The organism is Kribbella hippodromi (assembly GCF_039531045.1).
Taxonomy (GTDB): Bacteria; Actinomycetota; Actinomycetes; order Propionibacteriales; family Kribbellaceae; genus Kribbella; species Kribbella hippodromi.
In genome coordinates this window covers 57,672-115,342 of the sequence record NZ_BAAAPH010000025.1, presented here as the reverse complement: position 1 = coordinate 115,342, position 57,671 = coordinate 57,672, and the positions used below count along the sequence as shown (strand labels likewise).

Sequence of the window (57,671 nt, the reverse complement as noted above, 5' to 3'; positions counted from 1 at the left end):
CCGGCCGCCGGGCACGTGCCAGTCGCCGAGCTTGACCACGCCCGGGTCGAGCAGCTCGAACCCGCTGAACAGCGACGTGATCTCCGCGACCGAGCGGAACGCCAGATTCGGGAAGGCGTGCCGGACCTTCTCGATCAGCTCGGTGACCAGCGCGTCCACGTCGCCGCCGTCGCCCGGGTTGCAGGCGTGTGTGATCGCCAGGAACGACCCCGGTGGCAGCGCGTCGGCGTACGTCTGCGCGATCGCCCGGGTCTCCTCGTAGTCGGAGATGTGGTGCAGCATCAGCGCCATCACCAGCGCGACCGGTTCACCTGGCGCGAGCAGTCCCGCGATCGCCGGGTCCGCCAGCACTTCCTCCGGCTTGGTCAGGTCGGCGGCGGTGAACTGCGTACGCTCGTTGTCCAAGAGCAAGGCCCGGCCGTGCGCCACCACGGACGGGTCGTTGTCGACGTACACGACCGAGGCGTCCGCGTTCACCCGCTGGGCGATCTGGTGGGTGTTGTCGGCGGTCGGCAGCCCCGACCCCGCGTCGATGAACCGCCGGACGCCGGCCTCTTCGGTCAGCCAGGTCACCACCTGGCTCAACCAGCGCCGGTTCGCCCGCGCCCAGATCGGCGTCTCCGGCGCGACCTTGAGGATCTGCCGGTACAGCTCGCGATCGGACTCGTAGTTGTCCTTGCCGCCGAGCGCGTAGTCGTACACCCGGGCGACGCTCGGGCGCGTGGTGTCGATCCCATGCGCGATCAGCCCACCGTCGTTCATCGGCTGATCGGTCACATCGTCTCCTTGCCGTCCCGGCCCTGCGTCCGGTACGAGCGTAACGCACACAGAGTCAGCCTTTCACCACGGCGAGTTCAGCCTTTGTAAAACCTCTACTTTTCAGCAGGCGCAGGGGATTCCGTGTGGGGCGGTGAGTGGGTCGGAGGGGCGGCGGTCGATGCCGGTGGCGGTTTCGATCGGGCCGCCTTCGCGGACCCAGTACTCGAAGCCGCCGATCATTTCCTTGACCGGATAGCCGAGGCGCGCGAACGCGAGCGCCGCCTGGGTCGCGGCGTTGCAGCCCGGGCCCCAGCAGTACGTCACGACCGTCACCCCGTCCGGTACGACGCTCGCCGCCCGGTCCGCGATCTCACGATGCGGCAGATGGATCGCACCTGGTACGTGGCCCTGATCCCAGCTTTCCTGGCTGCGGCTGTCGACCAGTACCCAGCCGGTCACGCCCGCGCCGATATCGGCGGCGACATCGGCCGCATCCACCTCGTACGTGAGCCGCGCGGCGAAATGCGCGACGGCAGCGTCCTGCGCGGCGGCCGGGGTACGCAGGACAGCGGAGGTTTGTCCGGTCATGGATGGCTCCTTCAAGCTCGGGAGTCACCAGCGTCGATCACCCGATTGCCGCTCACCAGTGGCAGAAATGACCTAGTTCAACAAGATTCAGCCATTGCCGATCTTCGCCCGCGCGCGAGCGACTTTGATCGCCGCCTTCAGCGTGTCCACGTCGTACGCGCCGTAATGCCGCTGACCGTTCACGAAGAACGTCGGCGTACCGGAAACGCCACTGGTGTCCGCCGACTCCACGTCCTGTGCCACCCGGGCCGCGGCGACATGCCGCTTCACCTCGTCGTGCAGCCGGTTCGCGTCCAAGCCGAGTCGCTCGGCGTACCCGACCAGGTCCTTCGGCTGCAGGTTCTCCTGGTTCGCGAGCAGCAGGTCGTGCATCTCCCAGAACGCGCCCTGCGCGGCCGCCGCCTCCGCCACCTCGGCGGCGATCTGCGCGCGCGGATGGACGTCCGACAGCGGGAGGTGGCGCCAGACGTACCGCAGGTCGTCGTCCTGGAGCAGGTCGCGAACGATCGGTTCGGCCATTCCGCAGTACGGGCACTCGAAGTCGCCGTACTCCACGAGTGTCACCGAGGCATCCGCCGGGCCGCGGATGTGGTCCCGCTCGGGGTCGACCGGATCGGTCAGGTCGACCAGCTGCTCCGCGTTCCCGAGCAGGGCGAGCGCCTTCTTCGGCGGCGACAGCAGCTTGGCCGCGCGGAACACCGCCCAGGTCAGGGCCGACGCGACAATCACCGCGGACAGCAGACCGACCTTCGCCTCGGCGAGCTGATCACCGCTGAACGCGATCGTTGCTATCAGCAAGGAGACGGTGAACCCGATGCCGGCGATCGTGCCGCTGCCCGCCACCGCCGCCCAGCCGACGCCCGGGCGGATGCGCCCGCCAGTGGCTCGCTCGACCAGCCAGGACACCGAGGTGACGGCGAGTGGTTTGCCGACCACGTACCCGACGATGATGCCGAGTGTGATCGGTGAAGTGCACGCTCGGCCGAGGAAGGCAGCGTCGATCGTGACGCCGGCGTTCGCCAGACCGAACAGCGGGACGATGAGGTAGCTGGTCCAGGGGTGGTAGAGGTACTGCAGGCGTTCGTTCGGGGAGATCGTCGTGGTCAGGCCGACGGTCGCGGAGCGGGCCAGCTCGGGTGTCGGTTGCTCGCGGAACAGGCGGAACAGTCCGGTCGCCTGCTCCAGTTCTTCACGTCCTGGGGAGTACGCCGGGGCGGTGAGTCCGATCGCGAGTCCGGCGACTACTGGGTCGACGCCGCTTTTCAGGAGGGCGGCCCACATGAGTACGCCGAGGATCACGTACGCCCAGGCTGCTCTGACTCGGAAGATGGCGAGGGTCAGGACGAGGGCGAAGGCGGCGATCGCCAGTACGAGTGGGATTGGTTTGATGTCGGCGCTGTAGACGACCGCGATGACTACGAGGGCGAGGAGGTCGTCGACCACGAAGACGGTCAGGAGGAAGACGCGGACGCGATCAGGTACGCCCCGGCCGACCAGCGCGAGCAGACCGAGCGCCAGTGCGGTGTCGGTCGACATCGCGACGCCCCAGCCGTGCGCGCCTGGTCCACCTGCGTTGAACGCGAGGTAGATCAGCACTGGCAGGCCCATCCCCGCGATGCCCGCCAGCATCGGCAGCACGAAGCGGGTGCGTTCGCGCAGGTCCCCCAGGTCGAACTCCCGGCGCGCCTCCAACCCCACCACCAGGAAGAACAGCGTCATCAGCCCGGAGTTGATCCACTCCCGCAAGTCCAGGCTGATTTCCTGGTGCCCCAACCCGATGGACAGGTCGGTCGCCCACACACCGTCGTACGCGTGTGGTGCGACGTTCGCCCACAGGAGCGCAACCACAATCGCCCCCGCGAGCACCCCCGAACTCCCCGCCTCAGTCCGCAAGAACGCCCGCAACGGCGCCGCAAACCCCCGCCGCCAATCCGTCCGCCCACTCAACAGACCGGCCAACTCCGCCATACCAACACTCTAAGCACGCGGCAGGTACCTAAGGACAGGTAGTACACCGGTGGGACGGTGTACGCACGGCATGCGTCGCGCTCAGGTGTACTAAGTGAACGGGACCACTACCTGTTCTTACGTACCGGACTGGGTAGTGCATGATGTGCGTGCCCGTTTGGTTCGTTGTGTTCTGGAGCTTGCAGTGACTGAGTCTGATCTTGCTGCTTCGGCGGACACGTTCGCGCGGTTGGCGATCGAGCTGCATGATGCGCCTGGCGTGGTCGAGACCGTGGATGCCGTGGTGCAGTTCGCGTTGCAGGCGTTGAACTGCACGTATGCGGGCGTCGCCCTGTACGCCCGCGGCTCGCAGGCGGAGATCGCGGCGGTCACGGACGAGATGGTCGCGGAAGTGTACGAACTGCAGATCGCGACCGAGCGTGGTCCGTTGATCACCGCCTTGCGGGACCGTACCTCAGTACTGATCCGCGACACCGGCACCGACGAACGCTGGCCGGAGTGGGCCGAGAAGGTGGCGGCGCTCGGCGTACGCAGCGTGCTCGACGTACCGCTGGTCACCGGTGACGCACCGCAACGAACCGTTGGCGTACTCGGGTTGTACAGCCCGGAGCCGGATGCGTTCAACGAGGACGAGGAAGGGATCGCGCACATCCTCGCGCAGCACGCCTCGGTCGCGGTGGCGTCCGCGCGGCAAGAGGAGACGATGGCGCAGGCGGTCGACGCGCGGAAGCTGGTCGGGCAGGCGATGGGGATCCTGATGGAACGGTTCGACGTGGACGGGGACCGGGCGTTCGCGATCCTCAAGCGGTACTCGCAGGACACCAACACCAAACTCCGCGACGTCGCCCAGCACCTGATCGACACCCGCAAGCTCCCGCACTGAACCTGACACCGTTGTCCAGGTCCCGGGCCGGTGAAACCGTTGCATACTGCAAGGACAGGCCAGACGCCGGGACCTGTGCGGCCAGTACGGCGGACCGGGTCAGGCCCCGGCGTTTCACCGCCCTCCGCGACCCCAGCACCTGAAGCCCTAAGCTGACCGAATGGGTGAGTGGCGGCCGTTGGCGGGTCCGTCGCGGCAGGTGGCGCTGGAGATCCTGCTGGACGGGCCACTGTCGCGTGCCGAGCTTTCCCGGCGCGTCGGCCTGTCCCCCGGCAGTCTGACCCGCCTCACCAAGCCGATGGTCGAGTCCGGCCTGCTGGTCGAAGTCGAAGGCGGCCCCACCGACGCCCGCGTCGGCCGCCCGTCCCAACCGCTCGACCTGGACGCCCACGCCCACCATTTCGTCGGCATCAAACTCACCGGCGACTCCGCGATCGGCGTACTCACCACGCTCCGGGCCGAGGTGATTGCCAGCGCCGAACGCCCGATCACCGACCCGACCCCGTCCGTGGTCGCCGACCTCGTCCTCGAACTCACCGACGACCTGGCCCTGCAGGTCCCGGCCGGCACACCGATCACCGGCCTCGGCATCTCGCTCGGCGGCCGGATCGGGGCCGGCTCCGAAGTGCGCTGGGGCCCGTACCTGAACTGGGTGGATGTCCCGTTCGGCGACATCCTGGCCGCGCACACCGACGTACCGATCGTCCTCGCCAACGACCTGACGTCGCTGACCGAGGCCACGCACTGGTTCGGCGCCGGGCGGAACGCGGACCGGTTCGTGCTGCTGACGATCGGCGCCGGCGTCGGGTACGGGCTGGTGGTGCACAACCGGATCGTCGAGAGCCCGGACGTCACGCTCGGTTTGATCGGTCACTACCCGCTACTTCCGGACGGACCGCGCTGCGACCGCGGGCACCGCGGCTGCGCGCTCAGCCTGCTCACGGTCGGCGCGATCACCGAGCAGCTGGGAGCGGCGCTCGGCCGCCCGGTCGAGTACGACGAAGCGCTGGATCTCGCCGCGAAGGACGACCCGGCCGCCCGCGAGGTGATCGGCCGGGCCGGGCGCGCGCTCGGGAAGCTGATCGCCGCGGCCGCGAACTTCACCATGCCGGAGCTGGTCGTGCTCGGCGGCGAGGGCGTACGCCTGGCGGAGGTCGCGCACCACGAACTGCTCACCGCCCTGCACGCCGACCGCCACCCGTCGGCGGCCGAGCTGCCGATGGTGCTGCAGCCCGCGGACTTCGGCGAATGGGCCCGCGGCGCCGCCGTGGTCGCGATCCAAACCTTCGTCCTCGGCACCGAGTAACTGACTAATCAGAAATAAACAGTTACACTCAACGCCATGGACCTGATGCGGCGATGGTTGGCGGGCTGGCGGTTGTGCCGTGGGCTGCCGCCGGTGATCGAGTCCGACGACGCGTACTCCGCGCTGCTCGCCCTCCCCGGACGCGAACGCGAACTGTTCGCACGCAGCGATGATCCGGCCGTCGTCGATCGACTGGCCAAGCACCTACCGCCGGACCACTGGCTGACCATCACCACCGATCACGGCGACGAGATCGCGACCCAGCTGGCGGCGGCAGGCGTACGCCCGTTCGACGAGCACAAGACCCTGATGTCCATCGATCTGACCGCTCACCCACAGAACCTGGCCGCGTACGAGAGCAACGGCCCGCTGGAGTACGTACGCGTCCAAGTCGACGGGATCATCGCCGCGCACGGGATGATGGCGATCGTCGGTACGGACGCGATCATGCACGACATCCAGACCGATCCGGCGTACCGGCGGCGCGGGCTGGGCAGTGTGGTGATGGGCGCGCTGGCGGCCCGGGCGCTCGCCCGCGGGGCGCGGACCGGGATCTTGATGGCGACCACCGACGGCTTCCACCTGTACCGCAAACTCGGCTGGCAGGCGGAGGCCACGATGATCACCGCGTCAGGCTGTCCGCGCCCGGTGAGCGGCGACCTTGGTCCGGTTCTGACAGGCCGTTGAGCAGAACCGCTGCGTCCGGTTCCGGGTCGAGTCGAGGAACAGGTCGTCGCAGCGCGCGGCCTCACACTGCCTGAGCCGTTCCTTGTCCTCACTGCCCAGCAGCATCGCGGCCGCGGTCGCGAACTCGGCCAGCCAGCCCCGCGCCTCGTCCGGGCTGCCGAAGTGCAGATGCCACGGCGTGCCCTCCCAGCGCGTCAACCGCGGCGCGGCCTGGGTGTCCGTCAGCAATTGGTTCACCAGATCGACCGCCCGATCGACGTCGGGCAAGCTGCTGAACGCGTCGTACAACATCCGGCCACCCGCCGCGTAGTCGTCGACGATCACCTCGGGCAACCGGTTGGTGGTCAGCCGGAGCACCTCGCGAATCGCCTCGACTGTTGGCGCGTTCGCCGCCCGGCCCTGCCGCATTCCGGCCCCGAACACATTGCCCAGCCCGACCGCTGCCGTCAGCGACGCCTTCAGGTGATCGGTTGCTTCCACCGGTCAAGTATCGCCCGGGCGATTTCATTCAACCGGATGAGGCCCGTCATACCACGGTCGTACGGGACCCGCGCGGACATCCGTCCGCACTCCGATGATCGGGATCGTTGCCGGAAACAACAATGACTGGCATGTACCTGGTTCAGTCCCGCCCCCGCCCGGCGACAGACGGGATCACCGGTTTGGCGGAGGCGGTCGTCGACCTGTCCGCCATCCGCGACAACGTCCGCACGTTCCGCCACCGCGTACCGCAAGAGGTCCTGGCCGTTGTCAAGGCCGACGGATTCGGGCACGGCGCCGTACCGGTCGCGCGCGCCGCCGTCGAAGCGGGCGCGACCTGGCTGGGCGTCGCGCATGCCAGCGAAGCCTTCGAACTACGCGCGGCCGGGCTGACCGTACCGATCCTGACCTGGCTGTACGACGCCGCGGAACTGATGCTGCTCAGCGACGCCGGCGTGGATGTCAGCGTCTCGACCGTTGCCGAACTCCAGCAAGTCGTCTCAGTTGTGCCCTACGTACAGCTGAAGCTGGACACCGGCCTGCACCGATCCGGCAGCGCGCCGGATCACTGGATCGAGCTCACCCGAACGGCGGCGCACTACGAGGCGCTCGGCGCCGTCACGGTCCGCGGGATCTGGTCGCATCTCTCGCACGGCGACTCCGCCGATGCCGTGCAGAGCGAACGACAGCTCCAGCTCCTGCGGACCGGGGTGAGTCTCGCCCGCCGCGCCGGTCTGCGGCCGAGCGTCGTCCACCTGGCGAATTCGGCCGGCGCGATCACGCTCGACGCACCGGACACCGACCTGGTCCGGATCGGCGCCGGCCTGTACGGGATCGACGATCTCGGGATCGGATTGCGTCCGGCGATGCGGTTGGTCAGCAAGCTGGCGCAAGTACGCCGGATCCGCGCGGGCGAAGGCGTTTCGTACGGGCATGACTTCGTCGCCGATCGCGATACCACGATCGCGCTCGTGCCGATCGGGTACGCCGACGGAATCCCCCGCGCCGCGGCCGGCCGGGCCAGCGTGCTGTGCCGGGGCGTACGGATGCCCGTGATCGGCCGGATCGCGATGGATCAGTTCGTCGTCGACGCCGGCGATCTTGGCGTCGAACCTGGTGAGCCGGTGACGATTTTCGGCGACGGTACGAGCGGCGAACCGACCGCCCGTGACTGGGCGGACTGGTCCGGCACGATCTCCCACGAGCTCTACTGCGGCCTCGGCAAGCGGGTTCCGCGACGGTACGAGGAGGGTACGCGATGAAGGTCGCGGTGGTGATGGGCGGCGCGAGCCCGGAGCGTACGGTATCACTTGCCAGTGGCAACGGAATCATCCGGGCGGTCGAACTGCTCGGTCACACGGCGATCCCGCTGGTGATCGATGCTGATGGCAACTGGGTCGACGGTCAGCACGAGGCGATCGAGATCTTGCAGGCCTGCGAGGTGACGATCCCGGCGCTGCACGGCGAAGGCGGTGAGGACGGCCGGCTGCAGGGCTTCCTCGAGCAGCTCAAGGTTCCGTACGTAGGCAGTGGGATCGCGGCCAGTGCGATCGGACTGGACAAGCATCTGACCAAGGCGCTGCTGTCCGCGCACGGCATCCCGGTGACGCCGGGCATCACGCTGCGCGGCGCGGACCTGACCGATACCGAGTCGGTGCTGCAGCAGCTCAAGGCGGCCGGACTGGAGTTTCCACTGTTCGTGAAGCCCGGGAACGGCGGCTCCAGCTTCGGGGTCACCCGGGCGATCGATCCGATGTCCTTGGAGGCCGCGATCGCAGATGCGGCGATCATCGACCGGCATGTACTGATCGAGCGGGAGATGGCCGGCCGCGAGATCGACCTCGCGGTACTGGAGTTTCCGGACGGACGAGTCGAAACCGCACCCGCGTTGGAGATTCATGCCGATCCGCGGCAGCCGTTCTTCAATGCGACCGCGAAGTACGAGAGCAGCCGGACGCGCTTCGTCGTACCCGCCTTCCTGGACGAGGATCTGGCCGAGCAATTGCGGCGTACGGCTCTCGATGCGTTCGATGTCCTTGGCTGTGCCGGACTCGCGCGGGTCGACTTCTTCGTACCGGCCGATGGCGAACCGGTGGTGAACGAGATCAACACGTTCCCCGGGTTCACGCCCGCCTCGCAGTTTCCACGGATGTTCGCGGCGGCCGGCATGTCGTACGCCGAGGTTGTCGACACCTTGATCCGGACGGCGGTGGCGCGCGGATGACCGTCTTGCTGAGCGACGAGCGGATCACCCGCATCCCGGCGATCGAGAGCGACGAACCGCTGGTCGACCTGTTCACTCGCGGCATCGCGACCACCGGGCGGCAGTTCGCGCGGGAGGGCGTGGCGGATCGGCTCGCGCTGGCGGATGCCTTCTTGCCCGCGGGCCTCCGGTTGCACGTACGCGAAGGATTGCGGCCGATCGAGAGTCAGCAGGAGATCTACGACGGGTACCGCGCCGAGCTGGAGCGGCTGCATCCGGGGATCTCCGACCGGGACGTGCACGTGCTCGCCAGCCGGTTTGTGTCACCGGTCGAGGTCGCGCCGCATGTGGCCGGTGCGGCGGTCGATCTGACGCTGGTCGGAGCCGGTGGCGAGCTGGATCTTGGTACGCCGATCGATGCGACGCCTGAGCAGAGCGACGGCGCGTGCTTCTTCGCGGCCGTCAACATCAGCCGCGAGGCGCGGACGAACCGCTCATTGCTGGCCGATGTACTAACAGCCGCCGGGCTGGTGAACTACCCGACCGAGTGGTGGCATTGGTCGTACGGCGACCGCTACTGGGCCTACCTGGAGGACCGCCCGGCCGCGATCTACGGTCCCGCACCAAGCCTGTTGGGCCTTTCGACCTGAATTGCAAGCGTTGCCGGGCCGTGGGCGGGCTGCTGTCATGCCGTCATGCCGCCCAATTCACAAAAGCACACACCTAAACTGTCCCGCCGCCTCCTACTGTCCGTTCCAGTCGCCGCAGTCGCGGTCGGCGCGACCATCCCGCTTCCGGCGCAGGCGCTGAAGAAGAAGCCTGAATGCGTCGCCGACCTGATCAGGCCGACCTGATGGCGGTCATCCCCTGGCTCGCCGACGTACTGCGGTCGGCCGGCGTCCAGGTCGTCGAGGAAGGCAACTGGCAGGGCCGCGGGGTGTCCGGGTCGTTCAATCCGTTCGGCGTGCTCTGGCACCACACGGCCGCCCGATCGAGCCCGAGCAACCCGGCACCGGCCCTGAACATCGTCATCAACGGACGCTCCGACCTGCAAGGCCCGTTGGCGCACGCGCTGGTCGACTACAACGGTGTCTTCCACATCGTCTCCGCGAACCGCTGCAATCACGCCGGCGCGGCGCGGGCGAGCGGGCCGATCCCCGCGGGCGATGGCAACACGATGATGATCGGCTGGGAGATCGACTACGACGGCGTCAATCAACAGATGACTCCGGCGCAGTACGACGCATCGTTGCGCGCTACTGCCGCCGTACTGACGCAGCTCGGGCGCGACTCCAGTTATGCGCGCGGGCATCGGGAGACCAGTACGACGGGGAAGATCGACCCGTCGTTCATCGACCTGGACGTGATGCGGTCCGATGTGGCTGCGTTGATGGCGAACGGTGGCGGGGTCGCGGGGCAGGCGTACCGGTATCTCGATCAGCAGCACGTCGCCGCGGTCGGCGCGACCGGGACGCTGACCAATCTGATGTGGTCGCCGGCCACGGACAAGGTGATTCAGGATTGGGGTAGTTCGAAGCTCGTCGGACGGCCGATCGGGTACCCGCACAACGGTCAGCAGCACGTGTTCGCGCGGAGCAGTGAGAACACGATCAGCCATTGGTGGCAGGCCGGCAGTGGCGCGCCCGTACTCGATCATTGGGGCACCGAAGGGCGGGTGCTGTCGAATCCGTCCGGGTTCTCGTACCCGCATCAGCAGCATCTGTTCTACCGGAACCCAGACGGCAATCTGGAACACAAGTTCTGGGATCAGGGCACGGATCAGATCAGTACGGGCGTGTGGGCGGGCGGGCCCTTTGTGGGGAGTCCGCATGCTTTCGTTCACCGGAATCAGCAACACATCTTCGGGCGCGGGCCGAACGGTGAATTGAAGCATTGGTACTGGATTCCAGGGCAGAACCCGGCGAACGACAACTGGGGAATCACCTCCGGGGTGGCGTCGGACCCGACCGGATTCAGTACTGGTTCGCAGCATCATGTGTTCTTCCGGAACACCGAAGGGCAGTTGCAGCACCACTTCTTCGACGACGGGTCGGGGCAGTTGCTGGGCGATGTTTGGGCGGGCGGGCCGTTCGTGGGCAATCCGCATGCGTTTACCCACAAGGGTCAGCAGCATGTGTTTGCCCGTAAGGAGAACGGCGATCTGCTGCACTACTACTGGTCGCCGACGATCGATCCGCCCGCGAATGACAACTGGGGCGCGGTCGGTGTGGTGGTGGGCGATCCTGTCGGGCTGTCCACGCCTGATGCTCATCACGTCTTCTACCGCATCGCCGACGGCTCGCTGGAGCACCGCTTCTTCATCGACACCGAGGGAAGACTCGCAACCGACAACTGGGGCGGCGCGATCGCTGTCTAACGTCAAGCGCCGGAAATCCACGCCATAAACCGCCTCGATCACGGCGCGAGCCGGGCGCCTCCCCAAACCGGTTTGGGGAGGCGCGTGACCGCCATCGGGGAGTGCTACTGCCCGATCCGGGCGGGCGATCCTCCCCGAACCGGTTTGGGGCGGATCGCCCGGCGGAGGTTCGGCGAGGCGGAACGACGGGGTTGCGGGGACAAGTGCATCCGGAACGATGCTCTGGATTGGTCAACCTCCGAGCCAGAGCAATCGGCTGGTGATAGGCAGTGTCTATCGCTTGATAGCGAGCATTGCTTTGACCGGGGCGGGGTTGGCGACGGAATGTTGTATGCATGACGAGTGAGGTCGTGGCCGCCGCCCCCGACCCGGTCCCCGGGCGCGCCCAGCGAGTGCGCGAGATCGCCCTCGCCCGGCGAGAGCTGCGCGGACCACTGATCCCGATCCTGCATGCGGTGCAGGAGGAGCTCGGGTACGTAGCGCCGGCCGATGTCGCGGTCCTCGCCGAGGTACTGAACCTTTCGGTCGCCGAGGTACATGGCGTGGTCACGTTCTACAAGGACTTCCGGCGTACGCCGGCCGGTCGTACCACCGTCACCATCTGCCAGGCCGAAGCATGCCGTTCCGTCGGCGCGGCCGCCCTCGCCGCACATGCCCAGGCCGCCACCGGCTGCACCTTCGGCGAAACCACCGCCGACAACCGCCTGACCCTCGAACAGACGTACTGCTTCGGCAACTGCGCCCTCGGCCCCGCCGTCCAAGTAGGCAACAAGCTCCACGGCCGAGTAACCCCCACCCGCCTCGACGCCCTCCTAGGAGAAGCCCGATGAGCGCCGCCGGGTCGGGGTCGGCGCACGACGACGACCGAGCAGGCCCCGCGCGGGACGACCGCCCGTCGCACCGCGAGCCGAGCACCCGCATCCCCACCACCTCACCTGAAGTCGACCCAGCCACCTCTGCGCCGGACACTCGCCTGCCTGCTCATCCGGTGACCCGGGTGTTTGTCTCCGCTGATTCGGCGGCGCGGTCAGTAGGAGCGGATGAGGTTGCCGAGCGGATCGCGGCGCAGGCGGGTGACGTGGAGGTCGTCCGCACCGGGTCGCGGGGGATGTTGTGGCTGGAGCCGTTGGTGGAGGTGGAGACACCTGAGGGACGAGTCGGTTATGGACCAGTTGCACCCGAGGACGTCGACGGCCTGATCGCCGCCGGCATGCTCACTGGCTCACCATCTATTGCAGGGTTTCTTGGGCTTGTGGATGAGTTGCCGTGGATGGCCAAGCAGCAGCGGGTGACGTTTGTGCGGGTGGGGGTGGTGGATCCGCGGTCGGCCGCCGACTATCAGGCGCACGGTGGGATGAGAGGGCTTCGGGCCGCGCTGGAAATGACACCGGCGGAAGTGGTTGAAGCAGTGGTGGAGTCCGGTCTGCGCGGACGCGGCGGCGCCGGCTTCCCCACCGGGATCAAATGGCGTACCGTCCTCGCCGCCGAAGCGGACCTGAAGTTCGTCTGCTGTAACGCCGACGAGGGCGACTCCGGCACCTTCGCCGACCGGATGCTGATCGAAGGCGACCCGTTCACCCTGATCGAAGGCATGACGATCGCCGCGTACGCCGTCGGTGCCGCCGAAGGCTACGTCTACCTCCGCTCCGAATACCCCGACGCGGTAACAACCCTGACAGCGGCAATCGACCAAGCCCGCGCGCAAGGCTGGCTGGGACCGGACATCCTCGGCTCGGGTTTCAGCTTCGACCTGCAAGTACGCGTCGGCGCCGGCGCGTACATCTGCGGCGAGGAAACCTCCATGCTCGAAAGCCTCGAAGGCAAACGCGGCATGGTTCGTTCCAAGCCTCCGATCCCAGCCCTGCAAGGACTTTTCGGCCGACCGACCGTGGTCAACAACGTGTTGTCCTTGGCAACGGTCCCGGCAATCATCGCGGACGGTCCGGCGCAGTACGCCGCGTACGGAACCGGCCGTTCCCTAGGTACCAGCGTCTTCCAGCTCGGCGGGAACATCGCCCGCGGCGGCATCGTCGAAACGGCGTTCGGCATCACCCTCGGCGAGCTCGTCAACGACTTCGGCGGCGGTACCGCGTCCGGCCGGCCGGTGCGCGCGGTCCAGGTCGGCGGCCCGCTCGGCGCGTACCTCCCGGTCGATCAGTTCGACCTCCCGATGGACTACGAGGCGTTCTCGGCGGCCGGCGCGATGGTCGGGCACGGCGGGATCGTGGTGTTCGACGACACCGTGGACATGGCCGCGATGGCCCGGTTCGCGTTCGAGTTCTGCGCGGCCGAGTCGTGCGGCAAGTGCACGCCGTGCCGCGTCGGCGCGGTCCGCGGCGCGGAGACGATCGACCGCATCCTGACCGACACCGCCGGCAGCGACCGGGCGCGGAACCTGGGCCTGCTCGAGGACCTGTGCGAACTGATGACCGACGGCTCGCTCTGCGCGATGGGCGGCCTGACCCCGATGCCGGTACGCAGTGCCGTCCGCCACTTCGGAGAGGACTTCCACGCATGACGCTGCTCAAAGAACCCGATTTCGGTACGCCGGCCCGCCCCGGTGCCGCCACCATCGAGCTGACCGTCGACGGCGTGGCAGTGCAAGTCCCACCGGGTACGTCGGTGATGCGCGCCGCGAAGGAGGCCGGTGTCGACGTACCCAAACTGTGCGCGACCGACAACCTGGAGGCGTTCGGGTCCTGCCGATTGTGCGTGGTCGAGATCGACGGCGTCCGCGGTACGCCCGCTTCCTGCACTACACCGGTCGCGGCCGGCATGGTCGTACGTACGCAGAACGAGCGGCTGGGCAAACTGCGCCGCGGCGTGATGGAGCTGTACATCTCCGACCATCCGCTCGACTGCCTGACCTGCTCGGCCAACGGCGACTGCGAGCTGCAGGACATGGCCGGCGTCACCGGACTGCGCGAAGTCCGGTACGGATCGGGTGTCGACGCCGGTGCGAATCATCTGGATCTACCGACGGATTCCTCCAACCCGTACTTCGATTTCGAGGCGTCCAAGTGCATCGCCTGCTCGCGCTGCGTCCGCGCGTGTGACGAAGTACAGGGAACGTTCGCGCTGACGATCGAAGGGCGCGGGTTCGACTCGAAGGTCGCCGCCGGTGCGGGTGGGTCGTTCCTCGACTCGGACTGCGTTTCCTGCGGCGCCTGCGTACAGGCGTGTCCGACCGCGACCTTGCAGGAGAAATCGGTCGTCGAGCTCGGCATGCCGACGCGGACAGTGCTGACGACATGCGCGTACTGCGGGGTCGGCTGTTCGTTCAAGGCCGAACTGCGCGGTGACGAGCTGGTGCGGATGGTGCCGTACAAGAACGGTGGCGCGAACGAAGGGCACTCGTGTGTGAAAGGGCGGTTCGCGTTCGGGTACGCGAGTCATCCGGACCGGGTGCTGGAGCCGATGGTGCGGGACTCGATTTCCGACCCGTGGCGGACGGTTTCGTGGCCGGAGGCGATTTCGTTCACCGCGCGGCGGCTGCGCGAGATCCAGGCAGCGCACGGGCAAGGGTCGATCGGCGCGATCACCTCGTCGCGGACGACGAACGAAGAGGTGTACGCGGTCCAGAAGATGGTGCGGGCCGTGTTCGGAAACAACAACGTCGACACCTGTGCGCGGGTTTGTCATTCACCCACCGGGTACGGCCTGAAACAGACCTTCGGGGAATCGGCCGGGACGCAGGACTTCCGTTCCGTCGACGAGTCCGATGTGATCCTGGTGATCGGTTCGAACCCGACCGACGCCCACCCCGTGTTCGGATCGCGAATGAAACAGCGCCTTCGGCAGGGCGCCAAACTGATCGTCATCGATCCGCGGCGGATCGACCTGGTGCGTACACCGCATGTCGAGGCCGCGTACCACCTCGAGCTCCGGCCGGGGACGAATGTCGCGATCGTCAACGCGTTGGCGCATGTGGTCGTGACGGAAGGGCTGGTGGACCGGGAGTTCGTCGCGAGCCGGTGCGAGGACTTCGAGGCGTGGGAGACGTTCATCGCGCAGCCGGAGCACAGTCCGGAGGCGGTCGCGGACATCTGCGGCGTACCGGCCGACAGGATCCGCGCGGCGGCACGGCTGTACGCGACCGGCGGAAACGCGGCCATCTACTACGGTCTCGGCGTCACCGAACACAGCCAGGGCTCGACCATGGTGATGGGCATGGCGAATCTCGCGATGGCGACCGGGAACATCGGCCGGCCGGGCGTCGGTGTGAACCCGATGCGCGGCCAGAACAATGTCCAGGGTTCGTGCGACATGGGTTCGTTCCCGCACGAACTGCCCGGTTATCGGCACGTTTCCGATGACAATGTGCGCGAAATCTACGAGCAGTTGTGGGGTACGCCCATTCTGAACGAACCCGGTCTGCGGATCCCGAACATGTTCGACGCGGCGATCGACGGTTCGTTCAAGGCCTTGTTCGTGCAGGGCGAGGACATCGCGCAGTCCGATCCGAACACGCAGCATGTATTCGCGGCGCTCGGTGCGCTGGAACTGCTGGTGGTGCAGGATCTTTTCGTCAACGAGACCGCGAAGTTCGCGCACGTACTGCTGCCCGGGACCTCGTTCTTGGAAAAGGACGGGACGTTCACGAACGCCGAGCGGCGGATCAACCGGGTCCGGCCGATCATGGCGCCGCGAACCGGCAAGCAGGAATGGGAGATCGTCTGCGAGCTAGCGCAGGCGATGGGATATCCGATGCAGTACGAATCGTCGGCGCAGATCATGGACGAGATCGCGTTGACCACGCCGACGTTCACCGGAGTGTCGTTCGCTCGGCTGGACGAACTCGGCTCGATCCAATGGCCTTGCGACGTGGAGCATCCGGAGGGTACGCCGATCATGCATTCGGACGAATTCACCCGCGGCAAAGGGCGGTTCATGGAGACCGTGTACGTGCCGACGTCGGAGCGGTCGACCCGGAAGTACCCGTTGATCTTGACGACGGGGCGGATCCTCTCGCAGTACAACGTCGGGGCGCAGACACGGCGGACGGCGAACGTGGCTTGGCATGCTGAGGACGTACTGGAGTTGCATCCGCATGATGCCGAAGTGCGCGGGGTGACCGATGGGGATCTGGTGGCGTTGTCCAGCCGGGTCGGGCGGACCGAACTGCGTGCGAAGATTTCCGATCGGATGCCGGTCGGGGTGTGCTACACGACCTTCCATCATCCGGTGAGCGGGGCGAATGTGGTCACCACCGACAACTCGGACTGGGCCACGAACTGCCCCGAATACAAGGTCACCGCGGTCCAGGTCGATCTCGTTCCGGCCTCCGTCCCGGCCCTTGAAACAGTTGTTGCTGGAGGCAAATGATGAGTGGTGGGATGCCGCCGTACGTTCGGCTGGCGAATGAGATCGCCGCCCAGTTCGCCCATCGTCCTGCTGCCGACGCGGCCACCGCGATCGCCAACCACCTGCGGGCGACGTGGGATCCGCGGATGAAGCGCGCGCTGATCGAGTACGCCCAGTCCGGCGCCCAGGACCTCGCTCCCGCCGCCGCCCAAGCCACCCACCACCTGCAATCCCGCCCGTGACCAGCCGGTTAGACAACCCGCGGCCGGTCAGCCACAGTGATCCCGTGGACGACGGCCCCGAACACCCGCGTCACCCCAGCCACACCCCTGCTCACTCCAGCCACCTCCCCGCGCATTCCAGCCACGTCTCGTGGGACACCGCCCGCCAACTGGCCCACGCCGTCGCTCGGCCCGGATCCGCCGTCTCCCTGGACCTGAGCGAGACCCCCGGCTGCATACTGGCCGCACCACTGATCTCCCCAGTCGCAGTCCCACCGGTGGACCGATCAGCCATGGACGGATACGCCGTCTGCGGACCCGGCCCCTGGCAGATCACCCACCACATCCCCGCCACCGCAACCACCACCACCCAGCTAACCCCCGGCCAAGCCACCACCATCGTCACCGGCGCCACAGTCCCCGCAGGCACCACAGCAGTAGTCCCCACCGAACACGCAGTCCGCACCGCCAACCACCTAACCCAAACCTTCCGTACGCCGGCGCGGGACCACATTCGGCGGGCCGGCGAGGAGTGCCAGGCTGGGGATCAGCTGCTTCCGGCGGGGGTGATTGTTGGGCCGGCGGTGCTTGGACTGGCTGCGACGGTTGGGCTTGATCGGCTCACGGTGATCCCCCAGCCGACCGTCGCCGCGCTCATCACCGGCGATGAGCTGGTCCATCAAGGCCCGTCCGGCCCAGGCCACGTACGCGACGCCATCGGCCCCATGCTGCCCACCCTCATCACCCAATCCGGCGCCCGCCTGCTCCAAGCCGCCCGGGGTGCAGCGCCTGGCGACTCAGCTGGAGTCAGGCATTTGGGGGACTCGTTGGAGGAGTTGGTTGCCGGGCTGCGGGCGAGCGAGGCTGACCTGACCTTGGTTTCGGGGTCCTCAGCAGCTGGACCGGCGGATCATTTGCGGCGGGCGTTGGCCGCGCTCGGAGCTGAGCTGATCGTCGACGGCGTCGCGTGCCGCCCAGGGCACCCGCAGGCGTTGGCTCGGATGCGCGACGGACGCTTGATCCTCGGCCTACCAGGCAACCCGTTCGCCGCACTCGTCGCCTTCCTCACCCTGGGCGTAGCAGCCCTCCAGCGCATGCGTGGTCTCCCCCTGCCCGAGCTCCCACAGATCCCCATCCCCGGCGGAGTGCACTGCCACCCAACCAACACCCGCCTGTTACCCGTACGCCTAACACCAGAAGGCGCCGTGCCGATCGGCCACGACGGCTCCGCCATGCTCCGCGGTCCCGCGACCGCCGACGCCCTGGCCGTCGTCACCCCTGGCCCCACCAAGGCGATCGCCGCCCGCCTCCTCACCGGAATGCCGCCATGGGGAGGCTGATCGCCCGCCGCCCCGTCAACCGGGTGGTGGACGGCGTCGTACGACCTCGAGCCGACTCGATCGCGGTGGAAGAACCGCTGGAACTACGCGTCAACAGCACACCCTTGGCAGTAACGATGCGTACCCCAGGCCACGACCTCGAACTGGCCCACCGGATTCCTCCACACCGAAGGCGTCATCGGCGCCCCCGACGACGTCCGGCTGGCCCGCTACTGCGATTCCTTCGACGACGCCGGCCCCAACACGTACAACGTCCTCGACCTGACCCTCGCCCCGCACGTCCCGCCACCCACGACCGGTGTAGAGCGCAACTTCTACACCACATCCTCCTGCGGCGTCTGCGGCAAAGCCTCCCTCGACGCAGTCCGCACGAAAACCCGCTACTCCCCCGCAACAGACCCCACTGCCATCGCGTACGAAGTACTCGCTGCCCTCCCGGACGCACTGCGCAAACAGCAGCAGGTGTTCGACCGCACCGGTGGATTGCACGCCGCCGGACTGTTCACCCCGAAGGGCGATCTGCTCGTCGTACGCGAGGACGTCGGCCGGCACAACGCCGTCGACAAGGTGATCGGCTGGGCGCTGCTGAACGGTCGCGTTCCTGCGCGCGGGCTGATCCTGATCGTGTCCGGCCGGACCTCGTTCGAGCTGGCGCAGAAGGCGGTGATGGCAGGAATCCCGGTCCTCGGCGCAGTGTCCGCCCCGAGCTCCCTCGCGATCGATCTCGCCGCCGAATCCGGCCTGACGCTCGCCGGTTTCATCCGCAACGGCAACCTGAACGTCTACAGCCGCCCCGACCGCGTCACGACCTGACCGTCACGACGCCTCGCTCGCCCCGTCCTGGCTGGAAGGCGTCACCCACACACACGACGCCGTCCCGTCCTCGACATGCTGCGCGTACACGGTGACCTTGTGCGTAATCACGTTCATGCACTCGGTGAGCTCCTGGATCTGCGCCGCCACGTAGTCCTGATGACTACGCAACAGCGCCAACCGATCCGCCTCGTTCCCGGGCCCCTGCCGAACCAGATCCGTGTACTGCCGAATGGTGTCCAGCGGCATCCCCGACGACCGGAACTTGATGCACATGTCCAGCCACTCGACGTCGTCCTCGGTGTAGACGCGCCGCCCGTTCGACTCGCGCCGTACCGGGTCCGCGAGCAAGCCCTCACGCTCGTAGAACCGGAGCGCGTGCACACTCAACCCGGTCCGCTCCGCCACCTGCCCGATACTCAGCCCAGCACCCATACGCGGCACCTTAACCCGGATCTAGCTTCCTGGCAGTAGTGGTTTGAGGGCGTCCAGTGCTCGGTGGACGTCGTCCTGGGTCGAATAGATGTGGAAGGACGCGCGCAGCTTCCCACCCCGGACCGCGGCCCGGATCCCGGCCGCCGCGAACGCCTCCTCGGCACCGGGCAGGTTGGTACTGACGATCGCGCTGTTCGACGGCGCCAGCCCGAGGCCGGCGCGGAACTCGTTCGCCAGCGCGAGGTTGTGCCGGTTGATCGTGCCGACGCCGAGGTGCTCGATCAGTTCGAGCGCCGGCGCCGCGCCGACGAACGAGAACCAAGCGGGCGATTGGTCGAACCGGCGCGCGCCGGGGGCAAGCTCCATCGCCGTCCCGTAGTACGACCCGTGGACGTCGCGGGCCGCGTACCAACCGGCTGCCATCGGCCGGCAGCGCTCCTGCAGCTCCGGCGACAGGTACCCGAAGGTGGCGCCGCGCGGCGACATCAACCACTTGTAACTGTGGGCGATCAGCGCGTCGACACCGTCCACCCCGATCGGATGCCAGCCGGCCGCCTGGGTCGCGTCGATCACCACCAGCGCGCCAACTTCCTTGCTCGCGGCAACAACCTCCGCCAGGTCCAGTACGGCGCCGGTCGACGACTGCACCGCGCTCACCGCGACCAGGTCGATACCCGGGCGGATCGCCGCGATCACCTCGTCACCCGGTACGGCGATCACGTCGACGCCACGATCGGCGTGCACCTGCCACGGGAAGACGTTCGACGTGAACTCGGCATCATCGGTCAGTACGCGCGCTCCGTCCGGCAGCGCGGCGGCGATCGGTACCAGCGCGGCGGAAACCGTACTTCCGACGAACACATCCGCGGCGTCCGCGCCGATCAATCGCGCAAACGCAGCCCGAGCCCGCGTGGTCGACTCGTCCCACGGCTCCCAGCTGGTCGCACCGACCCGCCACTCGGAAAGCGCGGCCTGCAACGCCTCCCACGCCACCCGCGGCGGCAACCCGTACGAAGCGGTGTTCAACCACCCCGCCTCCACATCCCACAACTCCGCCAGCTCCGCACTCTCCATCCCCCAACCCTACGGACTCCCCTTTGAGAACCCACCACGCACTTTCACACGCGGTGAGTTCTCAAAGCCGACCGAAGCCGGGGTGCGCGGGGTTATTGGACGAAGGCGGTGGCGGCGGATTGGCCCTTGGTGGTGATGTCGGTGGTGGATTCGATGGGGGACGCCTTGACGCCGGGGAAGAGGATGTACGTGACGACCGCGCCGTCGATGCCGCCGGATGACGGGTTCGGGTTGATGCCGAGTTGCTGGGCCAGCTTGTACGAGCCCTCGCCGATGATGCCGGTCGGTCCTTCGTCACCGACGACCGCGTACGCGACCTTGTCCTGGTACACGACCGCGGCGACGGTCGCACCGCCGATCCCGGCCGTGCGGTAGTCCCAGACCGAGCTCGGCAGCGGTACGACGATGAACGGCAACCCGGCCGAGTTCAGCGGCCGCCCGTCGGACTGATGGAACGACGTGTCCGGCTGGAACGAAGGATCGGTGTTCTCGCTGCACTGCGTCGTCCGCTGGCCGTCACAGTCGATGTCCAGATCGGCGGTCCAATGCACCGCATCGCCGGTTTTGCAGACCTTGACAGTCCGTGCGTCACCTTCGTCGTGGGCGTACTTCCCGTTGGACAGCTGCGCGGCGCACGTTGCCTTGGCGCGGAGCTGGTCGGCGGTCGGGGCGGCCAGCTCGCCGGCCTGCGAACTTCGGATCGGTACCACCAGGGTCAGACCGGCCAGGGCCACGGCGAGACCGAGCAGGCTGAAGCGTCGAACCATCATTACCTCCGGGGGCGCGGAACGGAATGGAAGGTTTTCGCCGGTCATGCTACACAGAGTGGTTACTATTTAACAATACGTATCGTGGGTACCGGAAACGCCTGCCCTTGGGAGGATGCGATGAGCTTCGACCGGCCCGGCCTGCCCCACCCCGGACACGAGATGGACCCGGCAGCCGACGAAACGCTGCGCGAGGAAGGCGTCGAGTTCGACCCCGACGACGAGCCGGACGTGCCGGACCACCCCGGCGCCACCTCGGCCGGCCCGCAACCCAACCCACTGCGCCGCCCACCGCACGAGCCGGCCGCACCCACTGAGCCCACCGACGACTGACCCGGTCACGCGCCGTGCACTACCGTGGCGTCCCATGAGTGGGGAACTGCCGTGGCCGTGACGATGCGCGATGTGGCGCGGGAGGCCGGCGTCTCACCGAAGACGGTCTCGAACGTGATGAACGGGTACCCGTACATCCGCGCCGAGACCCGGACCAAGGTGCTGGCCGCGATCGAGGCCCTCGGCTACCGGATGAACCTGTCCGCGCGGAACCTGAAGTCCGGGCGTACGGGCGTGATCGCGCTCGCCGTACCCGAGCTGACCAACCCGTACTTCGCCGAACTCGCCGACGCCGCCATCGCCGCCGCGGGCGATCACGGCCTGACGGTGATGATCGAAACCACCGGCGCCGACCGCGAACGCGAGCTGACCGCGCTCGCCCGGCCGCGCGGCCACCTGGTCGACGGACTGCTCTACAGCCCGCTCGGCCTCGGCCCGGAGGACGTCGACGAACTGAACACCTCGACCCCAATGGTGCTGCTCGGCGAACGGATCTTCCACGGCCCGGTCGACCACGTGATGATCGACAACGTCGAGGGGACGAAGGCGGTCGTCCGGCATCTGCTCGATCAAGGCCGGCGGCGGATCGCGGTGATCGGCGTACGCCCCGGCGAGAAGGTCGGCACCGCCGCGATCAGGTACGACGCGTACGCCGAAACGCTGACCGAGTACGGCGTCCCGGTGCCCCTCGAACTGACCGTCTCCGGCGGGAACTGGCATCGGTCGAGCGGCGCGGACGCGATCGCGGAGCTGCTCGCGACCGGGCCGGAATTCGATGCGGTGCTCGCCCTGAACGACGTCCTCGCGCTCGGTGCGATCCGGGCGCTGACCGCGCGCGGCATCCGCGTCCCGGACGATGTCGCAGTGGCCGGCTTCGACAACATCGACGAGGCCAGTTTCAGCAGCCCGACCCTGACCACGGTCGACCCGAACCGGGTGCACATCGCCCGGACCGCGGTCGACCTGCTAGTTCAGCGGATGGCCGGCGACACCTCCGAACATCGCGAGATCGTCGCCCCGTACGCGCTGCACACCCGCGAATCCACGCTCGGCGCGCACTGACCCCTTGACCCGTCCGGAACCACCCGGGCACACTTCTACACCGATGTAGTACACCGATGTAGAACAGGAGCATCCTGGTGCCCGCTGCCACTCTGACCATCGATCGCGCGTTCACCGTCGCCCCGGTGAACCGGCGGACCTTCGGTACGTTCGTCGAGCACATGGGCCGGTGCGTCTACACCGGCATCTACGAGCCCGGCCACGCGACCGCCGACGAGGACGGCTTCCGCAAGGACGTCCTGGAACTGACCCGCGAACTGGGCGTGTCCGTCGTCCGCTACCCCGGCGGGAACTTCGTCTCCGGTTACCGCTGGGAGGACGGCGTCGGTCCGCGGGACGAGCGGCCGCGGCGGCTCGACCTGGCTTGGCACAGCATCGAGACGAACGAGTTCGGGCTGGACGAGTTCAGTCGCTGGTGCGCGAAGGCCGGCGTGGAGCCGATGATGGCGATCAACCTCGGGACCAGGGGCGTGCAGGAGGCGCTCGATCTGCTCGAGTACACCAACCACCCCGGCGGTACGACGCTCTCCGACCGGCGCGAGCAGCACGGCGCGGGACCGTACGGGATCAAGCTCTGGTGCCTCGGCAACGAACTGGACGGCCCCTGGCAGGTCGGTCACAAGACACCGACCGAGTACGGGCGGCTGGCGGCCGAGACCGCGCGGGCGATGCGGATGATCGAGCCGGACCTGCAGCTCGTCGCGTGTGGTTCGTCCTCGTCGAAGATGCCGCTCTTCGGGACCTGGGAGCGGGACGTACTGCGGGAGACGTACGAGTTCGTCGAGTACATCTCCTGCCACGCGTACTACGGCAACGACGACGGCGACACCGCGTCTTTTGTCGCGTCCGCGGTGGACATGGACCATTTCATCGACGCGGTCGTCGCAACGGCTGACCACGTCGGCGCGGAGCTGAAGAGCAGCAAGAAGATCGGCATCTCGTTCGACGAGTGGAACGTCTGGTACGGAGACCGATCGCGCCGCACGGACGGTCCGGCCGATCAGTGGGAGGTCGCTCCGCGCCGGATCGAGGACCAGTACAACGCCACCGATGCCGTTGTCGTCGGCAACTTGTTGATCTCGCTGCTCCGGCACAGTGACCGCGTCGGCGTCGCGTGCCTGGCCCAGCTCGCGAATGTGATTGCCCCGATCATGACCGAGCCCGGCGGCGCGGCTTGGCGGCAGACGACGTTCCACCCGTTCGCGATCACCTCCCGGCTCGCGGGCGGTCAGGTACTGCGCGTCGAGACCGAGTCGCCGACGGTCAGCACCACACGGTACGGCGCGATCCCGGCCGTCGACGCGGTCGCTACGTACGACGCGGGCCGCCTGTCGATCTTCGCCGCGAACCGCTCCACCGAAGGCCCGGTCGAAATCACCGTGGACGTCAGCCGGAGCGGTGTCACCACAGTCGACGAGGCAGTCGTCATCCACGACGAGGATCTGACCGCGACCAACACCGCCGCCGACCCGGATCGCGTCACCGCGAAGCCGCTGGAGACCCGGCTGGCCGACGGCAAACTCACGATTACGCTACCGGCGATCAGCTGGGTCGCGGTTTCTCTGTCGACCAAGTGATCCGGGTGGTTCAGACTGTGTGGCCGTGAGCAATCAGTCCGACCTTGCCGAGACGTCCCGGCTGGAAGCGTTCAGTGACGGCGTCTTCGCGATCGCCATCACGCTGCTGGTCCTCGAGCTGCACGCACCCGTGCTGTCCGAGGGCCGGCGGCTGTGGCCCGCGCTGCTGCACGAGTGGCCGCAGTTCGCGGCGTACCTGGCCAGCTTCGCGGTGCTCGGGATCATGTGGGTCAATCACCACTCGATGTTCCGGCAGATCGAGCGGACCGATCGCGGGTTGATGTTCCTCAACCTGTTCCTGCTGTTGTGGGTGACGCTGCTGCCGTTCCCGACCAGCATGTTCGCCGAGCACCTGAAGGACGAGTCGATCAACGCGCATGTCGCGGCCGCGGTGTACAGCACGAACCTGACGCTCGCCGCGATCGCGTTCAGCCTGATCTGGTGGTACGTCCTGCGCAACCACCTGGTCGAGCATCAGCTGACCAAGGCGCAGCTGCGGAAGTCCGTCCTCCGGTACTCGCTCGGCACCTTGTTCTACGCGGCGATGATCGGGATCTCGTTCCTGTCCGCGAAGGTGACGCTGCTGATCGCGTTCCTGCTGGCGATGTACTACGCGTTCGAGCAGCTCAGGACGCGCGACTGAACTGGGTCAAGTAGACGCCAGGAGCGATCTCCAGCCGGTCGGTCGGCGTGTACCCGCGGGACGTGTACAGCGTCACCGCGGGACCGTTCGCCGTGCCGGTCGAGACCAGGCTGAACCGGCGCGGCACGAGCAGGTCCAGGTGATCGAGAAGCGCCTTGCCATGACCGCGGCGCGCGTACGCGGGGTCGACGATCAGGCGGGAGATCTCGACAGTGTCGGCATCCGGCAGTTCGTACGCGACGGCGCCGACCAGCAGTTCGTCCTCGTACCGGCCGAGCCAATGCTCCGTGGACGACATCAAGGCGGCCAGATCCTCCTGCAGCGGCGGGATGCCGTCGAAGCCGATCAGCTCGGCCTCCACCGCGTACGCGGCGTGCTGGATCTGCAGGAGCCGCTCGGCGAGCGCGCGGTCGGAGAGGTCGAGTGGCCTGATCACGCGGCCGAGCTTAGGCCAATTGCACTTGCCTGGCGGACGGCGGCTGCGTAAGTTAGCCAAGCCTAACTTGATGAAGTGGGGGACTGGTTGTGAACGCGAGGGTGTTCCGGGACACGTACGGCGTACCGCACTTGCGGGCCGGGGATCCGCTCGCGTTGGCGTACCTGCAGGGCGTGAACGCGGCGCGGGACCGGGCCTGGCAGATCGAGTTCGAGCGGCGACGGAGTCTCGGGACGACTGCCGCGTTCCTCGGCGCGGAGGCGGTCGGGTGGGACGTGTTCGCGCGACAGGCCCGGCTGGATGACACGGCGCGGCGGTGTTACGAAGCGCTCGATCCGGAGACGCGGGCGTGGGTGGCCGCGTACGTCGACGGGGTGAACCATGCGCTGCCTAGTGGGGCGACGCGGGCGCCGGAGTTCGCCGAGACCGGGTTGGCGGTGGAGCGGTGGGAGCCGTGGGCACCGCTCGGGATCTGGCTGGCGGTGCACATCCTGTTCGCGGGGTTCCCGAGCAAGCTGTGGCGTACGCATGTGGTGGAGCACCTCGGTGAGTCGGCGGTCGAACTGTTCTCGTCGGAGGGGCCGCATGGGGCGGGGAGCAATGGGTGGCTGATTCCTGGATCGCATACGGCAAGTGGACAGGCGATCTTGGCGGGTGATCCGCATCGGTACATCGAGAGTCCTGGGATCTATCAGCAGGTCCGGCTGACTTGCCCGGAGTTCGACGTACTCGGGTTGGCGGTGCCTGGGATTCCGGGGATTGCGCATTTCGGTCATGCGGGGAGCGTTGCGTGGTCGATCACGAACGCGATGGCGGATTATCAGGATCTGTTCGCGGAGCAGCTTCGGCGTACTGACGCTGCGGTTGAGGCGCTCGGACCGGACGGGTGGGCGCCGGCGCCGTCGCACACGGAGCAGGTGGAGGTCGCGGGGGCCGACCCGGTCGAAGTCGAGGTGATCGAGACCGACCGCGGCCCGGTCATCAGTTCGGCCATTGACGGCAGGGCCGCGATCTCGTTGCGGTATCCACCTCGGGTGACCGGGCGGCTGGGGTTCGAGGTGCTGCCTCGGTTGCTGCGGGCAACTTCTGTGGACGAGGTAGACGCGGCCTTCGACGATTGGGTCGAGCCGGTGAACGTGGTGATGGCCGCCGACACCTCTGGCGGCTTGCTGCATCGCACCGCGGGCGTCGTACCACGCCGGCCCCGCGAAAACATGCTCCGAGTAGTACCCGCCTGGGAATCGGCCCACCAGTGGAACGGCTGGCACGATCCGATGCCGCGCGCCGACGTACACGGTCCGGCGGTGATGGCCAACGCCCGTCAACTCGCGGCGTCGCTCGGTGTCGAGTTCGCCGCCCCGCACCGGGCCGACCGCATCCACGAGCTGGTCACCGCACGCACCGACTGGTCGGTCGAAACCATGCCCGACATCCACACCGACACGTACCTCGGCTCGGCCGGCTCTGTCCTCGACCTGCTCACCGAGCTCGACGATCTCTCCAGCCAAGCGCTTGCCCTACGCAACGAGTTGCTGACCTGGGATCGCCACATGGACGCCAGTAGCACAACAGCCTCCTCGTACGCCGCGGTGCGCAAGGCCCTCGTCTCCCGGCTCACCGACCACTTCACGGTGCTCGAAAACGCCGACGTACCAGAGCTTTTCACCGCGTGGATGGATCCGCTGACTCACGTCTCGTACGCTCTGGAGAACTTGATCGCCGCGGACCTTCCGGATGTCAACGTACGCTGGCTGGCTCGCGAGGCGCTTGAAGAAGTGGCCGCCCGCAAACCCCGGCCGCCGTGGGGCGAGACCCATCAACTCGCGCCGCTGCATGCGCTGCGCGGCCCGGTGTTTGCGCCCGGCGAGCAGCCGATCGACCTCGGTCTGTCCGGCGACCACCACTGCGTCCTGTCGACGTCGAGCCTGCCCGGCCTGACCGATGTCTGCATTCGCGCGTCCGCCGCCCGGTACGCGTTCGACCTGGCGGACCGCGCGGACAGTCAATGGGTAGTCCCGCTCGGGGCGTCCGGTGTGCTCGGCGATCCGCATCACCACGATCAGCTTCCGCTGTGGTTGCGCGGGTCACTCGCTCCGGCGGCCGGTGCGCTGACGCGGGAGGACGGCGCGTACGAGACCACGTCCGCCCTGGGCACCGTACGCATCGAGGCGGCCGATCCGGAGCGGGACCTGGACCTGATCCACGACTGGGTGACAGCGGACCGGGCGAGCTTCTGGGGCATGACCGCGCTGTCCCGCGCGGAGATCGCGGCCACCTATCGCTTCCTGGACGAAGTGCCGACGCATCACGTGTACATCATGTCGCTGGACGGTACGCCGGTCGCGCTGCTGCAGACCTATGATCCACAAGCCGATCCGGCCGGCACCGGGTACGAGATCGAGCCGGGCGATCTGGGCGTACATCTCCTGATCGCGCCCGGCACGCGCCGCCCCGGCTTCACCGGCCACCTGGTCACGGCGGTCACCGACTTCGCCTTCACCCACCTCGGCCATCCCCGCATCGTGGTCGACCCCGACGCCGAGAACACCAAGGCCATCAACCGCTTCCACCGCAGCGGCTTCACCCTCGGCCCAACCACCAAAATCCCCCAGCCGAACGGCACCACCAAAACCGCCCAACTCGCCTTCCTACCCCGCCCCTCCTGAACCCACCCGCCCGTCCACAGTTGCAAGCGCGGTCCGGCACGTAGGTGAGCGAGGAAAAGCTCCTGCAACGCTGCAGTGACGTGGTGTGCGCGCGGCGCGGGCTGGGTTGTGGGGCGGTGTGGGGCTGGGATTGTGGGGCAGGTGGACAGGAGGTGTGGGTTGGGTGGGTAGTGCACCTGAGCGTGGAGAGGCCGGGGTGTACGGCGTCTCGGGAGTGCACTACCTGTCGCGCTGCCGATTGTCCGATGCGCAGCCGACGACGGTCGCAGTTGCAGGTCGGCACCTCAAACTGCCGGCCCTGTGGACAACCGGCGGACCGTGGACAACTGCCGAACTGTGAACACTTGGTGGGGGCTGTGGATAGCTGAGCAGGTATCCGCACTCCCCACGGAGTGTTCAAGCTCCGCCGGAAGACTGGACCGCGGCTCGACGGGTTGTCCGGATACCCACTCATGGTGCGGGTACTCTCCACCGGGCGCGGTTGCCCCGGTGAGTGGGCGACTCGGGTGGGTGCGGATGCCGCGGTCGTGCCGGCGCCGGGTGGTGCGGCTGGGTGGGGGTGGGTCAGTTTTTGACGGCGAGGACGGCGGCGATCAGGCGTTGGTAGTCGGTCAGGTCGTCCGGGAGCTCGGGGCCGCGCCACTCGGCGGCGGGGGTGAGGCCGGGCTCGAGGACGGTGAAGCCTTCGCCGTAGAGGGCGAGGATCTGCTCGTCGGTACGCCAGCGACCGCGGCCGAGGGAACCTTGCAGAAGCTGCTCGAGCTCCTGGCTGCGCGGATCGTTCTCGCTGCGGAAATGACTGATGAAGACGTGGCTGCCGCTGGCGATCCGGTCGTGCCAGAAGCGGACGATCGCGGCCGGGTTCTCGTCGTCGTTCACGTGGTGCAAGGTGGCGCTGAAGATCACCGCGACCGGCTCGTCGAAGTTGATCAGCCGAAGCGTGTCCGGGTTGTCGAAGATCGCCTTCGGCTCGCGCAGATCAGCCTGGATCACGGTGGTGTAGTCGTTCTCGGCCAGCAGCGCGCGGCCGTGGGCAAGCACGATCGGGTCGTTGTCGACGTACACGACCTTGGCGTGCGGCGCGTACCGCTGCGCCACCTGGTGCACGTTGTCGGCCGTCGGCAGTCCACTGCCGAGGTCGATGAACTGCCGGACCGACGTGGTGGTGACGATCTCACGGACCGCGCGAATCAGCGCGCCCCGGTTGTCGTACGCGATCTGCCGTGAGCCCGGCAGCTCCTTGATGAACTTGTCCCCGAAGGCGCGGTCGACGGCGAAGTTGTCCTTGCCGCCGAGCAGGTAGTCGTACGTCCGCGCGATGCTCGGCTTGGTCGTGTCGAAGCCCGGGTACGGACCGCTCTCCGTCACCTGCTCGTCTGCGTCGGCCATCGCGAGGATTCCTTCCTGTCGAGACAGAAGTCACTCTATGCGACCCGGAAACCACCGCGCGCGCGGCCCCGGCCTGTCTCCGGTGGCTTCCCGGCACGGCGCAAACAAAAGCAGCTCGCAGCGACGGCCGTCGAACGGCGGCCGCTGCGAGCTGTGCGGTATCGGGTGACCAGGTCTGGCGGGCCGTGCCACCCACTGTTGCCTGTTGCTGCCCTCGCGCTGCTCAGTTCAGCGTGTGTTTGGGCATTACCTCGTGGTCGCGCTCGGGCGCCGGGCGGACCGCATGAGCCGGACGCTCAGCAGTGCGAGGGGCCGGGCAGACAGGTCCGCGGCGGATCGGTCCGCCGCCGAGTCTCCGGCTCTTCCACTGCTTTTCCTCGTAGTCGTAATAAGTGTCGACGCCTCCGACTGTCATCCCGATCCTCCCGTCGAACCCCCCGTCCCCTGCTGGCTCATCCACAGTCCGCCACGACAGGCCTGGCAGACAAGCGATTCCGGAAATCACCATCGATGAACACGCTCGAACGGCGCGTTGTGTTGGATTCCGCCGGAAATGGGCGGCTTTGGAAAGTCTTAGACGGCCACGATCGCGACGCCGTGAGCGGGCAACCGGATTCCGTCCGGCGTCACCTCGGCCGTGGCGAAGGACATCACCAGGTATTCAGGCGGTTCGTCGACGGGTACGACGCGCTCGGCGGCGCTCAGGTTCGCCACCACCCGCAAACTGCCGCGGGTCACCACCAGCCAGGCGCCGGCCGGGTCGTAGGCGATCCCGACCGACTCCAGCCGGTCGTCGCGCAACTCGGGCATCCGGGCCCGGAAGGTCAGCAGATGCCGGTACCAGGTCAGGATCTCGTGATGCGGCGCCTCGTCCGGCTCCGACCAGTCGAGCACCGAACTGCGCCAGGTCTGCGGATCCTGCGGGTCCGGGATGTCGTCCGCGTCCCAGCCGAACTCGGCGAACTCACGCCGCCGCCCGGTCCGGACCGCGTCGGCCAGCGCCGGCTCGTCGAAGTCGGTGAAGAACCGCCACGGCGTCGAGGCACCCCACTCCTCACCCATGAACAGCATCGGCGTGTACGGCGAGGTCAGTACCAGTGCGGCGCCGATCGCGAGCTGTCCGGGTGTCAGCGCCGGCCGATCACCCAGTGCCCGGTTGCCGATCTGGTCGTGGTTGGACGTGTACGCGAGGAACTGCCCGCCGTGGTGCGTGCTCGGATCAACCGGATGGCCCCACACCTTGTGCCGAAAGGTCGAGTACGTGCCGTCATGCAGGAACACCCGCGTCAGGGTCTTCGCGAACACCGCGGGGTCACCGAAGTCCACGTAGTACCCGAACTTCTCACCGGTCAGCAGCGAGTGCAGCGCGTGGTGGAAGTCGTCGCTCCACTGCGCGGTCATTCCCATCCCACCGGACGACACTGGTTCGACCGTACGCGGGTCGTTGAGGTCGGACTCCGCTACCAGCCCCAGCGGGCGCCCGAGCTCTTCCGACAGCGCCGCAGCCTCTTCTGAGAGCTGCTGCAGCAGGTGGGTCGGGCTGTCGTCCACCAGCGCGTGTACGGCGTCCAGGCGCAACGCGTCGAGGTGGAAGTCGCGGAACCAACGTAGTGCGTTGTCACAGATCCAGCGGCGTACTTCAGTACTGCCCGTGTCATCGAGATTGACTGCTGGTCCCCAGGGCGTGGAGTGCTTGGTGGTGAAGTACGGACCGAAGCTGGACAGGTAGTTCCCACTCGGACCGAGGTGGTTGTAGACCACGTCGAGACAAACAGCCAGCCCGGCTTCGTGACACCGGTCGACGAACCGCTGCAGTGCCTCCGGTCCGCCGTACGGGTTGTGGACTGCGTAGAGATCCACACCGTCGTACCCCCAGCCGTGTACGCCAGGGAACGCGGCGACCGGGAGCAGCGAGACCACCTCCACCCCCAGCACCGCCAGGTAGTCCAGGTGCTCTGCGGCGGCATCCAGCGTGCCTTCGAGGGTGAACGTACCCAGGTGCAGCTCGTAGAAGACCGCACCACGTACGTCCCGACCGGACCAGCTGTCGTCGCTCCACTCGAACCGGTCCGCGTCGAACACTCGGCTGAACCCATGTACGCCGTCCGGCTGCCACGGACTCCGGGGATCGGGTAGCGGGTCACTGCCATCGACCGAGTACGCGTAGTCCGTACCGTGGTGTGCCTCGACCACCTGTCGCTCCCACCAACCGTCAGCACCGGAGCGCATCGGCAGTACGCCGTCGCGCAGTACCAGGTCGACGGTGGTTGCCTGCGGCACCCAGACGCGGAACGTGTGCATGGGAGTCAACTCCTGACGAGCAGAGCCACCGGTAGATCCAAGAGCAGCTCATCGATACGAGCAGCCCCAGTACCCACCTCTCGTCCGGTCAGTACGTTCTTCCAGTGCCCAGTCGGCAGTACCACTGTGCTCTCGCCCCAACCACCCAGCCGCTGCAGAGCCGCCGGCAGCCTGGTGGCCACGGTGATGACCGCATCGCCACGTGCGAACGCGACTGCATGTCCGTTCGAGGTCGGAAGCGGCGTGTAGCTACCGGCAAAGGCCTCCGGGTACTGGCGCCGGATGCGCAACGCCCGCGAAGTGACGAGCAGCTTCTCGTCGGAGAGGTCGTCCGGCTTGGCGCCGGCGTCCAACCGCTTCAACCGGTCTATGCGCTCCGCGTAGTCCACCGGGCGCCGATTGTCCGGGTCGACGAGGGACAGGTCGACCAGCTCAGTCCCCTGGTAGACATCCGGTACGCCAGGCATGGTCAGCTGCACCAGCTTCTGTCCGAGCGTTGCGGCTCGCACGTAGCCGGCCTGGTCCTCCGCGAAGCGGCGTACGGCCTCCAGCACTGTCTGGTCGTTCAGCACTGCTGTCGCGAACGCAGCGACCGTTTGCTCGTACTCCTCGTCCGGAGAGGTCCAGCTGGTGTTCCGCTTGGCCTCACGGATCGCCTTGAGCAGGTAGCCCTGCATCCGCTCTTCAGCGAGCGGGCCGTTGTCCCAGGTACCAAAGAGCGTCTGCCAGAACAGGTACTCCGTACTGCCGTCCAGCAACGGGTTCCGGTGGTCCTCCGACAGCCTGCGCCACTCCCGCACCGCCTCGGACCAGGCGGCCGGCTGTTCTGACAGCACGCCGAGCCGGGCGCGTACGTCCTCGGACCGCTTGGTGTCGTGGGTGGACAGCGTGGTCATCGCCTTCGGCCAGTACCGGTTCAGCTGAGTGGAGTACGCGTGGAACTCCTCCGGGGTGACTCCGAAGTGCTCCGGGTCGCCACCAACCTCGTTCAGCGACGTCAGCCGGAACCAGCGGTAGAACGCAGTGTCCTCAACGCCCTTGGCCATCACCGGACCACAGGTCTGCTGGAAACGTACGATCAGCTCGGCCCGCGCCTGCTCATCGATTGTGCTGCTCTCCCGACCGAGCAGCAGATGCAGTACCAGGTCCAGCGTCGCCTGCCGGTCCTCGTCCAAGTTGGCCCGCGCTTTGTCCGCCGCCCGCTCCAGTGCGGCTACTGCTGCCGGCGGTGCATCCTCGCCTGGTACGACGTACGCCCTGTACACGTCGAAGTGGACCAGCAACTCGGCCACGACTTCGTGGAACGCCCTGCGTGTGTGATCGCGCAGCCGTACGTCGTCCTGGCAGATGCGGGCCAGTAGCTCGACCAGCCGATGCACCTCGGCGTACTGGCTGTTCTGTACGACCTCCCGCTTCGCTTCCTCGACCACCGGTCCGAAGTCAGCCGGTGCACCAGTCAGCTCAGAGTGCAGCGCCGCCAATGGTGCAGCGCCGGCTGGGTCGACGAACAGTCCGCCGACGCGTAGCAGTGCGTCGTACCCGGTCGTCCCGGCACACGGCCAGTCGCGGGGCAGCTCCTCATCGCCTTCGAGGATCTTCTCCACCACGACCCATGCACCACCAGTGCGTTCGGCCAGGCGACGCAGGTAGCCGCGTGGGTCAGCCAGTCCATCCGGGTGATCGATCCGGTAGCCGTTGAGCTTGCCCTCGTGCAGCAGCTCCAGCAGAAGCTGGTGCGTCGCGTCGAAGACCTCCTGGATCTCCTGGCGTACCGCAGCGAGGGTGTCGACGTCGAAGAAGCGCCGGTAGTTCAGCTCCTCGTCAGCGACCCGCCAGTGCGCCAAGCGGTACCACTGCTCTGTCACCAGCTCCTCGAGCGGAAGCTGCTCAGTACCAGGCCGGAGCGGGTACTCATGCTCGTAGTACCGCAGCACGTCGCCGTCAACAGACAGCTCGCTGTCTGCCAGTACCTTGCCGATCCGTTGCCCCAGTACCGCCATCAGCAGCGGCTGGTTCCCCGAACCCCAGTCGACGTCGAACCACTCCGCGTACTGCGAGCCGGGCCCAAGCCGCAGCACCGACCAGAGCGCCTTGTTCAAGCTCTCCGGCGTCGGCACCGCTACATGGTTGGGTACGACATCCGCGACCGCGCCCATCCGACTCTCGGCCAGCCGCGCCGACAGCCGCTCGAACGCCGGGCGCCCGCCCATCGGCTCGGACAGGCGGCTGTGGTCAACCACGTCGTACCCATGAGTGGAACCAGGCGCCGCCTGCAGGATCGGGGACAGGTACGCGTGGGAGATCCCGAGGCCGGACAGGTACGGCACTACTGCCGCCGCGTCGTCGAAGTCGAATTCGGCGCGCAGCTGGAACCGGTATGTGGCCTGCGGGACCGCCGTCATCCCGCTGCCTGCCTCGGGCGAGTCAGGACCAGTGTGCTGCGCGCAGGGAGCTGGAGCGTACGACCGGCCGGGTGCGGCTCGTCGCTCGCGCCACCTGTCGTTGTCGTGGTGTCAACAGCCACCGTCCAGCTCTCGCCGTACTCCTCCGGCGGCAGCAGGAAGTCGACCGGCTCGAAGTTGCTGTTCAGCAGCACCAGGAACGAGTCGTCGACGACCGGCTCACCCCGTGGGTCCGGCTCGGAGATGGCATCACCGTTCAGGAACACCGCGATCGCCCGGGCATCGTCACGCTGCCAGTCGCCGTTCTGCATCTCCGTGCCCTTCGGCGTGAACCAGACCAGGTCACCGAGGCCGTCGATCCCGGTGTCACCGTGAAAGAACCTGCGCCGGCGCAGTACCGGGTGATTGTTGCGTAACCGGACCAGCGAGCGAGTGAACTCCAGCAGGTGCTTCTGCGGCTCGGTCAGCTCCCAGTCGATCCAGGAGATCTCGTTGTCCTGGCAGTACACGTTGTTGTTGCCCTGCTGCGTCCGCCCGAGCTCGTCGCCGTGCGCCAGCATCGGGACGCCCTGCGAGATCATCAGCGTGGTCAGGAAGTTGCGCTGCTGCTGGGCGCGCAACCGAAGCACCTCGGGGTCGTCGGTCGGCCCCTCGACGCCACAGTTCCAGGACCGGTTGAAACTCTCGCCGTCCTTGCCGCCCTCACCGTTCGCGTCGTTGTGCTTGTCGTTGTACGAGACCAGGTCGCGCAGCGTGAAACCGTCATGCGCGACGATGAAGTTGATACTCGCCAACGGCCGCCGGCTGTCGTCCTGGTAGAGGTCGGACGAACCGGTCAGCCGGGACGCGAACTCGGCCACGGTGTACTTCTCGCTCCGCCAGTAGTCCCGCACGGTGTCGCGGAACTTCCCGTTCCACTCGGTCCACAGCGGCGGGAAGTTGCCCACCTGGTACCCACCGTCGCCGACGTCCCACGGCTCGGCGATCAGCTTCACCTGACTCACCACCGGGTCCTGCTGGACCAGGTCGAAGAACGCCGACAGCCGGTCCACCTCGTGGAACTGACGGGCCAGCGTGGCCGCCAGGTCGAAGCGGAAGCCGTCCACGTGCATCTCGGTGACCCAGTAGCGCAGCGAGTCCATGATCAGCTGCAGTACGTGCGGGTGCCGCATCAGCAGGCTGTTCCCGGTGCCGGTGGTGTCGTAGTAGTGCCGCTTGTCCTCGTCCACGAGCCGGTAGTACGCCGCGTTGTCGATGCCCTTGAACGACAGCGTCGGACCGAGCTCGTTCCCCTCGGCGGTGTGGTTGTAGACGACGTCGAGGATCACCTCGATGTCCGCCTCGTGCAGCGCCTTCACCATCGCCTTGAACTCGGTCACCTGCTGACCACGCGTACCGGTCGACGAGTACGCGTTGTGCGGTGCGAAGAAGCCGATCGTGTTGTAACCCCAGTAGTTCGACAGTCCGAGCTCCTGCAGGTGCCCGTCCTGCGCGAACTGATGCACCGGCATCAGCTCGATCGCGGACACCCCCAGCTCTTTCAGGTGCTCGATGATGGCCGGGTGGCCGATCCCCGCGTACGTACCGCGGATGTTCTCCGGCAGCCCCGGATGCGTCTTGGTCAGGCCCTTGACGTGCGCCTCGTAGATCACCGTCTCGTGGTACGCGTGCTGCGGCGGCCGGTCGTTGCCCCAGTCGAAGAACGGGTTCGTGACCACGGACTGCATGGTGTGCTCGCGGTTGTCCAGTGTGTTCAGCTCGTCCGGCTTGCCGAACCGGTAGCTGAACAGCGACTCGTCACCGTCCACCTGCCCGTCGATCGCCTTCGCGTACGGGTCCAGCAGCAGCTTCGACGGGTTGCACCGATGCCCCTCGGCCGGGTTGTACGGACCGTGGACGCGGAACCCGTACCGCTGGCCGGGCTGCACTCCCGGCAGGTACGCGTGCCAGACGAAACCGTCGACCTCGGTCAGCTGGACCAGCTGCTCGGTCCCGTCGTCACCGATCAGGGCCAGATCGACACGGTCCGCGACCTCCGAGAACAGCGCGAAGTTCGTCCCGGCACCGTCGTAGGTGGCACCGAGAGGGTAGGGATGACCAGGCCATTTCTGCACTACATGACAGTAGCCACCCGGGCCACCGGAGATCGCATCGCGGTGGGTTTCGGTCCCGAGAATTCACCCGGCACGGAGTTGCAGGAAGCTGCAAGACTTGGAACGTCCCAAAATCCGCTCGATTGAGCTAAGCTCTCGCGCTTGTGAAACCGCCTTCGCCCCGACGGCCGGTCTTCCTGGACTCGACCGGGCGCCGCCGCCGCACGATCCGACGGACCGGGGTGCTGCTCGCGGTCCCTACCGTCGGTTACCTCGTGCTCATGGCCAGTAGCTTGCTCGGCGGGCCGCCGGCCCACCTCCACCGGCACCACCGCGACCACCACCACGCCGGGTGCGCCCACGACCGCTGCCTCCACGCCGGTCGTCCCCCCGGTCACTCCGCCGGTGACACCGCCGCCGCCGACGCTGACTGTCGTTCCGACCACGGCCCCGACGAGTGCGCCGACTACTACGACAACGACCACCACCACGACGACCGCACCGGCTACGACCACGACCACTACCCACGGCAAGAAGCCGACGACTCCGCCGCCAGGCCGGACCAAGACACCGGGTAAGCCGTGAGCCGGTCGTGGCCCGGCCGGTAGCCCGGCGGGCGAAGCAGGTCCCGCTACGGACGCACTGGATCGTCCTGACCATGCTGCTCGTCTGTCTGGCCACCATGCTGTTGCTGAACGGCTACACGCACCACATGTTCGGTGCGGCCCCCGACGGCGCGGTGCAGCCGACAGGTGGTGCCGCAACGGTCCCCCGCTCGATCATCAAGGGCGGTCCGGTGATCGACGCGGGCACGGGTACGCCCCGGTCGGTCGCCGCTCACCCGCGGACCATCGCTCTCACCTTCGACGACGGGCCGGACCCGGTCTGGACGCCAAAGGTGCTCGACCTGTTGCGCGAGCAGGGCGTCCACGCGACGTTCTTCGTGGTCGGGACGGCCGTCGCGGAGCATCCCGCGCTGGCCCGGCGGATCGTTGCCGAAGGGCATCAGATCGCCGTACACAGCTTCACCCATGCCAACCTGACCACTGCCGCGCCCTGGCGTCGCTCGCTGGAGCTCCGCCAGAGCCAACTGATCCTCGCCGGTGCCACCGGGGTACGGACGACGCTGCTCCGGCCGCCGTACTCGTCTGAGCCGAGCGCACTGACCGACCGCGACTGGGCGGCCTTGCAGCAGATCCGTGCGGCCGGCTACCTGTCGGTGCTGAGTAGCCAGGACAGTGAGGACTGGCGGCGCCCGGGTACTGAACAGGTGATCGCCAACTCGATGCCGCGTAGCACTGCTGGGCAGCTGCTGCTGATGCATGACGCCGGCGGTGACCGTAGTCAGACCATCGAGGCACTGGAGAAGTTGCTCCCCCGGCTGAAGGCACGTGGCTTCCGGTTCGCCACGGTCAGCGACGCAGTCGGCCTGCCCGACCCGACGCACCAGGCCGGGCTGCTGGAGCGCGGCCGCGGTCTGGCCGTCATCGGCGTGATGCGGGCCAGTGACGCGGTCCTGACGGTCATCACCTGGCTTCTGTACGCGGCCGGTGCGCTCAGCGTGCTCCGGGCCATCACCACCGTGATCGCGGCCCGCCGACATGCGCGGATGCGCGACTGGACCTGGGGACCACCGGTCACCGAGCCGGTCAGCGTCATCGTCCCGGCGTACAACGAGAGCGCCGGCATCGAGGCGGCGATCCGGTCGCTGGTCGCGTCCGATCATCCGCTCGAGGTCATCGTCGTCGACGACGGCTCCACGGACGGTACGGCGGACATCGTCGAGGCACTGCGCATCCCAGGCGTCCGGGTGATCCGCCAGCCCAACGCCGGCAAGCCGATCGCGCTCAACACCGGTCTGCGGGCGGCACGGTACGAGCTCATCGTGATGGTCGACGGCGACACCGTGTTCGAGACAGATGCGGTACGCAAGCTGATCCAGCCGTTCGGGCATCCCGGGATCGGTGCGGTGTCCGGTAACGCCAAGGTGGGCAACCGGGGCGGTCTGATCGGTCGCTGGCAGCACATCGAGTACGTGATCGGCTTCAACCTGGACCGGCGGCTGTTCGACCTGGCGGAGTGCATGCCGACAGTGCCTGGTGCGGTCGGAGCATTCCGCCGTACGGCCCTGGAGCGCATCGGCGGACTGAGCGACGTGACGCTGGCCGAGGACACCGACCTGACGATGGCACTGTGCCGCGACGGATGGCGCGTGGTGTACGAGGAGAGTGCGGTCGCCTGGACCGAGGCACCGGCTTCACTGGGCGCGCTGTGGCGACAGCGGTACCGCTGGTGCTACGGGACCTTGCAGGCGATGTGGAAGCACCGCAGTGCGCTGATCCAGCGCGGTAGCGCCGGCAAGTTCGGTCGGCGCGGCCTGACGTACCTCATGCTCTTCCAGGTACTGCTACCGCTGCTGGCGCCTGTGGTGGACGTGTTTGCGATCTATGGCCTGGTGTTCCTCAACCCGGTTCGGGTGTTGCCGTTGCAGCAGTTCGTGTACCGGCAGCTGATGTACCTCGTGGTGATCCAGTCCGTGTTCACCGCACTGGCTGGTACACGACTGCGCTGGCAGCGGATGGAGCGGTACGGCAGCCTGCAGGCACCGGTCGGACCGGAGGTTCGCTAACCTACAGCGACTGATGTCGTACGGGGAGTAGGGATGCTGAAACGAGCCGCACTACTGGTCGGCGTACTGCTGGCCGTCACCGCCGGAGCTAAGCCTTATGTAGTTGGCGGGACACTAGCCAGTGTCAGCGAGGCGCCGTGGGCGATCGCACTGAACAACACGCAATCTGCTTCGTCCAGTGGGCGGTACTGCGGTGCGGCTCTGATAGCACCGAACAAGATCCTCACGGCCGCGCACTGCATGGACGAGGCGGTTTCGACGTACTACGCGGTGCAGGGGCGAGCCGATCTGGCTGACGACTCCACCGGTCAGGCCGCGAAGATCAGCAAGGTGTGGGTGCATCCGAAGTACAACACCAAGGACAACCGGTACGACTTTGCGGTACTGACCCTGGCGAAGCCGTTCGTTGGTGTACCGGTGCTTCCGCTGGAGACCCGTACGCGGGCCGACCGTGCTGGTGTCGTACCGACGGTCTATGGGTGGGGCGACACACAGGGCACCGGTCCGGACGAGACACTGCAGAAGGCGGCGGTGCCGGATCTGGGTGACAGCATCTGCACTGCCAACCAGGGTTATGTAGCGAATGGGTACGCGGCGGCTACCAACATCTGCGCTGGGTACGTTGACGGCGGCATCGACGCCTGCCAGGGCGACTCGGGCGGACCGCTGGTCCTGAACGGCCGGCTGCTCGGCGTGGTCTCCTGGGGCCAGGGCTGCGCCCAGCCAGGCAAACCAGGCGTGTACGCCGAGGTAGCCGCCGCCGCCCCCGCCATCCAGGCCCAGCTGCGCTGACGGCCGGGTCGGATGCACTAGCAAGCCGCGCCTGCCATCGCGGGCCGGCTGCGCTGACAGGCCGCACCTGCCATCGCGGCTCGGCTGCGCTGATACTGGACGTATGAGCGAGCCAGTCCGCGTGATCAAAGCCGGCGACCTGGTCGCCGCCGACCCCACCTCCGGCATGCTCCGGATGCGAGCCTTCGAACTCCCGATCCTCTGGGCCGGCCAGGTCATCACCCAGCCCGGCGTGACGTCCGGCTGGCACCACCACGACAAGAACGAAAGCAGCCTCTACATCGTCTCCGGCGTCCTGCGCCTCGAATTCGAAGGCACCGACGACTACCTGGACGCGGTAGCCGGCGACTTCGTCCACGTCCCCGCCTACACCATCCACCGCGAAAGCAACCCCAGCACCACCCCATCCGTCGCCATCATCGCCCGAGCCGGCGGCGGCACCCCCACCATCAACGTCGACCCACCGCACTCAAAGCGTTCGTAGGCGGGGATAGCCCACCCCCGCCTTTTCACTTGAAGCGTTCGTAGGCGGGATAGCCCACTCCCGCCTTTTACTTGAAGCGTTCGTAGGCGGGCAGGGTCAGGAAGTCGGTGTATTCGTCGGCCAGTGCGACCTCGAGGAACAGCGCGCGGGCGGACGTGTAGCGGGCTGGGTTTTCGAGGTTGGCGATTTCCTCGTCGGCGATGCGTTCGACCAGCTCCGTGGTGACGGTGTCCCCGGTGTCGAGCGTCACCTCGTTGCGGCGCCACTGCCAGATTTGGGAGCGGGAGATCTCGGCGGTGGCCGCGTCCTCCATCAGGTTGAAGATGCCGACGGCACCAGTACCTTCCAGCCACGCCGCCAGGTACTGGATCGCGACGCTCACGTTGTTCCGAAGGCCGGCTTCAGTCACCTCACCAGGCGTAGCGGCGACGTCGAGGAGCTGAGCAGCGGTCACCGAAACATCCTCGCGGAGCTTGTCGACCTGGTTCGGCCGCTCGCCGAGCACCGAGTCGAACACCTCGCGGCAGGTCTCCACCATCCCCGGATGCGCTACCCACGAACCGTCGAACCCGTCCCCCGCCTCGCGCGTCTTGTCCGCCCGCACCTTCGCGAACGCCTGCTCGTTCACCGCCGGGTCCTTGCTCGGGATGAACGCCGCCATCCCACCGATCGCGTGCGCGCCGCGCTTGTGACACGTCCGCACCAGCAGCTCGGTGTACGCGCGCATGAACGGCACCGTCATCGTCACACTGTTCCGGTCCGGCAACTGGAAGTCCGTACCCCGCGTGCGATGGGTCTTGATCACACTGAACATGTAGTCCCAGCGGCCCGCGTTCAGCCCGGCGGAGTGTTCGCGCAGCTCGTACAGGATCTCCTCCATCTCGAACGCGGCCGGGTAGGTCTCGATCAGTACGGTCGCGCGGATCGTCCCGCGGGGAATGCCGAGCGCCTCCTGCGCGGTCACGAACACGTCGTTCCAGAGGCGTGCTTCGAGATGCGACTCCATCTTCGGCAGGTAGAAGTACGGTCCCTGGCCGCGGTCGAGCTGCGGTTGCGCGGCCGCGGCGAAGTACAAGGCGAAGTCGACCAGCGCACCGGACGTCTGGTCACCGTCGACCAGGAGGTGCTTCTCCGGCAGGTGCCAGCCGCGCGGGCGGACGACGATGGTCGCCAGCTCGGCGTCCGGCTTCAGGGCGTAGCTCTTGGTGCCGGTGCTGAAGTCGATCTTGCGGGTGATCGCGTCGAGCAGGTTCAGCTGACCGCCGACGACGTTCTCCCAGGTCGGCGTGTTCGCGTCCTCCTGGTCGGCCAGCCAGACCTTGGCGCCGGAGTTGAGCGCGTTGATCGTCATCTTCCGGTCCGTCGGCCCGGTGATCTCGACCCGCCGGTCGACCAGCCCCGGCGCGGCCGCCGCGACCCGCCACTCCGGGTCGTCCCGGATCGCCTTCGTCTCCGCCAGGAAGCCCAGCGACGCCCCGTCCGCGATCTCCGCGACCCGCTGGGCCCGGCGGTCGAGCAGTTCCCGCCGCCGCCCGTCGTACGCGCGGTGCAGCGTCTCGATCAATCCAAGCGCCCGCTCGGTGAGAATCTCGTCGTACCGCTCGTTCATCGGCCCGGTGACGTCGACTGCCACGTGAGACTCCTTAGTCCAGTACTACGACTTGGTGATCCGGTCTACCCCGACCGTAATCCAGCCGCCCGCTTCGTACACCTCCACCCTCGGCCCCGAGCCGAGGGTGTGCCCCGTTGCCCGCGCACCCACAGCAGCCGCCCGCCGCGTGGGCATCCCCGTCCCTACGCCATCGCGTACCGAAGGACGGGTAGTCATAGCCAGCTCCACCGGACGCTGAGCGTGCGACACCCGCCTTCCGCAGCTGCCGGCCGGACCACTACCCGCTCTTCGGTACCAGTCGGGCGCTCAGGAGCCGGGATGACCACAGCCACTTGACGAAACCCGTAGGGACACCCTCGTCAGCTACCAGCCGCCGCCTGGTGGAGCGTCCGCCAGAAGCCGCAGTGGTGCGTCGTGTCCAGATCGACCTGGCCGTCTCGTGGCGCGAACTGACGTGCTCCCGTCCGGGGCCAGGCCGCGACGCCGGTACGCGCGAACGTCGTCCACGCGCGGATGAAGAGATCCCCCAGCGCGCGTTGCGCCCGGGTCAGCGGGATGGCGGGGTCCGGGAACGTGTACGCGACATCCGATCCGTGCGGCGTCGACGGACGCGGGACCTTCGTACCGTCGATCGTCGGCGCCGCCGGATCGGCGAACAAGAACGTCCACGTCGGCGCGGTCCGGGCGTACACCTTCTGGGCCTCCACGGTCGGGCAGATCCAGTTGAGATCCGTGTAGATGTGGCCGAGGGCAACGATCGGCGATTGGTAGCGGTTGAGCGGGTACTGGCGTTCGACGGCCGCGGCTTGATTGCCGAAGCCGGACCGGATCACCTGGCGGTACGTGGCCGCGGTCGCGTTCGGGTACGCCGGGAAGATCCAGCCGAGGTGTTCGTCGGCGGTGTTGCCGGCCAGGACCGGGACGTTGCGAGCCCAGGCCGCCCGGAGCTGGGTACGCGGGGCCCGCGGGACGGTCGGCGTACCGGTCGAGAGCAACCCGAACTGGCTGGTCAACGGCACGAGCCGATCGGCCGGCAGCCGGCGCAGACAGGCGAGCGCGGTCCGGGCGTCAGTACAGCCGAGTGACTGAGCGGCAGCGGTCCCCATCGCGTCAGTCGTTGCCCGGTCGTACCAGGTGCTCACCTCGACGGGGATCTGGCTGTCGATGGAGTACGCGGCGTACGACGTCGTGCACGAGCCGCTCGAGATGATCGCCTTCGCGAACAGGCCCGCGGCCGCCGGCGACGCGAGCAGCGTGCAGGTGCTCAGCCCGCCGGCCGACTCGCCGGACAGCGTCACGTTGGCGGGGTCACCGCCGAAGGCGCGGATGTTCGCCCGTACCCAGCGCAGCGCCGCGAGCTGATCCCGCAGCCCGAGATTGACCTCCGGCATCCCGGGGAGCGCCAGATTGCCAAAGATTCCCAGCCGATAGTTGGGCGTCACCACCACGGCGTCACCGAGCACCGCCATCCGGCCTGCGTCGAGGTACGAGCCGCTGCCCTGGACGAACCCGCCGCCGTGCAGATACACGATCACCGGCCGCGGCTTGCTTGACTGGCGCCGGGGTGCCGTCACGTTCAGGAAGAGGCAGTCCTCACTCGCCTTGGCCCCCGGCTCGAGCATCTTCGGCTCCTGCTCGCAGACCGCACCCGGAGCCGTCGCCGCCCGCACCCCTCTCCAACTCGCCGCCCGCTCCGGCAACCCCCACCGCCGAGCCTGCGCATAGGGCACCCCCAGAAACCGAACACTCCCCGAGTCCCCAACCCCACCCAACACCCCCTCCAAAACCCGCACCCGCGGCCCGACCCGATGCCGCTCCCCTCCCACACCCGCCTGCTCCCCACCAGCCCCGGCCGCATGCTGCTCACCTGCCCCGGCCGCGTGCAGCTCACCCGCCCCGGCCGGCTCCACATCACCCACCCCCGAGGCCGGGTACTGCCACCCACCTCCCGTCGTCGGCGCCGCACCGGAGGGCGCCGTCACGCCAGCGGGCAGCGTCGCCCCCGCGGACTGCGGCGTGTCCGAAGGCTGCGGTGCTGCTGAGGGCGCGGAGGCTTGCGAGGGTGGAGCCGCGGTGGTGGCGAGTAGGCCGGCGGTGGCAACCAGCGCGACCAGCCGTGGGGCGAGCAGGCGCGAGGTGATCACTCGTGGGGTACGCATCCGCGGGGTGACCAGCCGTGGGGGGAGCGCTCGCCGGGTGGTCATTCAGCTGACTCCTTGGGGCGTCGGTTGCCTGCGATGCCGCCGACGATCAGGCCGATGGCTACCAGGGCCAGGTCGGCGAGCAGGGCGCCGGTGAAGCCGCCGGGCATCCAGTCCATCAGGCCGCGATTGTCGTGGTTGATCAGCAGCCGGATCGCCCCTTGTCCGCCGATCGCCACCACGACCATCGCCGCCACCAGTACACCGGTCCACATCCCCGTACTCCTCTCCCGAGCTTCTTGATGCGATCGCACCATAGCACGCCTTGGTACGATCGCATCAAGAATTCGCGCAGACGTACGCGACCTGACGAACGCGACGCCTGACCGCCCCGCCCGGAGCGAGATCGCGATCGAGCCGTGGGGAGGACATGGCGAGCGACGAGAACAAGGCGCGCCGCCGCCGGCAGATCGCCGAGGCCGTGTGGCGGCTGGCCGCGCGCGAGGGCCTGGAGGCGGTCACGCTCCGGCAGGTCGCCGACGAGGCCGGCGTCTCGATGCGCCTCGTGCAGTACTACTTCGGCAACCGCACCGCGCTCCTGCTGGCCGCCCTCGAGATCCTCAACGAGGAGGCCGAGACGACCGCGCAGCAGCGCATCGGCGCCCTGGGCGACGACCTTCCGGCCCGCGAGCTGGTGCGGGCGATCCTGATGGAACTGCTCCCCCTCGACGAGGAACGCCGCCGCCGGTACGTCGTCCAGACGGCGTACTTCGTCCGCTTCCTCACCGATCCACAACTGCAAGAGGTGGCGCGTACCGCGGACCCGGCTCTGGAGTCACTGCTCGCGTCAATCCTGAGCGCCGACCCGACCGTCAAATCCGACGACACCTTCGCGGACGCGGAACTGCTGATCGCCTTCGCCTTCGGCCTGCAAGCCGAAATGCTCCTCAACCAGGTCGACGAACCACACGCCCTACACCTACTCAACCGCCTCCTCGACCGCGTCTTGGGCACGGCGCCCTAGCAAGTCAACGCAGCCCGCCAGCTGCGCGCAGTGCGTCATGCCCAAGCAGCGGCTCCCATCCCGGCAGCCCGCCGGCTCCGCGGAGCGCGTCAGACCCAGGCAGCACCTCCCTCCCGGCAGGCAGCCGGCTCCGGGCAGTGCGTCGGGCCCAGGCAGTGCCTGCCCTCAGGGAAGTGTGTCGGCTCGGGGTAGCGCGTCGATCAGGCCCTGGACGGCCAGGTCGAACGGTTCGACTGAGCCGGCGGCGCGCGCCAGTACGTACCCACCCTGCAACACCGCCGCGATCGTCGCCGCTGTTCGCTCCGGGTCGAGCGTCGCCGGGAACTCGCCGTTCTGCTTGCCCTCAGCAACCACTTCCGCGAGCCGGCCGCGCAACCACTCGAAGGTCTCCGCCACCGGCGCCCGCAGCTCCGGGTCCGCGACCACCTCCGGATCAGCCGTCAACCGCCCGATCCGGCACCCCTTGAGTACCTCGCGCTCCCGCCCCAGATACGCCGCGATCCGCTCCCGCGCCGTCCCCGGACCGCCCAACTGCTCCTCAGCCGCCGCCCGCAGCTCCTCGGCCGACCGCCCAATAGCCACCTTCGCCAACTCCGCCTTCCCGGCAAAGTGGTGGTACATACTCCCCTGCCCCGCCCCCGCCACCCGCTGCACAGCCTTCGGCGAGGTCCCCACATACCCCCGCTCCCACAACAACTCCTGAGCCCCCCGAACCAACCGCTCCACCGTCTCCACCCAACCACTGTACCCACAGGTACAGCCCCCACCGCCCCCAAGGCAACCAGCCGCCTGGCGGTTGACGAACAGCCCACTCGGTAGGTAGATCTCCAACGATCGATTGACTTGCCGGCCGGCTTCGGTGCGGTTTGCGCGAAAGGGCAGGGCTTGGGGACCGGTATCGCGCTGAAGGAACGCCTCAGCCGCGTAGCCGTGTCCTTTCAACTCGCTGAAAGAAGTCTGGCGGCGGGGTGGTGTTCGTCGTTACGGGGTTTGGGGGTACTTCACGTCACATCCGGTGAATGGGCGGTTGTTGGGTCGGACCGATAGTCTCGGGCGCCATGAGCACGAGTGTCGCCATCGCGGTGATTACGTTTAGGCGACCTGCTCTGTTGCGGGGGTTGTTGGCCAGTTTGCAGGCGCAGGAGTTGCCCCCGGGCGGGGATTACGCGATCCGGATCGTGGTGGTGGACAACGACGCGGACGGGTCGGCGGGGCAGGTGCTGGCGGAGTTCGGGGACGGTACGCCGTACCCGATCGAGTCGGTGGTGGAAGCCGAGCCGGGGATCCCGTTCGCCCGGGAGAAGTCGGTCGAGCTGTGCTGGAACGACGACGCGCTGATCTTCGTGGACGACGACGAGGTGGCGCCGCCGGGGTGGCTGAAGACGCTGCTGACGGCGTGGGAGGCGACCGGCGCGGATGTGGTCACCGGTCCGGTGAAGGGCAATCTGCCGCCGGGGGCGCCGGCCTGGAGCCACCACAGCGACGTACACGACTCGACCGGGCGGCACGACACCGGCGAGGAACTGAAGAAGGCGTACACGAACAACACCCTGGTCTCGCGCCGCGTCTACCACACGGTAACGCCGGGTTTCCACCCCGCTTTCCGGTACACGGGCTCCAGCGACCTGCACTTTTTCCTCCGCGTGCACCGCGCCGGGTTCCGGATCGTCTGGTGCGAGGAGGCCTGGATCGCCGAGGAGGTTCCGGTCGGGCGGACCAGTCTGCAGTGGCTGGTACGCCGCGCCTTCCGCTCCGGCAGCGGCGACACGATCAGCCGCCTGCTGATCCGCCCGGGCGTGGTCAGCTACGTACTCGTCCTGGCCTATGCTTCCGCCCGGGTGATCTCGGCGATCGGGTTCGCCCTGGCCGGGCTGCTGCTCGGCCGGAAGACGCACTTGCTGAAGGCCGTCCGCCGGTTCTTCTCGGGCGTCGGCAGTCTCGCCGGGATAGTTGGGATCAACCATGACGAGTACCGCGAACGGCACGGAGCCGAGTCCGGGCCGGCCGACGGTGACGGCGCTGTGCCAGGCGATCTGGCAGGTGGAAAAGGAACTGGAACTCCTCCGGTGGACGATCAAGGGGACGACTCCCTGGCCGATCATCCGGATGCGCGTCTTCCATGAGCTGACCCGCCGCAGCGGCATCCACGGCGCACCGCACCCGGCCCGCCGGACCCCGTACGACAAGGCGGCCCTGGTCGCGAAGCACGTCACCGGCATCGCCACCCGCTCACCCTTCCCAGGCCGGTACGACGCCCTGGTCGTCCCGCACCCGCGGAAACCGAACGGTGTCGAGATCTACACCGACGAGCTCCGCGGCCGGCTCGGCGACCGCGCCCTGATCCTCGATTCCGGGATCAACGGCACCCCACTCCCCGGCAGCAAGAACCTGGACTTCTTCACGTCCGCCGCCGGCGCGATCCACCACGGCACGATCGACGACCGCGGCGCCACAGCCGCCCTGGAGAACCTCACCGGCGTACGGGTTCCGATCGGCGCCCTTCTAGCTCGTGAGGTACCAAAACACCTCCGCCTCCGCGCCCTGTACCGCGCCCTGCTCAAGAAGCACCGCATCACCACCGTGTACGTGGTGGTGGCGTACTTCCACCAGCACATCGTCGGCGCCGCCCGCGACCTGGGCATCCGCGTCGTCGAGCTCCAGCACGGCGCGATCAGCCCGTTCCACCTCGGGTACAGCTATCCCGGCCGCCCAGCCGTCGCCGACCAGCCGGACGAGCTGTGGTGCTTCGGCTCGTACTGGACGGACGTGGCGGACCTTCCCGCCGGGATGCGGACCGAGGTGATGGGCGCGCCGTTCCTGCCGCAGCCCGGCCCGAAGGACCCGCGCCGCGTCGTTTTCCTGTCCCAAGGCACCATCGGCACCGAGCTCGTCCACGTCGCCGGCGCGGTCGCGAAGGCGCATCCGGAGCTGGACGTCCGGTACCGGTTGCATCCGAGCGAGCGCCCCGAGGACTACACGATGCCGCCCGGCGTACAGCTGTCCACCGGTGGCAGCACGCTCGACCTGCTGGCCACGGCGACGTACCAGGTGGGTGTCTCCACGACGGCGCTCTTCGAGGGGATGGCGCTCGGCTGCCGTACGGCGGTCGCGGATCTGCCCGGCCACGAGTACCTGAACTCCGCTGTCGCCAAAGGTCACGCGCTGCTGATGACCGACCCGGAGCAGCTCACGAAGGCGCCGCTGTGCGACGACCCGACCAGCTACTACGCGCCGAGCGACCTCTCACGGCTCACGGCCGAGCAAGCCAAGTAGGCGGTCCTGCAGCGGCGCATCGGGCGGTACGACCACCTCCGCCCCGTACACCTCAATGCCCTCGCCGAAGGCACCCGGCGTCCGGTACTTCGCCATCAGCTCCGGCGGGATCGCGACCGTGATCGCCCACAGCCGCTCGACGTCGGCCGGCTCGATCGTCTCGTCCTGGCCGGTCGCGCGGGCCAGGTCCCAGCCGTGCAGGACGAGGTCGTCGGACACCACCTGGTCGATGTGTTGCTCGGCCGTCACCCGGCCGATCGGCGTGTCCGATTCGGTCAGCGCGGCGATCGGGTCGTCGAGTACGTCCTCGATCGCGGCCCGTGCTTCCTGGAACGCGATCAGCAGATCGTCCGCGGCCGGCAGCTTCCGCGCGACCGGGATCAGCATCACCGAATGCATCTCGACGACGTGATCGAGTACGTCCCGGGCGGTCCACTCCGCGCACGGTGACGGGTTGTCCCACTGATACGGCCGGACCGCCGCGACCGTCCGCTCGAACGCATCCGCCCGCCGCCGGTACCGCTCCCCGATCTCACCCATGTCCCCATGATGACGCTAACGACAGGAGGTAGTCGGTGACGGCGAGCTTCCGCACGCTCAGCCAGGCGCCGGACGACGGCAGATTGGCGACTACCTCCTGTCGTTAGCGCCACCTGGACAGCACAGTTCGCCGCGTTAAGGTCACCCTTATGAGGTACATGCTGCTCCACAAGACGAACGACAACCTGGAGGCCGGCAACCCGCCGGACGCGGAGATCCTGGAACGGGCGGATGCCGTGCTCGAGGAGATGCGTCAGGCCGGGGTGCTGGTGCTCGGCGAGGGCCTGATGCCGAGTTCGCGCGGCGCGCGGGTCGTGTTCCCGCGGCCCGGGCAGCCGCGCGTGGTCGACGGTCCGTTCGCGGAGACCAAGGAGCTGGTCGCGGGCGTCTCGATCATCCGGGTGGACAGCAAGGAGGAAGCCGTCCGGTGGGCGCTGCGCTTCGCCGAGGCCGACCCGTACACCGAAATCGACATCCTCGAGATCGCCGGCTGATCAGCCCAGGTTGGTGGCGGCCCAGCCGGTGATGTCGTCGTGACGGATCGCGGCGGCCATCAGGTCGGGGAACTTGTCGGGCGTGCAGGCGAAGGTCGGCACGCCGAGCTCGGTCAGCGCGGCCGCGTTCTCGGCGTCGTACGAAGGGGTGCCCGAGTCGGCCAGGGCGAGTAGCGCGATCACCTGTACTCCGGAATCGACCAGCGATCGCGCCCGCCGCAGCAGGTCCTCGCGGACGCCACCCTCGTACAAGTCGGAGATCAGGACGAGTACGGTCTCGGCCGGCTTGGTCACCAGCGTTTCGCAGTACGCGAGCGCGCGGTTGATGTCCGTACCGCCGCCGAGCTGCGTACCGAACAGTACGTCGACGGGATCGTCCAGCTGATCGGTGAGATCGACAACCGCGGTGTCGAAAACCACCAAACTCGTACGCAGCGTCCGGATCGAGCCGAGCACCGCGCCGAAGAGCGATGCGTACACCACCGACTCCGCCATCGAACCCGACTGGTCGATCGCGAGCACGATGTCACGCTGCACGCTGTGGTTCCGTCGCGCGTACCCGATCAGACGGTCCGGAACAATCGTCCCCAGCGCCGGCGAGAAGTGCTTCAGGTTGGCGCGGATGGTCCGGTCCCAGTCGATGTCCGAGTGCCGCGGGCGGCTGGTCCGCCCGGCCCGGTCGAGCGCGCCGGTGACCGCGGCGCGGGTCCGCTCCGCCAGCCGTGCCTCCAGCTCGGCGACGACCCGGCCGACCACCTCGCGGGCAGTCTGCTTGGTCTCCTCGGGCATCACCTCGTTGAGGGCCAGCAGCGTACTCACCAGGTGCACGTCCGGCTCGACGGCACCGAGCAACTCCGGCTCCATCAACATCCGGGTGATCCCGAGCCGCTCGACCGCGTCGCGTTGCATCACCTGAACCACAGTGCTCGGGAAGTACTGCCTGATGTCGCCGAGCCAGCGAGCCACCCGTGGCGCCGACGATCCGAGCCCGGCGGAGCGTTGTGGTCCGGATTCACCTTCGCCGGCGTCGTACAACGCGGCCAGCGCGGCGTCGACGGAGCGGTCCTGGCCGGACAACGTCGTCCCCATCTCCGGCTCGGCCTCAGCGCCGAGCACCAGCCGCCAGCGGCGCATTCGCTCGTCGTTCACGAGACTCCCAGCAGTTGCGCGACGACCGGCAGCGCGGTCGCGGCCAGCTCGGCGTCGAGCTCGTTGTCATCAGCAACTACAACCGCTCCCGGGTCGGCCAGGCCACGTGCGCGGGCGCCGATCGACCGTCGCTCCGGCGCCGCGAACGTCCCGAACGTACGCCGCAACAACGGCAGCACCTCCACGAAAGCATCATCCGGAATCGAGCCCAGCCAAGCATCCACCAACGCCAGCAACCGCTCGTCGTGTACGAGCAGCAACCCACCACCGGCCAGGAACCCCTCGACGTACCCGGCCGCATCAGCCGTCGGCGTACCCGGCGAAAGCGACCGCCCAAGGCGCAGCTCGACCTCGTTGTCGGGAAGCCGTGACGTGTCCAGCATCAACCGCGTCAACCGGCCGCGGATCAGCGGCGGCACCGAGACGCGATCGCTCAATCCCTCCAAGGTGTTCAGCCATTGCGACCGCACGTCCTCGGCGAGCAGCACGGTCGCGTCCTGTACGCCGTCGATCAGCTCTTGTACGGCCGCCGCCGCATCCGGATCGAGCCCATGCACCGTACGCGCCAGACCGGCACACACCCGCGACACCATCCGCCCGGCGACCGCGGCCAGCCCGGCGGTGTCGGTTCCGCGTACGTCCCCGTACCGCGAGGCCCGCGCGAGGGCCGGAAGCGCGGCCATCAAATGACCGACGTCCGCATCGGCGGCCGCTCTGGTGTCGACACCTTGCAGCAGCGTCGGCAGCGCGTCCGCGAGATCGGCGAGCAGGGATTTCTCCAACGCTGCGGTGACATCGGCCAAGGTCGCGGAGTCGGCGGCCTTCAGCATCACGGTCGTCGCGGCGTCGAGCACAGTCGTCCCGTGCGCGCCGGCCGCGACCAGCTCGACCTCCAGCCCGGGATCCCAAGCGAGCCGCCACATCTCCCGGAACGTGCCTTGCGCCCGCCGCTCGTCCGTTGCCGGCACACCCCAATGCACACCGAGAATCCGCAAGCGGTGCAGGAGCCTGGACTTGTCCAGGTCGTTCGGCTTACGCAGATCGAGCTCGACCACGCGCTCGGTCACGTCCCGCTTCATCTGCAGCCGTCGCGCATGCGCCGCCAGATCGGCCGCGACCGGCGCCTGCGGTGTCTCGCCGGGAACAGTCCCAAGCAGCTCACCGACGACTGCCTCGCGGGTGACGAGATCGAGCAGCACGTCGTTTCCGCCGCACAGCACGGCTCGCGTCGCCTCGGTCACTTCACTCAGCCCGGCCAGCGGCCGTTCTCGCAATGCGGCCAAGGTGTCCGCGAGCCGGACGGCCTCGATGACGTGCGCGCTGGAAACCGGCAGGTCCTCGTCCCGGAGGACCTGGGCGACCTTCGACAGCCAGCGCGTGGTGATCTGGTCCGGCGCGGTGAACAGGTGGTGATACCAGCCGGGCGACGTGATGCCGGCGCCGTACCCACTCGCCGCGGCCAGCCGGCCGTGCGTCCACGGCACCCACGTACACGCGACCTTGCGTTTCGGCAGACCCTTCAAGATCCGCGCGTCATGTGTTGCCGGTGGCAACGGAAGCTCCAGCGCCGGCACGTGCCACGCGCCACAAACCACCGCGATCCGCTCGAACCCCTCGCGGATCGCCTTGCGCAGCACGGTTCTCATGTACGCCTCGCGCTGCGCTTCGCGGCCGGTCGCCTCCTCGCCATGACGCAGTTCGCGCATCGCGTCCGCGATCACCGAGAACGGTTCCGCACCGCCCCGGCGCGACTCGATCACGTCGTCCCACCATCGCTCCGGGTCGTCGTACCCACCGGCCGACGCGAGGGTCGCCAACGGGTCGATCGACGCCGCCCGCCGGCCCTCGCCACCTGATGACGCGAACTGATTCGCGGCCGGCAGGTCGCAGAAGCGCACCGGCACCTCGGCCGCCAGCCCGTACCGGATCGCCTGCCACTCCGGACTGAACACCGCGAACGGCCAAAACGCTGCCTTGGTCGAGTTGTCGGCCGCGTACGCCAGCAAGGCGACCGGTGGTTCCATCTCGGCGGAGCCCGCGAGCGCGACGAGTTTGTCGGCCTCGGGCGGTCCTTCGATCAGCACCACGTCCGGCTGGAGCTCGCCCAGCGCGGTCGCCACCGCGCGCGCCGATCCCGGCCCGTGGTGCCGAATCCCGAGCAGGTGAACGGTCATCCGGAGATCTCTCGGCAGGCCCGGTAGAACGGCGCCCAGTCGTCCCGTTCGCGGACCACCGTCTCGAGGTACTCCGACCAGACCACGCGGTCCGCCGACGGGTCCTTGATCACCGCACCGAGAATGCCACCGGCCACATCGGACGAGCGCAGTACGCCGTCGCCGAAATGCGCCGCGAGCGCGAGACCGCCGGTGACGACGCTGATCGCCTCGGCCGTGGACAGCGTGCCAGAAGGGGATTTCACCGCCGTACGCCCGTCCTCGGTCCGGCCGGAGCGCAGCTCACGGAAGATCGTGACGACCCGGCGGATCTCGTCCAGCGCGTCGTCCGGCTGCGGCAGCTCGAGCGCCGAACCGAGCTGCGACACCCGGCGGGAGACGATCTCGACCTCGTCCTCGGCGGAATCCGGCAGCGGGAGGACGACAGTGTTGAACCGGCGGCGGAGCGCGCTGGACAGCTCGTTGATGCCCTTGTCCCGGTCGTTCGCGGTGGCGATGACGTTGAAACCCTTACGGGCTTGGACTTCCGTGGCCAGCTCGGCGATCGGGAGGGTCTTCTCGGAGAGGATCGTGATCAGCGCGTCCTGGACGTCTGACGGCATCCGGGTCAGTTCCTCGATGCGGGCGATCTTTGCTTCGCTCATCGCGCGTTGTACCGGGCTCGGTACCAGGGCGGCCTCGCTTGGGCCTTGGGCGATGAGTTGGGCGTAGTTCCAGCCGTAGCGGATCGCTTCTTCGGCCGTACCTGCTGTTCCTTGTACCAGGAGGGTTGAGTCGCCGCTGATGGCTGCGGCCAGGTGTTCGCTGACCCAGGTCTTCGCGGTACCTGGGACGCCTAGGAGGAGCAGGGCGCGGTCGGTAGCAAGGGTGGCGACGGCTACTTCTACTAGGCGCCGGGGGCCGACGTACTTGGGGGTGATCTCGGTGGCGCCGGCTGTTCCGCCTAGTAGATAGGTGACGACGGCTGCTGGTGACAGTTGCCAGGCTGGTGGGCGCGGGCGGTCGTCATTGTCTTTTAGTGCACGCAGCTCTTCGGCGTACTCCACTTCGGCGTGTGGGCGGAGGATTTCGGTGCTCATGACAGCTCCTCGTGGAGTTCGCGGCGGAAGGTGAGGGTTTCTACCAGGCGCCGGCGCCAGGTGTCCTCTTCGCTGGTGGGTTCGCGGGTGATCGGGTGGGTGAGTGCGTCGGGTGGTACGGCGCGGGCGGTGATGCTCGCGAGCCTGGCCCAGGCGCGGTTCGTACCTACTTTGGCCAGCTGGTCGAGGATCATGGTTGCGAGATCGGTGGGCCAGGGCACGGGAAGACCGCCTACTAGCTCCGCCACATCCACGGTGCTGCGGAGTCCGTCGACGGCGCGTGCCCATTCCGCTGGCGGCAACAACCTGAGCAGTTCCGCCGGACCTCTGCTGCCGGTGTTGGCCTTGAGCAACAAAAGCTCCCGCGCCCACCGCGCCGCCTGATCCCCGCCTGCCTCGCGGATGGCTGACTCGGTCCAGCCCGCCTGGAGAACCTCCGCGGCGCACCCCTCCACCGGCAGCCGAATCCACCTCAGCTCCATCGCGGCGAGCGGTGTATTGGAAATGATCTGCTGCAACCACCACGCCCGCTTCCCCACCCCTTGTGGGTTCTGCGAGTCGAGACCATCACGTTCCATTGACGACGAAAGACGGTGTGGAAGCTCAACCGCGAGTACGCCCTGAGCCTCCGTGACGTACGAATGCAACCGCTCGATCATCCGCGCCCCGTACCGCGACCCCTCCAACCGAGCCAACAGCCGCGCCGCCACCCGCCGCACTTCCCGCGACCGATCATCAAGCGCCGACTCCAGAAACTCCTCATCCGCCAGCGACAACCCATCCGCGAACAACCCAAGAAAATCAGCCCGGGTAGCGGCCGACTCAGTCGCCCAAACCTCGACCAACTCCGCGCGCCCCGCCGCCGGGTCCGCCGCCCGCCGAGCCTTCAGCCAAGCCCGCCGTTGGACCGCGTTCCCATGCGTCCAATCATTGCCCTCAGCAACAGCAGCGTGCAGGAATCGCCACTCTGGATTCAGATCGGCTAGCCACCGAGCCCGGCGACCCGCTGCCGCGATCACCAGCGGACGGTACTCGGCCCGGTTCCGCGCGTAATCCGCCAACGCCGGCAGCTGCTCCGGCGGTACGCCCCACCCGTTCGCGTCCGCGACCCGCAACCATTCGCCGAGCGCCGACGTCTGGAACCCACCGAGCATCGCCGCCAACCGACGGATCGCCACCGGCCGCGGCAACGGCCGATCCGCACCGGGCGCGGCAGCCAGTGGTGTCAGGCCGGCCAACGGTTTCCGTCCGGCCCGCTTGTACACAGTCGCGAGCGCCGCCGCGTCAAGCAAACCGCCATCGCCTAAGCGTTCCTGAACATGTTCGGGCAGTTCCTCGAAGTGCGGCGGGCGGCGGTCCGTACCCAGCAATGCCGAGCTGACCAACCCGTCCCAGCCCTTCACAGCGTCACCGGCCGATCGCCTTGCCAACACGTCATCGGGCGCAGACCGGCGCGGTTCCACTCGCCCGCGACAGTGATCGGATCGCCCGCGGACACCGCGAGCAAGCGCATCGCGTCCCAACCGGGCAGCAGCTCGAGCGCATCACCGTACGCGTCGACGAGCGCCCAACCTTCACCGTGCCGGGCGGGGCGGACATCTTGGAGTACGAGCGGCCAGCGTTCATTCCACGGATCGGCCGCGAGCGATTCCACGTACGCCGCCAACGCCTGCCGTGCATTGAGCCCGCTCGGGCGCGGCGCGGGCCGGCGCGGCGCGGACTGGGTCAGGAGCGCGCGCATCGGGAGCGCGCCGGGGTAGAACGAGAGCGCGCCCGGTACGTACTCACCCGGTCGCGCCGGTAGCGGATCGAGCGGACGGCCGCCGGCCGCGAACGTGAGCAACAGACCGAGGCGGCCGGTCGTTGCCCCACGCAACCACACACGGCGTACGGTCAGATGCTCGTCCGGCTCGATCACCCGGCCGAGCATCAGCCAATCGTCCTCGAGTTTTTCACCTTCGGCCAGTACGCGTGCGGTTTCGGTGGTCCAGCCGATCCGGCTCTGCACGGTGTCGGCTAGCGACGGCGGGAGCTCCGCTAGCCGACCATGCGCGGAGACGATCAGGTGGATGAGCGCGAGCTCTTCGAGCAGTTCGCCCGGCCAATCATGGTTGCGGCCAACGACGGCGGCGGCACGTCGTACGGCACCTGCGACTCCTGGTGCTTGCGCGTCAACCATGCGCGCGGCGAGACGGCTCAGCTCTGAGTACGCCCGCTGGTCGAAGGCGCCGAGCCCTTGCCGTACCTGATCGTCCAACCAGCTCGCCAACTCCGCCAACCCAGCCGAAACCCGCTCCGCCCGCCGCACCGCCCGCTGCTGCGCCGCGATCGGATCAACCACCTCCCCCGGCTTCCGCTCCCCCCGCTCAACCCGCTCCGCCCGCTGATCCATCCACTCCCGAACCCACTCCGGCTCCCCCACCCCATCGCTGTGCGCAGGGGAAGGCTGGTCACCACGCGGGCCGAGGCCCCCGTCCCCGGGTTGGTGGAGAACCTGACCACCGGCTTGGTGAGGAACCTGACCACCGGGCTGATGAGGAACCTGATCACCAGACAGGTGGGGTGCCGGGTCACCGGCTGATTGGGGAACGTGGTCACCGGGTGGGTGGGGAATGTGGTTACCGGGAGGCGCCGCGGAGTCGGTCGGCTTTGGTGCGGGCTGGATCTCGCCGTTCACCCACAGGAGCATCAAGCCGAGGGCGTGCTTGCACGGGAACTTCCGGGACGGGCAGGAACATTTGTACGCCGGTCCACCGAGGTCGACCATGCATCGATACGGCTCTTTCCCACTCCCGCGGCAGAGCCCCCACACCACCCGCTCAGTCGCGCCGTACTCCACCCACTTCGCACCGACAGCCAGCCCCTGCCCAGCCTTGACAGACGCAGCATCAGACGCCAGCCCCAGCACCCGCTCCACGTCCCACAACCCACACCACTCCTAACCCACCCGCCTACCCCGAAGCATGCCACCCACCCCCGACACCCCACGAGAACCCCCACCCAGCACGCGAACTACAAACCCCACGCCCCCCACGCCACACGCGGCGCGACCCCGCGACCCCGTGACTGCGCGACTGCGCGACTGCGCGAAGCTGCACCACTCACGGCGTCACCACGGCCCCGCCGCCCAATGGTGTACGGAACGATGCTCCCGTCCACCGGTCCACCCGTCCACCCGTTCACCCGGCTACCCGGCTACCCGGCTATCGAAGTGCACGCGCAACACCCCGGCAGCGCACCATCGGCCCGGCAAGGAGATCGCTCCTGGTCCGTACACGAACCACAGGGCAGGCGGCCCGCCCCGTGGTTGGTTCGTGTACGGACCGGTCTCGGCGTGTGACCCGGCAAGTGCCAGACGGATGGCACATCAAGTACGCAGCCAGGGGTTGACCCCTGAGACAGAGGGTTGACCCCTCGTATTTTCAGGGGCCAACCCACCACCTCAAGGGCCGGCCCGCGAGAGTACGTGGGTTCAGCCGAAGGGTTGGCGGTGAGGGGAGTCGTCGGGGTAGCCGTTGCCGGCGGGCGGGTGGGGGGTGGTGGAGGCGTGGGTGGAGGCGTGAGCGGGAGTCGTGCCGTGGGCTGGCGTGGTGCCGTGGGCGGGAGTGGTGCCGTGGGCGGGAGTGGTGCCGTGGGCTGGGGTGGTGTCGTGGGTTGGCGGGGTGGTGGGGGCGGGGGTGGTCTCGTGGGTTGGCGTGGTGGTGTGGGGTGAGGGGGCTGCGTGGGTTGGGGTTGTGGGGTGGGTGATGTGTGGGGGGAGGGTGGTGTGGGGTGCGTTCGAGGCAGCGGGTGCGGGGGAGGTAGAGGGTGTGGTGGAGGCGGTGGGCGGGGTGGTGGAGAGGTTGGCTCGGACTATGCCCAGGAGGTGTTGTTCCACGGATTGGAGTTCGGTGATTCGGGTGCGGATTTCTTGTTCTTCGGCGCGGGCTTCGGTGAGGAGTTGGGTGGCTTCGGATTGGGCCGCGAGGCGGAGTTCGTCGGTTTCGGCGCGGGTGGTTTCGCGGAGGTGGTCGGCTTCGGATTTGGCGGTTTGGCGGAGGTGGTCGGCGGTGCGTTGGCTGGCGCTGAGGACGCTCAGTTCGTAGCGGCGGAGTTCTTCGGAGAGGTCGCCGGTGGGGCGCTGGGAGTCGAGGAGCGCGGCCGCGGGGTGCGGGATCGCGGCACCGGGCAGGG

At 68.0% G+C, this 57,671-nt stretch carries 51 protein-coding genes and 1 pseudogene (2 of these 52 cut by a window edge); 27 read left to right on the top strand and 25 right to left on the bottom strand.

The genetic code is table 11. The features are described 5' to 3' along the window. From ABD260_RS31330 to nhaA, 3 genes are all read right to left on the bottom strand, one after another. Positions 1-777, bottom strand: partial view of an SAM-dependent methyltransferase gene (locus tag ABD260_RS31330; RefSeq protein WP_344239384.1) — the 5' portion only. The gene continues 66 nt to the left of window position 1, outside the view; the window shows 777 of its 843 coding nt (coding positions 1-777); it begins with the start codon at positions 775-777; its stop codon lies off the left edge, out of view. 102 nt (positions 778-879) lie between these two features. Further along, on the bottom strand, positions 880-1,347 hold the full coding sequence (locus ABD260_RS31325) for a rhodanese-like domain-containing protein (RefSeq protein WP_344239382.1): 468 nt from the start codon (positions 1,345-1,347) through the stop codon (positions 880-882). Positions 1,348-1,434: 87 nt separating this feature from the next. Next, positions 1,435-3,315, bottom strand: coding sequence for a Na+/H+ antiporter NhaA (gene nhaA / locus ABD260_RS31320; RefSeq protein ID WP_344239380.1), 1,881 nt, complete (start codon positions 3,313-3,315; stop codon positions 1,435-1,437). Between the two features lie 184 nt (positions 3,316-3,499). On the opposite strand from nhaA, the gene ABD260_RS31315 reads away from it, so the two are divergent. The 3 genes from ABD260_RS31315 (at position 3,500) to ABD260_RS31305 (ending at position 6,191) form a co-directional block, all read left to right on the top strand. Beyond that, positions 3,500-4,198 (top strand): GAF and ANTAR domain-containing protein, encoded by a 699-nt coding sequence (locus tag ABD260_RS31315; protein ID WP_344239378.1) that lies wholly within the window; start codon positions 3,500-3,502, stop codon positions 4,196-4,198. A 160-nt stretch (positions 4,199-4,358) separates the two neighbouring features. Next, entirely contained in the window at positions 4,359-5,504 is a 1,146-nt protein-coding gene (locus ABD260_RS31310; protein ID WP_344239376.1) for an ROK family transcriptional regulator, read from the top strand. Positions 5,505-5,540: 36 nt separating this feature from the next. After that, positions 5,541-6,191, top strand: coding sequence for a GNAT family N-acetyltransferase (locus ABD260_RS31305; protein ID WP_344239374.1), 651 nt, complete (start codon positions 5,541-5,543; stop codon positions 6,189-6,191). On the opposite strand, the gene ABD260_RS31300 is transcribed toward ABD260_RS31305, so the two are convergent. Continuing rightward, the gene (locus ABD260_RS31300; RefSeq protein WP_344239372.1) at positions 6,135-6,671 is read right to left on the bottom strand and encodes a CGNR zinc finger domain-containing protein; all 537 of its coding nucleotides are present in this window, start codon (positions 6,669-6,671) and stop codon (positions 6,135-6,137) included. The genes ABD260_RS31305 and ABD260_RS31300 overlap by 57 nt on opposite strands. Before the next feature lie 131 nt (positions 6,672-6,802). On the opposite strand from ABD260_RS31300, the gene alr reads away from it, so the two are divergent. The 11 genes from alr to fdhD all read left to right on the top strand — a co-directional run bounded on the left by alr (position 6,803) and on the right by fdhD (position 18,929). Next, on the top strand, positions 6,803-7,933 hold the full coding sequence (gene alr, locus ABD260_RS31295) for an alanine racemase (RefSeq protein WP_344239370.1): 1,131 nt from the start codon (positions 6,803-6,805) through the stop codon (positions 7,931-7,933). Then, positions 7,930-8,895, top strand: a complete 966-nt coding sequence (locus ABD260_RS31290) for a D-alanine--D-alanine ligase family protein (protein WP_344239368.1) — start codon at positions 7,930-7,932, stop codon at positions 8,893-8,895. Before alr ends, ABD260_RS31290 begins: the two co-directional genes overlap by 4 nt. Continuing rightward, positions 8,892-9,524 (top strand): M15 family metallopeptidase, encoded by a 633-nt coding sequence (locus ABD260_RS31285; RefSeq protein ID WP_344239366.1) that lies wholly within the window; start codon positions 8,892-8,894, stop codon positions 9,522-9,524. The genes ABD260_RS31290 and ABD260_RS31285 overlap by 4 nt, the downstream gene beginning before the upstream one ends. A gap of 45 nt (positions 9,525-9,569) precedes the next feature. Continuing rightward, positions 9,570-9,728 (top strand): hypothetical protein, encoded by a 159-nt coding sequence (locus ABD260_RS31280; protein WP_344239364.1) that lies wholly within the window; start codon positions 9,570-9,572, stop codon positions 9,726-9,728. Then, the gene (locus ABD260_RS31275) at positions 9,698-11,251 is read left to right on the top strand and encodes an N-acetylmuramoyl-L-alanine amidase (protein WP_344239362.1); all 1,554 of its coding nucleotides are present in this window, start codon (positions 9,698-9,700) and stop codon (positions 11,249-11,251) included. The genes ABD260_RS31280 and ABD260_RS31275 overlap by 31 nt, the downstream gene beginning before the upstream one ends. 335 nt (positions 11,252-11,586) lie before the next feature. Further along, positions 11,587-12,081 carry an NAD(P)H-dependent oxidoreductase subunit E gene (locus tag ABD260_RS31270; protein ID WP_344239360.1) on the top strand — a complete coding sequence of 165 codons (495 nt, stop codon included), beginning with the start codon at positions 11,587-11,589 and terminating at the stop codon, positions 12,079-12,081. Next, positions 12,078-13,769: a formate dehydrogenase beta subunit gene (locus tag ABD260_RS31265; protein ID WP_344239358.1), complete on the top strand. Its 1,692-nt coding sequence runs from the start codon at positions 12,078-12,080 to the stop codon at positions 13,767-13,769. The genes ABD260_RS31270 and ABD260_RS31265 overlap by 4 nt, the downstream gene beginning before the upstream one ends. Beyond that, complete coding sequence (gene fdhF / locus ABD260_RS31260; RefSeq protein WP_344239356.1) at positions 13,766-16,576, top strand: formate dehydrogenase subunit alpha; 2,811 nt, start codon at positions 13,766-13,768, stop codon at positions 16,574-16,576. The genes ABD260_RS31265 and fdhF overlap by 4 nt, the downstream gene beginning before the upstream one ends. 11 nt (positions 16,577-16,587) lie before the next feature. Further along, positions 16,588-16,797: a formate dehydrogenase subunit delta gene (locus ABD260_RS31255; protein WP_344239354.1), complete on the top strand. Its 210-nt coding sequence runs from the start codon at positions 16,588-16,590 to the stop codon at positions 16,795-16,797. Then, entirely contained in the window at positions 16,794-18,116 is a 1,323-nt protein-coding gene (locus ABD260_RS31250) for a molybdopterin molybdotransferase MoeA (protein WP_344239352.1), read from the top strand. Before ABD260_RS31255 ends, ABD260_RS31250 begins: the two co-directional genes overlap by 4 nt. A 177-nt stretch (positions 18,117-18,293) precedes the next feature. After that, positions 18,294-18,929, top strand: a complete 636-nt coding sequence (gene fdhD, locus ABD260_RS31245; RefSeq protein ID WP_344239418.1) for a formate dehydrogenase accessory sulfurtransferase FdhD — start codon at positions 18,294-18,296, stop codon at positions 18,927-18,929. Positions 18,930-18,932: 3 nt separating this feature from the next. On the opposite strand, the gene ABD260_RS31240 is transcribed toward fdhD, so the two are convergent. The 3 genes from ABD260_RS31240 to ABD260_RS31230 all read right to left on the bottom strand — a co-directional run bounded on the left by ABD260_RS31240 (position 18,933) and on the right by ABD260_RS31230 (position 21,205). Next, positions 18,933-19,364 (bottom strand): MerR family transcriptional regulator, encoded by a 432-nt coding sequence (locus ABD260_RS31240; protein WP_344239350.1) that lies wholly within the window; start codon positions 19,362-19,364, stop codon positions 18,933-18,935. Between the two features lie 21 nt (positions 19,365-19,385). Next, positions 19,386-20,438: an aminotransferase class V-fold PLP-dependent enzyme gene (locus ABD260_RS31235; RefSeq protein WP_344239348.1), complete on the bottom strand. Its 1,053-nt coding sequence runs from the start codon at positions 20,436-20,438 to the stop codon at positions 19,386-19,388. A 92-nt stretch (positions 20,439-20,530) separates the two neighbouring features. Further along, complete coding sequence (locus ABD260_RS31230; protein ID WP_344239346.1) at positions 20,531-21,205, bottom strand: glycoside hydrolase family 75 protein; 675 nt, start codon at positions 21,203-21,205, stop codon at positions 20,531-20,533. A 120-nt stretch (positions 21,206-21,325) separates the two neighbouring features. On the opposite strand from ABD260_RS31230, the gene ABD260_RS31225 reads away from it, so the two are divergent. The 4 genes from ABD260_RS31225 (at position 21,326) to ABD260_RS31210 (ending at position 24,820) form a co-directional block, all read left to right on the top strand. Further along, positions 21,326-21,538: a hypothetical protein gene (locus ABD260_RS31225; RefSeq protein ID WP_344239344.1), complete on the top strand. Its 213-nt coding sequence runs from the start codon at positions 21,326-21,328 to the stop codon at positions 21,536-21,538. A 51-nt stretch (positions 21,539-21,589) separates the two neighbouring features. Further along, a complete protein-coding gene (locus tag ABD260_RS31220) occupies positions 21,590-22,600 on the top strand; it encodes a LacI family DNA-binding transcriptional regulator (protein WP_344239342.1) in 1,011 nt (336 codons plus the stop codon). Between the two features lie 77 nt (positions 22,601-22,677). Continuing rightward, positions 22,678-24,177: an arabinosylfuranosidase ArfA gene (gene arfA, locus ABD260_RS31215; protein ID WP_344239340.1), complete on the top strand. Its 1,500-nt coding sequence runs from the start codon at positions 22,678-22,680 to the stop codon at positions 24,175-24,177. Positions 24,178-24,202: 25 nt separating this feature from the next. Beyond that, positions 24,203-24,820: a TMEM175 family protein gene (locus tag ABD260_RS31210; RefSeq protein ID WP_344239338.1), complete on the top strand. Its 618-nt coding sequence runs from the start codon at positions 24,203-24,205 to the stop codon at positions 24,818-24,820. On the opposite strand, the gene ABD260_RS31205 is transcribed toward ABD260_RS31210, so the two are convergent. Next, positions 24,804-25,256, bottom strand: a complete 453-nt coding sequence (locus tag ABD260_RS31205; RefSeq protein WP_344239336.1) for a GNAT family N-acetyltransferase — start codon at positions 25,254-25,256, stop codon at positions 24,804-24,806. The two genes, ABD260_RS31210 and ABD260_RS31205, sit on opposite strands and share 17 nt — an antisense overlap. Positions 25,257-25,345: 89 nt before the next feature. On the opposite strand from ABD260_RS31205, the gene ABD260_RS31200 reads away from it, so the two are divergent. Then, positions 25,346-27,922: a GNAT family N-acetyltransferase gene (locus ABD260_RS31200; RefSeq protein WP_344239334.1), complete on the top strand. Its 2,577-nt coding sequence runs from the start codon at positions 25,346-25,348 to the stop codon at positions 27,920-27,922. Between the two features lie 564 nt (positions 27,923-28,486). Here the strand turns inward: ABD260_RS31200 and ABD260_RS31195 are convergent. The 5 genes from ABD260_RS31195 to glgX all read right to left on the bottom strand — a co-directional run bounded on the left by ABD260_RS31195 (position 28,487) and on the right by glgX (position 36,128). Continuing rightward, the gene (locus ABD260_RS31195; protein WP_344239332.1) at positions 28,487-29,311 is read right to left on the bottom strand and encodes an SAM-dependent methyltransferase; all 825 of its coding nucleotides are present in this window, start codon (positions 29,309-29,311) and stop codon (positions 28,487-28,489) included. Positions 29,312-29,534: 223 nt separating this feature from the next. Then, positions 29,535-29,726, bottom strand: a complete 192-nt coding sequence (locus tag ABD260_RS31190) for a hypothetical protein (RefSeq protein WP_344239330.1) — start codon at positions 29,724-29,726, stop codon at positions 29,535-29,537. A 158-nt stretch (positions 29,727-29,884) separates the two neighbouring features. Continuing rightward, complete coding sequence (treZ, locus tag ABD260_RS31185) at positions 29,885-31,612, bottom strand: malto-oligosyltrehalose trehalohydrolase (protein ID WP_344239328.1); 1,728 nt, start codon at positions 31,610-31,612, stop codon at positions 29,885-29,887. 5 nt (positions 31,613-31,617) lie between these two features. Further along, positions 31,618-34,014, bottom strand: a complete 2,397-nt coding sequence (gene treY / locus ABD260_RS31180) for a malto-oligosyltrehalose synthase (RefSeq protein ID WP_344239326.1) — start codon at positions 34,012-34,014, stop codon at positions 31,618-31,620. Further along, on the bottom strand, positions 34,011-36,128 hold the full coding sequence (glgX, locus tag ABD260_RS31175; RefSeq protein WP_344239324.1) for a glycogen debranching protein GlgX: 2,118 nt from the start codon (positions 36,126-36,128) through the stop codon (positions 34,011-34,013). The genes treY and glgX overlap by 4 nt, the downstream gene beginning before the upstream one ends. A 260-nt stretch (positions 36,129-36,388) precedes the next feature. On the opposite strand from glgX, the gene ABD260_RS31170 reads away from it, so the two are divergent. The 4 genes from ABD260_RS31170 (at position 36,389) to ABD260_RS31155 (ending at position 40,012) form a co-directional block, all read left to right on the top strand. After that, entirely contained in the window at positions 36,389-36,685 is a 297-nt protein-coding gene (locus tag ABD260_RS31170) for a hypothetical protein (RefSeq protein WP_344239322.1), read from the top strand. A gap of 14 nt (positions 36,686-36,699) precedes the next feature. Beyond that, on the top strand, positions 36,700-38,736 hold the full coding sequence (locus ABD260_RS31165) for a bifunctional polysaccharide deacetylase/glycosyltransferase family 2 protein (protein WP_344239320.1): 2,037 nt from the start codon (positions 36,700-36,702) through the stop codon (positions 38,734-38,736). Positions 38,737-38,769: 33 nt separating this feature from the next. After that, on the top strand, positions 38,770-39,528 hold the full coding sequence (locus tag ABD260_RS31160) for a S1 family peptidase (protein ID WP_344239318.1): 759 nt from the start codon (positions 38,770-38,772) through the stop codon (positions 39,526-39,528). 103 nt (positions 39,529-39,631) lie between these two features. Beyond that, complete coding sequence (locus tag ABD260_RS31155; protein WP_344239316.1) at positions 39,632-40,012, top strand: cupin domain-containing protein; 381 nt, start codon at positions 39,632-39,634, stop codon at positions 40,010-40,012. A gap of 67 nt (positions 40,013-40,079) precedes the next feature. On the opposite strand, the gene aceB is transcribed toward ABD260_RS31155, so the two are convergent. The 3 genes from aceB to ABD260_RS31140 form a co-directional block, all read right to left on the bottom strand. Further along, the gene (gene aceB, locus ABD260_RS31150) at positions 40,080-41,645 is read right to left on the bottom strand and encodes a malate synthase A (RefSeq protein ID WP_344239314.1); all 1,566 of its coding nucleotides are present in this window, start codon (positions 41,643-41,645) and stop codon (positions 40,080-40,082) included. Positions 41,646-41,983: 338 nt separating this feature from the next. Next, positions 41,984-43,828 (bottom strand): carboxylesterase/lipase family protein, encoded by a 1,845-nt coding sequence (locus ABD260_RS31145; protein ID WP_344239312.1) that lies wholly within the window; start codon positions 43,826-43,828, stop codon positions 41,984-41,986. Next, a complete protein-coding gene (locus ABD260_RS31140; RefSeq protein ID WP_344239310.1) occupies positions 43,825-44,040 on the bottom strand; it encodes a hypothetical protein in 216 nt (71 codons plus the stop codon). The genes ABD260_RS31145 and ABD260_RS31140 overlap by 4 nt, the downstream gene beginning before the upstream one ends. A 155-nt stretch (positions 44,041-44,195) precedes the next feature. Between ABD260_RS31140 and ABD260_RS31135 the strand changes: the two genes are divergently transcribed. Next, on the top strand, positions 44,196-44,789 hold the full coding sequence (locus tag ABD260_RS31135) for a TetR/AcrR family transcriptional regulator (RefSeq protein ID WP_344239308.1): 594 nt from the start codon (positions 44,196-44,198) through the stop codon (positions 44,787-44,789). A 165-nt stretch (positions 44,790-44,954) separates the two neighbouring features. Here ABD260_RS31135 and ABD260_RS31130 read toward each other — a convergent pair whose 3' ends face one another. Continuing rightward, entirely contained in the window at positions 44,955-45,524 is a 570-nt protein-coding gene (locus ABD260_RS31130) for a TetR/AcrR family transcriptional regulator (RefSeq protein WP_344239306.1), read from the bottom strand. 284 nt (positions 45,525-45,808) lie between these two features. Here ABD260_RS31130 and ABD260_RS31125 point away from each other — a divergent pair, with 284 nt between their 5' ends. Then, positions 45,809-46,912: a glycosyltransferase family 2 protein gene (locus ABD260_RS31125; RefSeq protein WP_344239304.1), complete on the top strand. Its 1,104-nt coding sequence runs from the start codon at positions 45,809-45,811 to the stop codon at positions 46,910-46,912. Then, on the top strand, positions 46,896-48,062 hold the full coding sequence (locus tag ABD260_RS31120) for a hypothetical protein (protein WP_344239416.1): 1,167 nt from the start codon (positions 46,896-46,898) through the stop codon (positions 48,060-48,062). The genes ABD260_RS31125 and ABD260_RS31120 overlap by 17 nt, the downstream gene beginning before the upstream one ends. On the opposite strand, the gene ABD260_RS31115 is transcribed toward ABD260_RS31120, so the two are convergent. After that, positions 48,033-48,602: a TIGR03086 family metal-binding protein gene (locus tag ABD260_RS31115; protein WP_344239302.1), complete on the bottom strand. Its 570-nt coding sequence runs from the start codon at positions 48,600-48,602 to the stop codon at positions 48,033-48,035. The genes ABD260_RS31120 and ABD260_RS31115 overlap by 30 nt on opposite strands. Before the next feature lie 149 nt (positions 48,603-48,751). Between ABD260_RS31115 and ABD260_RS31110 the strand changes: the two genes are divergently transcribed. Continuing rightward, positions 48,752-49,096 carry a YciI family protein gene (locus tag ABD260_RS31110; RefSeq protein ID WP_344239300.1) on the top strand — a complete coding sequence of 115 codons (345 nt, stop codon included), beginning with the start codon at positions 48,752-48,754 and terminating at the stop codon, positions 49,094-49,096. Here the strand turns inward: ABD260_RS31110 and ABD260_RS31105 are convergent, their stop codons facing one another. The 7 genes and pseudogenes from ABD260_RS31105 to ABD260_RS31075 form a co-directional block, all read right to left on the bottom strand. Continuing rightward, the gene (locus ABD260_RS31105) at positions 49,097-50,245 is read right to left on the bottom strand and encodes a VWA domain-containing protein (protein ID WP_344239298.1); all 1,149 of its coding nucleotides are present in this window, start codon (positions 50,243-50,245) and stop codon (positions 49,097-49,099) included. It lies immediately after the preceding gene. Continuing rightward, complete coding sequence (locus ABD260_RS31100) at positions 50,242-52,419, bottom strand: DUF5682 family protein (protein ID WP_344239296.1); 2,178 nt, start codon at positions 52,417-52,419, stop codon at positions 50,242-50,244. Before ABD260_RS31100 ends, ABD260_RS31105 begins: the two co-directional genes overlap by 4 nt. Continuing rightward, on the bottom strand, positions 52,416-53,498 hold the full coding sequence (locus ABD260_RS31095) for an ATP-binding protein (RefSeq protein WP_344239294.1): 1,083 nt from the start codon (positions 53,496-53,498) through the stop codon (positions 52,416-52,418). Before ABD260_RS31095 ends, ABD260_RS31100 begins: the two co-directional genes overlap by 4 nt. Then, positions 53,495-54,901: a DUF5691 domain-containing protein gene (locus tag ABD260_RS31090; protein WP_344239292.1), complete on the bottom strand. Its 1,407-nt coding sequence runs from the start codon at positions 54,899-54,901 to the stop codon at positions 53,495-53,497. The genes ABD260_RS31095 and ABD260_RS31090 overlap by 4 nt, the downstream gene beginning before the upstream one ends. Continuing rightward, positions 54,898-55,890: an SWIM zinc finger family protein gene (locus ABD260_RS31085; RefSeq protein ID WP_344239420.1), complete on the bottom strand. Its 993-nt coding sequence runs from the start codon at positions 55,888-55,890 to the stop codon at positions 54,898-54,900. Before ABD260_RS31085 ends, ABD260_RS31090 begins: the two co-directional genes overlap by 4 nt. Positions 55,891-56,193: 303 nt before the next feature. After that, positions 56,194-56,265, bottom strand: a pseudogene (locus ABD260_RS31080) (SWIM zinc finger family protein); the annotation flags it as partial. 705 nt (positions 56,266-56,970) lie between these two features. Beyond that, positions 56,971-57,671, bottom strand: the 3' portion of a protein-coding gene (locus ABD260_RS31075; protein WP_344239290.1) for an MDR family MFS transporter. The gene runs 2,155 nt beyond the window's last position; the window shows 701 of its 2,856 coding nt (coding positions 2,156-2,856); its start codon lies beyond the right edge, outside the window; its stop codon occupies positions 56,971-56,973.

Bases quoted from the DNA above. Each gene is read 5' to 3' on its own strand.
- ABD260_RS31325 (WP_344239382.1), bottom strand. From the start codon at position 1,347: ATGACCGGACAAACCTCCGCTGTCCTGCGTACCCCGGCCGCCGCGCAG.
- nhaA (WP_344239380.1), bottom strand. From the start codon at position 3,315: ATGGCGGAGTTGGCCGGTCTGTTGAGTGGGCGGACGGATTGGCGGCGG.
- ABD260_RS31310 (WP_344239376.1), top strand. From the start codon at position 4,359: ATGGGTGAGTGGCGGCCGTTGGCGGGTCCGTCGCGGCAGGTGGCGCTG.
- ABD260_RS31305 (WP_344239374.1), top strand. From the start codon at position 5,541: ATGGACCTGATGCGGCGATGGTTGGCGGGCTGGCGGTTGTGCCGTGGG.
- alr (WP_344239370.1), top strand. From the start codon at position 6,803: ATGTACCTGGTTCAGTCCCGCCCCCGCCCGGCGACAGACGGGATCACC.
- ABD260_RS31290 (WP_344239368.1), top strand. From the start codon at position 7,930: ATGAAGGTCGCGGTGGTGATGGGCGGCGCGAGCCCGGAGCGTACGGTA.
- ABD260_RS31285 (WP_344239366.1), top strand. From the start codon at position 8,892: ATGACCGTCTTGCTGAGCGACGAGCGGATCACCCGCATCCCGGCGATC.
- ABD260_RS31280 (WP_344239364.1), top strand. From the start codon at position 9,570: ATGCCGCCCAATTCACAAAAGCACACACCTAAACTGTCCCGCCGCCTC.
- ABD260_RS31275 (WP_344239362.1), top strand. From the start codon at position 9,698: ATGCGTCGCCGACCTGATCAGGCCGACCTGATGGCGGTCATCCCCTGG.
- ABD260_RS31270 (WP_344239360.1), top strand. From the start codon at position 11,587: ATGACGAGTGAGGTCGTGGCCGCCGCCCCCGACCCGGTCCCCGGGCGC.
- ABD260_RS31265 (WP_344239358.1), top strand. From the start codon at position 12,078: ATGAGCGCCGCCGGGTCGGGGTCGGCGCACGACGACGACCGAGCAGGC.
- fdhF (WP_344239356.1), top strand. From the start codon at position 13,766: ATGACGCTGCTCAAAGAACCCGATTTCGGTACGCCGGCCCGCCCCGGT.
- ABD260_RS31255 (WP_344239354.1), top strand. From the start codon at position 16,588: ATGCCGCCGTACGTTCGGCTGGCGAATGAGATCGCCGCCCAGTTCGCC.
- ABD260_RS31240 (WP_344239350.1), bottom strand. From the start codon at position 19,364: ATGGGTGCTGGGCTGAGTATCGGGCAGGTGGCGGAGCGGACCGGGTTG.
- ABD260_RS31235 (WP_344239348.1), bottom strand. From the start codon at position 20,438: ATGGAGAGTGCGGAGCTGGCGGAGTTGTGGGATGTGGAGGCGGGGTGG.
- ABD260_RS31230 (WP_344239346.1), bottom strand. From the start codon at position 21,205: ATGGTTCGACGCTTCAGCCTGCTCGGTCTCGCCGTGGCCCTGGCCGGT.
- ABD260_RS31225 (WP_344239344.1), top strand. From the start codon at position 21,326: ATGAGCTTCGACCGGCCCGGCCTGCCCCACCCCGGACACGAGATGGAC.
- ABD260_RS31195 (WP_344239332.1), bottom strand. From the start codon at position 29,311: ATGGCCGACGCAGACGAGCAGGTGACGGAGAGCGGTCCGTACCCGGGC.
- ABD260_RS31190 (WP_344239330.1), bottom strand. From the start codon at position 29,726: ATGACAGTCGGAGGCGTCGACACTTATTACGACTACGAGGAAAAGCAG.
- treZ (WP_344239328.1), bottom strand. From the start codon at position 31,612: ATGCACACGTTCCGCGTCTGGGTGCCGCAGGCAACCACCGTCGACCTG.
- treY (WP_344239326.1), bottom strand. From the start codon at position 34,014: ATGACGGCGGTCCCGCAGGCCACATACCGGTTCCAGCTGCGCGCCGAA.
- ABD260_RS31170 (WP_344239322.1), top strand. From the start codon at position 36,389: ATGGCCAGTAGCTTGCTCGGCGGGCCGCCGGCCCACCTCCACCGGCAC.
- ABD260_RS31160 (WP_344239318.1), top strand. From the start codon at position 38,770: ATGCTGAAACGAGCCGCACTACTGGTCGGCGTACTGCTGGCCGTCACC.
- ABD260_RS31155 (WP_344239316.1), top strand. From the start codon at position 39,632: ATGAGCGAGCCAGTCCGCGTGATCAAAGCCGGCGACCTGGTCGCCGCC.
- ABD260_RS31145 (WP_344239312.1), bottom strand. From the start codon at position 43,828: ATGACCACCCGGCGAGCGCTCCCCCCACGGCTGGTCACCCCGCGGATG.
- ABD260_RS31140 (WP_344239310.1), bottom strand. From the start codon at position 44,040: ATGTGGACCGGTGTACTGGTGGCGGCGATGGTCGTGGTGGCGATCGGC.
- ABD260_RS31135 (WP_344239308.1), top strand. From the start codon at position 44,196: ATGGCGAGCGACGAGAACAAGGCGCGCCGCCGCCGGCAGATCGCCGAG.
- ABD260_RS31125 (WP_344239304.1), top strand. From the start codon at position 45,809: ATGGGCGGTTGTTGGGTCGGACCGATAGTCTCGGGCGCCATGAGCACG.
- ABD260_RS31120 (WP_344239416.1), top strand. From the start codon at position 46,896: ATGCGCGTCTTCCATGAGCTGACCCGCCGCAGCGGCATCCACGGCGCA.
- ABD260_RS31115 (WP_344239302.1), bottom strand. From the start codon at position 48,602: ATGGGTGAGATCGGGGAGCGGTACCGGCGGCGGGCGGATGCGTTCGAG.
- ABD260_RS31110 (WP_344239300.1), top strand. From the start codon at position 48,752: ATGAGGTACATGCTGCTCCACAAGACGAACGACAACCTGGAGGCCGGC.
- ABD260_RS31100 (WP_344239296.1), bottom strand. From the start codon at position 52,419: ATGACCGTTCACCTGCTCGGGATTCGGCACCACGGGCCGGGATCGGCG.
- ABD260_RS31095 (WP_344239294.1), bottom strand. From the start codon at position 53,498: ATGAGCACCGAAATCCTCCGCCCACACGCCGAAGTGGAGTACGCCGAA.
- ABD260_RS31085 (WP_344239420.1), bottom strand. From the start codon at position 55,890: ATGGATCAGCGGGCGGAGCGGGTTGAGCGGGGGGAGCGGAAGCCGGGG.